Source organism: Paraniabella hibiscisoli (assembly GCF_022512515.1).
Classification (GTDB): Bacteria; Bacteroidota; Bacteroidia; order Chitinophagales; family Chitinophagaceae; genus Niabella; species Niabella hibiscisoli.
Window position 1 is genome coordinate 1,852,914 of record NZ_JAKWBK010000001.1, and the last position, 57,469, is coordinate 1,910,382.

Annotated in this window: 61 protein-coding genes and 6 pseudogenes (1 of these 67 running past the window's edge); 48 read left to right on the forward strand and 19 right to left on the reverse strand. The window is 41.9% G+C overall.

What is annotated here, in order from left to right; genetic code table 11:
- Positions 1-541 carry the 5' portion of a glycoside hydrolase family protein gene (locus MKP07_RS11755; protein WP_240847370.1) on the reverse strand. 131 nt of this gene lie to the left of the window's left edge, so 541 of the gene's 672 nt are visible here — the first part of the coding sequence; it begins with the start codon at positions 539-541; its stop codon lies beyond the left edge, outside the window.
- 143 nt (positions 542-684) lie between these two features.
- On the opposite strand from MKP07_RS11755, the gene MKP07_RS11760 reads away from it, so the two are divergent.
- The 10 genes and pseudogenes from MKP07_RS11760 (at position 685) to MKP07_RS11805 (ending at position 10,742) form a co-directional block, all read left to right on the forward strand.
- Positions 685-1,350, forward strand: a complete 666-nt coding sequence (locus MKP07_RS11760) for a glycosyltransferase (protein WP_240847371.1) — start codon at positions 685-687, stop codon at positions 1,348-1,350.
- Between the two features lie 50 nt (positions 1,351-1,400).
- A pseudogene (locus MKP07_RS11765) lies at positions 1,401-2,866 on the forward strand (HAD-IIB family hydrolase).
- Between the two features lie 161 nt (positions 2,867-3,027).
- Positions 3,028-4,728 (forward strand): OmpA family protein, encoded by a 1,701-nt coding sequence (locus MKP07_RS11770; protein WP_240847372.1) that lies wholly within the window; start codon positions 3,028-3,030, stop codon positions 4,726-4,728.
- A gap of 152 nt (positions 4,729-4,880) precedes the next feature.
- Positions 4,881-5,342, forward strand: a complete 462-nt coding sequence (locus MKP07_RS11775; protein WP_240847373.1) for a hypothetical protein — start codon at positions 4,881-4,883, stop codon at positions 5,340-5,342.
- A gap of 68 nt (positions 5,343-5,410) precedes the next feature.
- The gene (locus MKP07_RS11780; protein WP_240847374.1) at positions 5,411-5,929 is read left to right on the forward strand and encodes an AAA family ATPase; all 519 of its coding nucleotides are present in this window, start codon (positions 5,411-5,413) and stop codon (positions 5,927-5,929) included.
- A gap of 10 nt (positions 5,930-5,939) precedes the next feature.
- The gene (locus tag MKP07_RS11785; RefSeq protein WP_240847375.1) at positions 5,940-7,526 is read left to right on the forward strand and encodes a helix-turn-helix domain-containing protein; all 1,587 of its coding nucleotides are present in this window, start codon (positions 5,940-5,942) and stop codon (positions 7,524-7,526) included.
- 77 nt (positions 7,527-7,603) lie between these two features.
- Complete coding sequence (locus MKP07_RS11790) at positions 7,604-7,861, forward strand: hypothetical protein (protein ID WP_240847376.1); 258 nt, start codon at positions 7,604-7,606, stop codon at positions 7,859-7,861.
- Positions 7,858-8,136, forward strand: a complete 279-nt coding sequence (locus tag MKP07_RS11795) for a hypothetical protein (protein WP_240847377.1) — start codon at positions 7,858-7,860, stop codon at positions 8,134-8,136. Before MKP07_RS11790 ends, MKP07_RS11795 begins: the two co-directional genes overlap by 4 nt.
- 99 nt (positions 8,137-8,235) lie before the next feature.
- A pseudogene (locus MKP07_RS11800) lies at positions 8,236-9,200 on the forward strand (patatin-like phospholipase family protein).
- Between the two features lie 240 nt (positions 9,201-9,440).
- Positions 9,441-10,742, forward strand: a complete 1,302-nt coding sequence (locus MKP07_RS11805; RefSeq protein WP_240847378.1) for an FAD-binding oxidoreductase — start codon at positions 9,441-9,443, stop codon at positions 10,740-10,742.
- 65 nt (positions 10,743-10,807) lie between these two features.
- On the opposite strand, the gene MKP07_RS11810 is transcribed toward MKP07_RS11805, so the two are convergent.
- Positions 10,808-12,241: a CCA tRNA nucleotidyltransferase gene (locus MKP07_RS11810; RefSeq protein WP_240847379.1), complete on the reverse strand. Its 1,434-nt coding sequence runs from the start codon at positions 12,239-12,241 to the stop codon at positions 10,808-10,810.
- A gap of 71 nt (positions 12,242-12,312) precedes the next feature.
- On the opposite strand from MKP07_RS11810, the gene MKP07_RS11815 reads away from it, so the two are divergent.
- The 3 genes from MKP07_RS11815 to MKP07_RS11825 are packed head-to-tail and all read left to right on the forward strand — an operon-like array spanning position 12,313 to position 13,393.
- Positions 12,313-12,663: a hypothetical protein gene (locus tag MKP07_RS11815; protein WP_240847380.1), complete on the forward strand. Its 351-nt coding sequence runs from the start codon at positions 12,313-12,315 to the stop codon at positions 12,661-12,663.
- Positions 12,664-12,686: 23 nt separating this feature from the next.
- Positions 12,687-12,989: a hypothetical protein gene (locus MKP07_RS11820; RefSeq protein WP_240847381.1), complete on the forward strand. Its 303-nt coding sequence runs from the start codon at positions 12,687-12,689 to the stop codon at positions 12,987-12,989.
- Positions 12,990-13,012: 23 nt separating this feature from the next.
- On the forward strand, positions 13,013-13,393 hold the full coding sequence (locus MKP07_RS11825) for a hypothetical protein (RefSeq protein WP_240847382.1): 381 nt from the start codon (positions 13,013-13,015) through the stop codon (positions 13,391-13,393).
- On the opposite strand, the gene MKP07_RS11830 is transcribed toward MKP07_RS11825, so the two are convergent.
- From MKP07_RS11830 to MKP07_RS11840, 3 genes are all read right to left on the reverse strand, one after another.
- Positions 13,394-13,789, reverse strand: coding sequence for an L-threonylcarbamoyladenylate synthase (locus MKP07_RS11830; protein WP_240847383.1), 396 nt, complete (start codon positions 13,787-13,789; stop codon positions 13,394-13,396).
- Positions 13,790-13,958: 169 nt separating this feature from the next.
- Positions 13,959-14,501, reverse strand: a complete 543-nt coding sequence (locus MKP07_RS11835) for a glycosyltransferase family 4 protein (protein ID WP_240847384.1) — start codon at positions 14,499-14,501, stop codon at positions 13,959-13,961.
- Complete coding sequence (locus tag MKP07_RS11840; RefSeq protein ID WP_240847385.1) at positions 14,468-15,109, reverse strand: glycosyltransferase; 642 nt, start codon at positions 15,107-15,109, stop codon at positions 14,468-14,470. The genes MKP07_RS11835 and MKP07_RS11840 overlap by 34 nt, the downstream gene beginning before the upstream one ends.
- A gap of 205 nt (positions 15,110-15,314) precedes the next feature.
- On the opposite strand from MKP07_RS11840, the pseudogene MKP07_RS11845 reads away from it, so the two are divergent.
- From MKP07_RS11845 to rsgA, 3 genes and pseudogenes are all read left to right on the forward strand, one after another.
- Positions 15,315-15,439 (forward strand): annotated as a pseudogene (locus MKP07_RS11845) (2,3,4,5-tetrahydropyridine-2,6-dicarboxylate N-succinyltransferase); the annotation flags it as partial.
- Positions 15,440-15,466: 27 nt separating this feature from the next.
- A complete protein-coding gene (locus MKP07_RS11850; RefSeq protein ID WP_240850789.1) occupies positions 15,467-16,120 on the forward strand; it encodes a 2,3,4,5-tetrahydropyridine-2,6-dicarboxylate N-succinyltransferase in 654 nt (217 codons plus the stop codon).
- Positions 16,121-16,245: 125 nt separating this feature from the next.
- Positions 16,246-17,174 (forward strand): annotated as a pseudogene (gene rsgA, locus MKP07_RS11855) (ribosome small subunit-dependent GTPase A).
- Between the two features lie 90 nt (positions 17,175-17,264).
- Here the strand turns inward: rsgA and MKP07_RS11860 are convergent.
- Positions 17,265-17,777: a gamma carbonic anhydrase family protein gene (locus MKP07_RS11860; RefSeq protein ID WP_240847386.1), complete on the reverse strand. Its 513-nt coding sequence runs from the start codon at positions 17,775-17,777 to the stop codon at positions 17,265-17,267.
- Between the two features lie 140 nt (positions 17,778-17,917).
- Here MKP07_RS11860 and MKP07_RS11865 point away from each other — a divergent pair, with 140 nt between their 5' ends.
- The 5 genes from MKP07_RS11865 to MKP07_RS11885 are packed head-to-tail and all read left to right on the forward strand — an operon-like array spanning position 17,918 to position 21,275.
- On the forward strand, positions 17,918-18,571 hold the full coding sequence (locus tag MKP07_RS11865) for a hypothetical protein (protein WP_240847387.1): 654 nt from the start codon (positions 17,918-17,920) through the stop codon (positions 18,569-18,571).
- Entirely contained in the window at positions 18,568-19,368 is an 801-nt protein-coding gene (locus tag MKP07_RS11870) for a RapZ C-terminal domain-containing protein (RefSeq protein WP_240847388.1), read from the forward strand. Before MKP07_RS11865 ends, MKP07_RS11870 begins: the two co-directional genes overlap by 4 nt.
- Before the next feature lie 46 nt (positions 19,369-19,414).
- Positions 19,415-19,765, forward strand: coding sequence for a four helix bundle protein (locus tag MKP07_RS11875; RefSeq protein WP_240847389.1), 351 nt, complete (start codon positions 19,415-19,417; stop codon positions 19,763-19,765).
- A gap of 30 nt (positions 19,766-19,795) precedes the next feature.
- Positions 19,796-20,542: a nucleotidyltransferase family protein gene (locus MKP07_RS11880; protein ID WP_240847390.1), complete on the forward strand. Its 747-nt coding sequence runs from the start codon at positions 19,796-19,798 to the stop codon at positions 20,540-20,542.
- Between the two features lie 25 nt (positions 20,543-20,567).
- The gene (locus MKP07_RS11885) at positions 20,568-21,275 is read left to right on the forward strand and encodes a hypothetical protein (protein WP_240847391.1); all 708 of its coding nucleotides are present in this window, start codon (positions 20,568-20,570) and stop codon (positions 21,273-21,275) included.
- A 70-nt stretch (positions 21,276-21,345) separates the two neighbouring features.
- Here MKP07_RS11885 and MKP07_RS11890 read toward each other — a convergent pair whose 3' ends face one another.
- Both MKP07_RS11890 and MKP07_RS11895 read right to left on the reverse strand, forming a co-directional pair.
- Entirely contained in the window at positions 21,346-23,718 is a 2,373-nt protein-coding gene (locus tag MKP07_RS11890; RefSeq protein ID WP_240847392.1) for a M1 family metallopeptidase, read from the reverse strand.
- 93 nt (positions 23,719-23,811) lie between these two features.
- The gene (locus tag MKP07_RS11895; RefSeq protein WP_240847393.1) at positions 23,812-24,411 is read right to left on the reverse strand and encodes a HupE/UreJ family protein; all 600 of its coding nucleotides are present in this window, start codon (positions 24,409-24,411) and stop codon (positions 23,812-23,814) included.
- Positions 24,412-24,465: 54 nt separating this feature from the next.
- On the opposite strand from MKP07_RS11895, the gene MKP07_RS11900 reads away from it, so the two are divergent.
- The 7 genes from MKP07_RS11900 to MKP07_RS11930 all read left to right on the forward strand — a co-directional run bounded on the left by MKP07_RS11900 (position 24,466) and on the right by MKP07_RS11930 (position 29,929).
- Positions 24,466-25,032: a DUF6702 family protein gene (locus tag MKP07_RS11900; RefSeq protein ID WP_240847394.1), complete on the forward strand. Its 567-nt coding sequence runs from the start codon at positions 24,466-24,468 to the stop codon at positions 25,030-25,032.
- A gap of 41 nt (positions 25,033-25,073) precedes the next feature.
- Positions 25,074-27,008 (forward strand): M1 family metallopeptidase, encoded by a 1,935-nt coding sequence (locus MKP07_RS11905; protein ID WP_240847395.1) that lies wholly within the window; start codon positions 25,074-25,076, stop codon positions 27,006-27,008.
- A gap of 138 nt (positions 27,009-27,146) precedes the next feature.
- Complete coding sequence (locus MKP07_RS11910) at positions 27,147-27,731, forward strand: ExbD/TolR family protein (protein WP_240847396.1); 585 nt, start codon at positions 27,147-27,149, stop codon at positions 27,729-27,731.
- Between the two features lie 123 nt (positions 27,732-27,854).
- A complete protein-coding gene (locus MKP07_RS11915) occupies positions 27,855-28,688 on the forward strand; it encodes an energy transducer TonB (RefSeq protein WP_240847397.1) in 834 nt (277 codons plus the stop codon).
- Positions 28,689-28,808: 120 nt separating this feature from the next.
- A complete protein-coding gene (locus tag MKP07_RS11920; RefSeq protein ID WP_240847398.1) occupies positions 28,809-29,015 on the forward strand; it encodes a hypothetical protein in 207 nt (68 codons plus the stop codon).
- Entirely contained in the window at positions 28,994-29,464 is a 471-nt protein-coding gene (locus MKP07_RS11925) for a phosphatidylserine decarboxylase (protein WP_240850790.1), read from the forward strand. Before MKP07_RS11920 ends, MKP07_RS11925 begins: the two co-directional genes overlap by 22 nt.
- Before the next feature lie 60 nt (positions 29,465-29,524).
- Positions 29,525-29,929, forward strand: coding sequence for a nuclear transport factor 2 family protein (locus MKP07_RS11930; protein WP_240847399.1), 405 nt, complete (start codon positions 29,525-29,527; stop codon positions 29,927-29,929).
- Here MKP07_RS11930 and MKP07_RS42410 read toward each other — a convergent pair.
- The 5 genes from MKP07_RS42410 to MKP07_RS11950 all read right to left on the reverse strand — a co-directional run bounded on the left by MKP07_RS42410 (position 29,846) and on the right by MKP07_RS11950 (position 32,387).
- The gene (locus MKP07_RS42410) at positions 29,846-30,334 is read right to left on the reverse strand and encodes a tetratricopeptide repeat protein (RefSeq protein WP_394803648.1); all 489 of its coding nucleotides are present in this window, start codon (positions 30,332-30,334) and stop codon (positions 29,846-29,848) included. The genes MKP07_RS11930 and MKP07_RS42410 overlap by 84 nt on opposite strands.
- Positions 30,335-30,348: 14 nt before the next feature.
- Positions 30,349-30,576: a tetratricopeptide repeat protein gene (locus MKP07_RS11935; RefSeq protein ID WP_240847400.1), complete on the reverse strand. Its 228-nt coding sequence runs from the start codon at positions 30,574-30,576 to the stop codon at positions 30,349-30,351.
- A 31-nt stretch (positions 30,577-30,607) separates the two neighbouring features.
- Complete coding sequence (locus MKP07_RS11940) at positions 30,608-31,528, reverse strand: VWA domain-containing protein (protein ID WP_240847401.1); 921 nt, start codon at positions 31,526-31,528, stop codon at positions 30,608-30,610.
- A gap of 162 nt (positions 31,529-31,690) precedes the next feature.
- On the reverse strand, positions 31,691-31,951 hold the full coding sequence (locus MKP07_RS11945; RefSeq protein ID WP_240847402.1) for a penicillin-binding transpeptidase domain-containing protein: 261 nt from the start codon (positions 31,949-31,951) through the stop codon (positions 31,691-31,693).
- Between the two features lie 61 nt (positions 31,952-32,012).
- A complete protein-coding gene (locus MKP07_RS11950; protein ID WP_317236003.1) occupies positions 32,013-32,387 on the reverse strand; it encodes a penicillin-binding transpeptidase domain-containing protein in 375 nt (124 codons plus the stop codon).
- 337 nt (positions 32,388-32,724) lie between these two features.
- Between MKP07_RS11950 and MKP07_RS11955 the strand changes: the two genes are divergently transcribed.
- A complete protein-coding gene (locus MKP07_RS11955) occupies positions 32,725-33,219 on the forward strand; it encodes a hypothetical protein (RefSeq protein WP_240847403.1) in 495 nt (164 codons plus the stop codon).
- A 161-nt stretch (positions 33,220-33,380) separates the two neighbouring features.
- Here MKP07_RS11955 and MKP07_RS11960 read toward each other — a convergent pair whose 3' ends face one another.
- A complete protein-coding gene (locus MKP07_RS11960) occupies positions 33,381-33,635 on the reverse strand; it encodes a hypothetical protein (protein WP_240847404.1) in 255 nt (84 codons plus the stop codon).
- Positions 33,636-33,846: 211 nt separating this feature from the next.
- Entirely contained in the window at positions 33,847-34,293 is a 447-nt protein-coding gene (locus tag MKP07_RS11965; protein WP_240847405.1) for a hypothetical protein, read from the reverse strand.
- A gap of 324 nt (positions 34,294-34,617) precedes the next feature.
- Between MKP07_RS11965 and rfbB the strand changes: the two are divergent.
- The 6 genes and pseudogenes from rfbB to MKP07_RS11990 all read left to right on the forward strand — a co-directional run bounded on the left by rfbB (position 34,618) and on the right by MKP07_RS11990 (position 40,006).
- Positions 34,618-35,672 (forward strand): annotated as a pseudogene (rfbB, locus tag MKP07_RS11970) (dTDP-glucose 4,6-dehydratase).
- Positions 35,673-35,920: 248 nt separating this feature from the next.
- Positions 35,921-36,268 (forward strand): sugar nucleotidyltransferase, encoded by a 348-nt coding sequence (locus MKP07_RS43730; protein WP_449588933.1) that lies wholly within the window; start codon positions 35,921-35,923, stop codon positions 36,266-36,268.
- Positions 36,269-36,348: 80 nt separating this feature from the next.
- Complete coding sequence (locus MKP07_RS43735; protein ID WP_449588935.1) at positions 36,349-36,660, forward strand: sugar phosphate nucleotidyltransferase; 312 nt, start codon at positions 36,349-36,351, stop codon at positions 36,658-36,660.
- A gap of 263 nt (positions 36,661-36,923) precedes the next feature.
- Complete coding sequence (locus MKP07_RS11980) at positions 36,924-38,246, forward strand: UDP-glucose dehydrogenase family protein (protein WP_240847406.1); 1,323 nt, start codon at positions 36,924-36,926, stop codon at positions 38,244-38,246.
- 3 nt (positions 38,247-38,249) lie between these two features.
- On the forward strand, positions 38,250-39,230 hold the full coding sequence (locus MKP07_RS11985) for a UDP-glucuronic acid decarboxylase family protein (RefSeq protein ID WP_240847407.1): 981 nt from the start codon (positions 38,250-38,252) through the stop codon (positions 39,228-39,230).
- Between the two features lie 272 nt (positions 39,231-39,502).
- Positions 39,503-40,006: an RNA polymerase sigma factor gene (locus MKP07_RS11990; protein ID WP_240847408.1), complete on the forward strand. Its 504-nt coding sequence runs from the start codon at positions 39,503-39,505 to the stop codon at positions 40,004-40,006.
- 111 nt (positions 40,007-40,117) lie between these two features.
- Here the strand turns inward: MKP07_RS11990 and MKP07_RS11995 are convergent, their stop codons facing one another.
- Complete coding sequence (locus MKP07_RS11995; RefSeq protein ID WP_240847409.1) at positions 40,118-40,732, reverse strand: DUF417 family protein; 615 nt, start codon at positions 40,730-40,732, stop codon at positions 40,118-40,120.
- Positions 40,733-40,811: 79 nt separating this feature from the next.
- The gene (locus tag MKP07_RS12000; RefSeq protein WP_240847410.1) at positions 40,812-41,636 is read right to left on the reverse strand and encodes a helix-turn-helix domain-containing protein; all 825 of its coding nucleotides are present in this window, start codon (positions 41,634-41,636) and stop codon (positions 40,812-40,814) included.
- Between the two features lie 225 nt (positions 41,637-41,861).
- Between MKP07_RS12000 and MKP07_RS12005 the strand changes: the two genes are divergently transcribed.
- Genes MKP07_RS12005 through MKP07_RS12015 form a run of 3 tightly spaced genes read left to right on the forward strand, consistent with a single transcriptional unit; the run spans position 41,862 to position 43,937 of the window.
- On the forward strand, positions 41,862-42,209 hold the full coding sequence (locus tag MKP07_RS12005) for a hypothetical protein (RefSeq protein ID WP_317236004.1): 348 nt from the start codon (positions 41,862-41,864) through the stop codon (positions 42,207-42,209).
- A 34-nt stretch (positions 42,210-42,243) separates the two neighbouring features.
- Positions 42,244-43,791 (forward strand): ATP-dependent DNA helicase RecG, encoded by a 1,548-nt coding sequence (gene recG, locus MKP07_RS12010; protein ID WP_240847412.1) that lies wholly within the window; start codon positions 42,244-42,246, stop codon positions 43,789-43,791.
- Positions 43,764-43,937: a hypothetical protein gene (locus MKP07_RS12015; protein ID WP_240847413.1), complete on the forward strand. Its 174-nt coding sequence runs from the start codon at positions 43,764-43,766 to the stop codon at positions 43,935-43,937. Before recG ends, MKP07_RS12015 begins: the two co-directional genes overlap by 28 nt.
- Before the next feature lie 39 nt (positions 43,938-43,976).
- On the opposite strand, the gene MKP07_RS12020 is transcribed toward MKP07_RS12015, so the two are convergent.
- Together MKP07_RS12020 and MKP07_RS12030 are read right to left on the reverse strand one after the other, a co-directional pair.
- On the reverse strand, positions 43,977-45,065 hold the full coding sequence (locus MKP07_RS12020) for a PDDEXK nuclease domain-containing protein (RefSeq protein ID WP_449588939.1): 1,089 nt from the start codon (positions 45,063-45,065) through the stop codon (positions 43,977-43,979).
- Between the two features lie 460 nt (positions 45,066-45,525).
- Entirely contained in the window at positions 45,526-46,005 is a 480-nt protein-coding gene (locus MKP07_RS12030; RefSeq protein ID WP_240847415.1) for a helix-turn-helix domain-containing protein, read from the reverse strand.
- 152 nt (positions 46,006-46,157) lie between these two features.
- Between MKP07_RS12030 and MKP07_RS12035 the strand changes: the two genes are divergently transcribed.
- From MKP07_RS12035 to MKP07_RS12080, 10 genes and pseudogenes are all read left to right on the forward strand, one after another.
- A complete protein-coding gene (locus tag MKP07_RS12035; protein ID WP_262919714.1) occupies positions 46,158-46,547 on the forward strand; it encodes a YbjN domain-containing protein in 390 nt (129 codons plus the stop codon).
- A gap of 25 nt (positions 46,548-46,572) precedes the next feature.
- A complete protein-coding gene (locus MKP07_RS12040; RefSeq protein ID WP_240847416.1) occupies positions 46,573-47,298 on the forward strand; it encodes a PspA/IM30 family protein in 726 nt (241 codons plus the stop codon).
- 104 nt (positions 47,299-47,402) lie between these two features.
- The gene (locus MKP07_RS12045; RefSeq protein ID WP_240847417.1) at positions 47,403-47,771 is read left to right on the forward strand and encodes a hypothetical protein; all 369 of its coding nucleotides are present in this window, start codon (positions 47,403-47,405) and stop codon (positions 47,769-47,771) included.
- A gap of 30 nt (positions 47,772-47,801) precedes the next feature.
- Positions 47,802-48,431, forward strand: coding sequence for an OB-fold-containig protein (locus tag MKP07_RS12050; protein WP_240847418.1), 630 nt, complete (start codon positions 47,802-47,804; stop codon positions 48,429-48,431).
- A 20-nt stretch (positions 48,432-48,451) separates the two neighbouring features.
- Complete coding sequence (locus MKP07_RS12055) at positions 48,452-50,506, forward strand: flotillin family protein (RefSeq protein ID WP_240847419.1); 2,055 nt, start codon at positions 48,452-48,454, stop codon at positions 50,504-50,506.
- A 256-nt stretch (positions 50,507-50,762) separates the two neighbouring features.
- Positions 50,763-52,732 (forward strand): annotated as a pseudogene (locus MKP07_RS12060) (DNA repair ATPase); the annotation flags it as partial.
- Between the two features lie 158 nt (positions 52,733-52,890).
- Positions 52,891-55,572, forward strand: coding sequence for an AAA family ATPase (locus tag MKP07_RS12065; RefSeq protein WP_240847420.1), 2,682 nt, complete (start codon positions 52,891-52,893; stop codon positions 55,570-55,572).
- A gap of 353 nt (positions 55,573-55,925) precedes the next feature.
- Positions 55,926-56,180, forward strand: a complete 255-nt coding sequence (locus MKP07_RS12070) for a hypothetical protein (protein WP_240847421.1) — start codon at positions 55,926-55,928, stop codon at positions 56,178-56,180.
- Positions 56,181-56,218: 38 nt separating this feature from the next.
- Entirely contained in the window at positions 56,219-56,515 is a 297-nt protein-coding gene (locus MKP07_RS12075; RefSeq protein WP_240847422.1) for a hypothetical protein, read from the forward strand.
- A gap of 61 nt (positions 56,516-56,576) precedes the next feature.
- A complete protein-coding gene (locus MKP07_RS12080; RefSeq protein ID WP_240847423.1) occupies positions 56,577-57,182 on the forward strand; it encodes an SMI1/KNR4 family protein in 606 nt (201 codons plus the stop codon).
- Positions 57,183-57,469 lie beyond the last annotated feature (287 nt).

Sequence of the window (57,469 nt, forward strand, 5' to 3'; positions counted from 1 at the left end):
TCAAAAGTCCTATGCAGCCGCGTCGTGATACGGGTCCCCATGCAGACCTGGCACATATAAGATAATATGCGATGTTTTCATGGTCAATGCGATAGGGATCTCTGAAACTAAGCCATTTGCGTGGGCTGTCATCCATGCTCTCATAGTAAGGGCCTTTCGATTCGATAGGGAAAATGCCCTGGTTCTTTTTCTCCCAGTTATAAAGATCGTAGGATACAGCAAGTCCGATCATCGAATTGGTTCCTCTAAGCTTTCGTTGAAGTCCCGTGTAATACATCTCAAACCGTTCTCCTACTTTACAAACATGCATGGTCCACAGCATATCATCATCCCACTCGCCCGGGTCGCCTACAAACAGCGCATTCTTTACTCTTTTCCATGATATACAATCGTGGGACACGGCATGTGCGATATAATCATGGTTAGGTATAATCAGATGAAACAGGTGGTAAATGCCATCATGAAGTATGATGGTTACATCACCAATTTCCCAGTCGCTAAATCCCGATCCTGTATAAAAACTTCTTTGTATGTTTTGCATTTGTTTAAAAATAATTATATTTCAACCGCTCAAAAACCACACCTATAAAAAAGGAAACGCTCCGGAAATGTTTAGCACACAAGGAAATAGGTCTTAAAAGCGTTCCATAATATATCCGTTGTTCCGGCGGATCATAAAAAAGAATGATGAAAAATTATTATATCCAATTATTCAGCCCCCATGGTTTGATTAGATTTCACCAGGCAGAAATAGGGCGCGATAAAGATACAGGAGGACAGGTTAAATATGTATTAGAATTGCTCGAAGCGCTGTCTAAACATCCGCAGGTAAGAAAAGTAGATTTATTTACCCGCAGGATTACGGACAAACGGGTATCTGCCTCTTATAGTCAGCCTATAGAGATTGTAAACGAAAAAGCCCGCATTGTAAGGGTTGATTGTGGCGGGCAATTGTACAAAGAGAAAGAACAGCTTTGGGATCACCTGGACGAGTTCATTAATAATACTATACGCTTTAATGAAGACGAGGATGATTACCCGGATGTATTGCATGGCCACTACGCCGATGGTAATTACATAGCATGCGAGCTAAGCAAAATTTTTGCTCTGCCTTTAATAGCAACAGGCCACTCTTTAGGTAGAAATAAAAAGCGCATATTGTTAAGCCAGGGCTGGGAAGAAAAGAAAGTGAATGACCGCTTTAATATGCAACGTCGTATTGACGAAGAGGAAAAAGTGATAGCCAATGCAGATATCGTTATTGTAAGTACACAGCACGAAGTAGATACCCAATACCAGGATTACAGTGGTAGGTCGCAGGCTAATTTTATGGTGATACCCCGGGTGTGAACAGTGATGTGTTTTATCCCTACTATAGATTGGAAATGCCTGCATTTGCCATGACCATTGAGCAGGAGCAGGCCTTATATAAGATCAATTCTGAGATTGAGCGATTTTTATTTAATGCCGACAAGCCATTGATCTTGTCCATTGGTCGCGCAGATAAGCGAAAAAACTTTGAAGCCATTATTACCAGTTATGGGCAGGATAAAGAGCTACAGGCAATGGCAAACCTTGCCATTTTTGCCGGGGTAAGAAAAGATATATCGCAGATGCCCGATGATGAAAAAGAGATACTGACAAATCTTTTATTGTTGATGGACAAGTACGATTTGTATGGAAAGATGGCATTACCCAAGAAAAATGATCCGGGAGTGGAAGTGCCGGAAATATACCGCATCGCTGCCCGCAAAAAGGGCGTTTTTGTAAATGCTACACCAGGGGAGAATTTCGGTTTAACGATTGTGGAGGCTGCAGCCTGTGGTTTGCCAATTGTTGCTTCCCCAACAGGTGGCCCTAAAGAGATTGTGGGCAAAGCTAATAACGGGCTGCTGGTTGATGTGGAAGATACCGCTGCTATTGCTACCGCGCTTAAGAAGATCATAGCTGATAGAACATTATGGGATCAGTATTCTGCTAACGGTATCAAAGCCGGAGCAGAAGACTATGCGTGGAATAAACATGCAGAAAAATATGTGGAAGCAATAGACGGCATTTTCAGAGAAAAGTCCGAAAAGTTCCAGGCACAAACCTCTTTCGGCCGCAAACTGGCTGATGCGCCATTGTTTTTAATAAGCGACCTGGATGGGACCCTGGTAGAAGGAGACGATATTAGGGGACTCGACGAGTTAATGGATTGGTTGAGGCAAAATCCTAAAGTAGTATTCGGTATTTCCAGTGGCAGGAATAAAGCCCTGGTACAGGAGGCGCTCAAAAATATCCGTTGGTAAATCCTGATATACTGATCTGCTCTGCCGGAACAGAATTGTTTTATACCAAAGATTTTATACCCGATGTAGGGTGGGAAAAACACATCAATCACCAATGGAAACGACAATTGATCGTTAATGCAATGGAAGGCCTGCCCGGTATCACAGCACAGGGCGCTGATGCGCAGTGGCCTTTTAAGATCAGCTATTTTGTTGGCAGTGATTTTTCAGGGGATGATTTGGCTAATGTTAACAAACAGCTATATGATCGGAAACTGCCGGCAAAGGTTCTTCTAACAGATAATAAATACCTCGATATAATACCGCGCCGCGCTGGCAAGGGTAATGTGGTAAGATATCTCAGCTATAAATGGAAGCTGCCTATAGAGCAATTTATAACTGCCGGAAATGGAGGTAACGATATAGATATGCTGCAGGGCCAGGCAAAAGGTATTGTAGTAGCTAACTATAGCGAGGAGCTCAATGTGCTAAAAGGTAAGCGAAATGTTTACTTTTCCGCAACTTCACTTTCCAAAGGAATATTAGAAGGAATAAATTTTTATGCGAAAAATGCCAAAAGGCAGGACAAATCATAGTTTTTGAAGGACGAGGTGTGTGTTGCTGATAAAATTAACAATACTTTCATGTTTTTGGCATAATATTATATATTTGCTCATTAATTATACGTTTTCTACTGTTTTATAAATGGAAACAGATGTTGGCGTGTAGCTATAACTAATAGACCAAATAAAAAAGTATGAAAAATTCAAAATCTCTCGGCCTTGTTTTGGGGCTATCTGCTTGTGTAGGCAGCCTAAATGCGCAGGTTAGCCCTTCGCATCCATATACCGCACCCCACCCGATATATGGTTCTTTTTCTGTTACAGATTCTAATTACTACAACAGCAAACAACTGGCTCAGCACAACGAGTTTATGGTTGGCAACCACGACTACCCCGGGAAACCGAAAGATATGTGGGAGGTTGGTATTAAAGGCGGTATGTTTACCATTGGCGGCGATGTTGACGCCAAATTAGGAACTCCTGGTTTTGGTATACATGTTCGCAAGTCTTTAGGTCACACATTATCTCTTCGTTTAGAGTATATGTATGGTATTGCCAAAGGACAAAACTGGCAGCCTTCAACAGGCTATACAGCCGGAGGTTATGCTAATCCCTGGTATTATCGCTATACAAAAAATAGTGTATTGCCGGGCGGCAATGTTTGGGATCCTATCGACTACCCTGGAGTATACTATAATTACAAAACAGATGTTCAGGAGTTAAGCCTGCAATTATTGGCTAACATCCACAACATTCGTTTTTATAAAGCACAAACCGGTGTTACTCTATATGCGTTGGCCGGCTTAGGTGTTTCCACTTGGAAAGGTCGTGTAGATGCTATGTACGAAGTAAGAGGAGATGCTGAAAGCGCTGCTTACGATTTTAGCTCAATTAATAACACTGGTGTTTATTCCAATCGTAAAGACATTCTTAAACAATTGAAAGATCTTCAAAATGGTGAATATGATACACCCATTGAAAGAGATCCCAGCAGACCTTACTCTGATATGTTCCGCGGTAACATCGCGCCTTCTGTGTCGGGTGGTTTAGGTTTGGCGTTTCGTTTAAGTTCCCGCGTCAACCTGGCTATTGAAGACAGGGTGATCTACAACGGTTCTGATTTATTAGATGGTGTACGTTGGGATGAAAACAAAACTTTGTCTCCGGATAAAGACCTGATGAACTACTTAACGGTAGGTTTGAACTTTAACTTAGGTAGCAAAACTAAAAGAGTGGAACCTCTTTACTGGTTAAACTCAATGAATTATGCTTACGGAGAATTACGCAGAGTACCTGAAATCGTTCTTCCGGATGCTGATGGAGATGGTGTAACTGACCAATTTGACCAGGAGCAAACTCCAGCTGGTTGCCCGGTTGATTTACACGGTGTAAGCCTGGATACAGATGGTGATGGTGTACCTGATTGTAAAGATAAAGAACTGGTTACTCCAACTTATTGCCAGCCGGTAGATGCTGATGGTGTAGGTAAATGCCCTTGCCCTGCAGGTTGCGAGCAGGAAGTTAAAAATGACTGCGCAGCATCTTTAGGCGCTTTACCAAGCATTCACTTCGCAGCAAACTCTAACAAACTTTCTGATGACGCAGCTGGTACTTTAGCAACTGTAGCATCTAAACTGAAAGCTAATCCAAACTGTAAAGTAGTAGTAGTAGGTTACTGCGCAGCTACTAAACGTCAGCAGCAATTAAGCTGGGATCACGTAAATAAAGTGATTTCTCACTTAGTTGAAAAAGAAGGCGTAAGCAGCGACAGATTTATCTTCAGCTCAGGCCAGGAAGGTGGTGATTGCGATGCAGTTGACATCCGTGCAGCTGCTCCTGGAGAAGACGGTCCAAACACTGTAGCTCCTCCTCATCCAAATCTGCGCAAAAACTAAGTCACTTTTTGCTATAACATACAAGTAGCCGCCTCAGCAATGAGGCGGTTTTTTATTTTGGTGATATTGATTAGCTTTGCAGGTAGTATTACTAACCTATAATGCTCCATTTATTACCCTAAAAACTACAATATGAAATCAGTTTTTTTATTGTGACAGCAATTGTTCTTATTTCCTGTAGCAACGGACCCAGGCAGGGAGATGAGAGCTCAATAGACTCTACTATTTCGACCGCAGATAAAATCCAGCCCATTGTCAGCGACGAATGTTATTTGTTTATAGCCGCTAAAGATACCTATGCTTTAAAAATCAATATTGCAGATACAGTGGTTAAGGGCACTGCGGTATTCAGGAACTTTGAAAAAGATAGCAATTATGGAACTGTAGAAGGAGCTATGAATGGTGATGTCATGCATCTTTGGTATAACTTTCAATCGGAAGGAATGAATAGTGTGCGTGAACTATACTTTAAAAAGAACGGTGATCAATTAATTACCGGCATCTCCAATGAAGCAACCAGGGCTGATACAGCTTATATGCCCGATGCCAAAGCGGTTAGCTATACCGGCCCTGTTTATGTTAAGGGTAATTGTTCAGATGTGCCGCTACCTTAACAAGGCACGCCCAAAATACTTTGTCTGCCATTAATAATCGATGCACAGTTACTGATTAATATATTGATTTGCAACACCTATTTGAACTACTCGAACATACGAACCGCAGTGTTTTTCTTACCGGCAGGGCGGGTACAGGTAAAACTACCTTTCTGCAGAATTTTGTACAAAAAACAGATAAGAAATTTGCTATAGTGGCGCCTACGGGTATTGCAGCTATTAACGCTGGAGGTACCACCATTCACTCTATGTTTGGGTTGCCGTTAACGACCTTTGTTCCTACGGTTGAATTTGTAGACAGAAATGAAGCGATCAATATTCCGAACCTGCTGCCTCATTTCAAATACCGGAGAGATAAGCTTAAGTTACTAAGAACATTGGAGATACTCATCATAGATGAGGTTTCCATGCTGCGATGTGATGTATTGGATATGATGGACCTGGCTTTAAGAACGGCCCGTAAATCGCCACTTAGGTTTGGTGGTTTACAGGTGCTCTTTATAGGAGATCTTTACCAGCTACCTCCGGTTGTGAGGCGGAGAGCGAGCGTATCCTTCAAAGCTATTATAATTCTCCGTTCTTTTTGAAGCTAAAGCATTGGAGGGCTTAAGTCTCCTGACCGTTTCGTTGACTACGGTATACCGGCAAACAGATCCGATTTTTTTAACTATGCTGAATGCTATAAGGGATAGTGATATAGAGAACATTAATTTTAATTTGTTGCACAGCCGGTACCAACCCGATTTTGATCCGAAAGAATTTTATGTGCATCTGGTATCGCATAACTATATGGCCGATGCTATTAATAAGCAGAGATTAAGAGAACTAAAGGGCAAAAGTCATATTTATAAAGCCAAAGTGTCCGGCGAATTTAAACCTAGCCTTTTTCCGAATGACGAAGAGCTGGAGTTGAAGGAGGGAGCACAGATTATGTTTATCCGGAATGATAAGGATGAAAACAAACGCTTTTACAATGGTAGGCTGGCCACTATTACCGGGCTTAGTGATGATGAGGTAAAAGTATTGCCCCAGGATGAAACAAGAGAATTGAAGATTGCACGGGAGACCTGGGAGAACAAAAAATATTTTATAGACCAGGAGAATAATGTGGCTGAAGATGTAATAGGAAGTTATGAGCAGTTCCCTTTCAAGCTGGCCTGGGCTGTTACTATTCACAAGAGCCAGGGGCTTACATTTGATAAGGTGATCATCGATGCCGGGAAGTCATTTACCAGTGGCCAGGTATATGTAGCCCTAAGCCGCTGCAGAACCCTGGAAGGTATAGTGTTAAAGACAAAAATACCCGCACAAGCCATTATCAACGATCCGCGCATACAGGCTTTTCAGCAGGAAACAGATGCGGGGAATCAGATTGCTACTATTGTAGCAGCTGAGCAGTATAAATACGTAGGAAACAAGCTGCTTCAAAAACTCAACACACAGGAGCTTTTATCCGAAGCAGAAGAGTGGGAGACCGCTATATATGAAAGCACTGTTATAGATAAGACAGAGACATTGCCTGTTGCGCAGCAGATAATAGAAGCATTGAAAGAGCTGGAAACCGTATATGGGAAATTTGCAGCATTTTTAAATCACCGGCTTCAGCATTATATGCAAACTCCCGAAGAATGGCAACCTATTGAAGAGAAGAGTAAAGGTGCCGTAGGCTTCTTCTTTCAGAATGTCAACGAAAAAATATTTGCTCCGGCAAAAGAATTGTATGCAGAAACCAAAGGTGCTAAAGGTTTAAAAGCGTATAATGAAGTGTTAAAAGGGCTGATTGATATTATTGGTTCCTATCTATCCGTTTTAAAAGATGCCAGGTTATTGGATACCGCGCTAATGGAAGGAGAGGTACTGGTAGTTGAAAAAGCCGTTGCAAAAAAGCCAACACATGTTACCAGCTTCCAGCTTTTTGAAGAAGGTAAATCTCCTGATGAAATTGCGGCACTGAGATCGCTCGCTAAAGGAACCATACTGGGGCACCTGGCGAAAATGGCATCCGTAGGCGTACTTGCGCTCGAACGTCTTTTCAGCCAGGAAGATATCAGGCTGTTTGAAACCCGGTTTGCACAACACAAGTTTAAAAGCATTACCGAGTGGAAACAGGCATTGCCGGACTCCTGGGATTATAACGAGATCAGGATACTGGTGAACCATTATACTTATAAGGCCAGCCGGTAGCATTTGATATGATCCCGTAAATTAGCTATCAGCATACATTTGTCGATTGAATACCTTTAGTATCTGAAAAACATACCATGAAAGCCTTCAAAAAGTTCTACTTATCACTCCTGTTATTGGTAGCAGGGTTTGCTAATGCTCAGCAGCAGGATACCGAATTTACCAAAGGTTGGTTATTGAACCTGAAATTAACCAATGGTGCTGTTAGTAATTTTAAAAGCGCCGCACCCGATCTTTATATAGGAGGCTTGTCTCTGAATCCGCAGCTAACAGTGGTGCCAGGCGTATTGCGATTGGGAGCTAACCTTGGAGGGGCTTATGCTAATAAAAAATGAGCGGCCTCTTTGGCCCGATGGCGGCGCTAAAGCTTACAGAATTTGGGACAAAGAATTTCGGTACCCTGGCTAATATGCATCTGATCGCTGAGGCTAACTGGGGCACCAATAAGCAACAAATGGTGGGTGGAGGACTAGGCTTTGAGATATTATCGCTGGCCCATATAGGCATCACTGCGCAACGGGATTATAAATTAAATAATTGGTGGCTGCAATCTTTTATCGCAATAAGGCTGAACAAACAAAAACAAGATACCGATAGATATGCCCGGTAAAACATTGTACGTTTAAAAATATATGCAATGAAAAATGCGCTTGTTATTAGTGGCGGTGGTTCCAAAGGGGCCTTCTCGGTAGGAGTTGTAAAAGACCTGATGAATATCTACCAGCTGGATTTTGATGTGTTGGTGGGGACCAGTACGGCGCCCTGATTGTTCCGTTGGTGGCTTTGGGCGAGCTGGGGAAATTGGAGCAGCTTTACACTTCAGTTACCGATGAGCAGATACTGATAAAATACAATATCGGCAAACGCCTGAATGCTCATTCCATTTTTACCGCAGGTCCTTTGGCCGATAAAATCGATGCATTGTATACCGATGACTATTTTAAAAGATTGCAACAGTCAGGCAAAGAAATTTATTTAACCACTACCTGTCTGCAAACCGAAGAGCTAGTAGTATTTACTACAGCACAAAATCCGGTAGAAAGCAGTTATTATAAAATCAGGAAGATTATCAGCGCCGATCAGTTCAGAAGGGCAGTATTAGCCTCCTCCAGTCAACCGGTATTTATGCCTCCCGTTAAAGTAAATAAAACCGTACCAGGAGAGTCATTTCCTGAACATCAGTTTGTTGATGGTGGCGTACGGGAGTATGCAGGCCTTGGAATTGCGACCGATGCAGGTGCTAATGAAATTTTTACCATTATCCATTCCGCCCGGAATGTAAAACAGGATAATGCTGAGCAAACCAGCTTATTTAATATACTGGAAAAGACCATATCCATTTTTATTACAGACGTAGCCGCAAACGACCTGTATGGACCGCTGCACTACAGCCAGGGATTGTCTTACATCAGCCAGGTTAAACAGAAAATGAAATCAATGGGTGTAACGGATGCCGACATTGAGGACTATTTCAATGTTGACGAGATCCCCGGAACCTATCAAAATAAAGAACCGCTAAAAATACACCTCATACAACCTGAAGATGATCTGGGTGGTGGTCCGGGTGGATTGGTATTTAACCCGGCAGAGATGCAGGGGATGGTGCTGAAAGGACAGCTGGCGCTACAGTCCTATGTAGCTCATTTAAACAGTAATGAGGTGGACTGGGTTTGAATTTGATATCTGTCAATAAATATAGACGATGAGTTTCATTCATGTTTTAAGGTTATCTTAGGTTGTTTTTGTTTACAATAACTGCGAATCTATGGATATCGGACGTTTAATATTTTAATATGGCCCCCTTTAAAAAAAGCTGATATCAAGGGGTGTTATACTTGTTCTGGTAATTGTCCTGCTGATCATTTCCTGTCCTTTACTTTTTCTTGCATATCAATATGTAAAAGATAACCCCGTTTGAAATACGCTACTATCAACGGTTACATTGATGATGCCAGTCGCCTCAACGCAACCCAGGTCTTTGAAGTGGCGGATCCTGGAAGTGACTCCTCGAAATCGTTGTTGATCATAGCTCAATTGGTAAAACGGGCTTCGTTAACAGGGAAAAAGATTTCTATAGGTGGAGCCAGGCATTCAATGGGAGGTCATACTATTAGTAAGAATGGCATTTACCTGGATATGAAGCCACTCAATTACATGCAGTTAGATACTGTAGAAAATGTGCTTACGGTGGGGGCGGGGGCATTGTGGTCCGATATCGTGCCTTATCTCAATCAATATGGCCGTTCTGTCGCCGTAATGCAAACCAATAATTCTTTTTCTGTTGGTGGATCAATTAGTGTTAACTGCCATGGCTGGCAGCCCAATGTACCTCCCATTGCACACACGGTTGTGTCTATTCGAGTTATAACCTCCCGGGGTGATGTAATAGAATGCGGCCGTGATCAAAATGCAGAACTGTTCTCTTTGGTATTAGGTGGTTATGGATTATTCGGTGTTGTAGTTGATGTGAAGTTAAAGGTAGTGCGCAATGAAATGTATACAGCCCGTCAATACATCGTTAATAGTAATGAGTATGTGAAAGCATTCAGAGAGCTTAGTCATAATGCCAGGGTGGCGATGGCTTATGGCCGGATCAATGTTAATCCGGATAATTTTCTTGAGGAGGCAATTATTTCTACGTTTGAGAAAGATACAGGAAATGTATCAGCTGCTTTACAGGACGGGCCTTACAAAAAGTTAAGGAGAACGGTTTTCAGAGCCTCTGCCAACAGTAATTATGGAAAGAACCTCCGATGGAAGGCCGAAAAAATGATGGTTTCTTTAATCAGGAACAAAAGGTTCTCCCGTAACCAGCTTCTCAACGAAAGCGTAGAAGTGTTTCAAAATACGGATACCAGCAAGACCGATATTTTACATGAGTATTTCATCCCGACGGCCTCCGTATCCCCGTTTATAGATTCCTTGAAAAAAATAATCCCCTCTTACAATACCGACCTGCTTAATATTACGATTAGAAATGTTGAAAAGGATACAGATACCTATTTAAGATATGCTTCCACTGAAATGTTTGGTTTTGTAATGCTTTTCAATCAGTACCGGACACCTGAGGGCGAAGACTACATGAAACGCCTAACACAAAAGCTGATAGATGTTGCTATTTCTTTTAAGGGCACTTATTATTTACCCTATCGCCTGCATGCCCAAAAAGATCAGTTTTTGAAAGCGTATCCCCAGGCCGACTCTTTTTTGTTTTAAAGAAAAAATATGATCCGCTTGAAGTTTTTCAAAATACCTTTTATGAAAAATATAAGTGAGGAAGGTTAATTACTGAGAACGCCTATTTCCCTGGCCTTTATTTTAAGAAATGCCAGCGCTGCCTCCCGGTTGTTTTCTACTACTCCATCTAATATTGCATCTTTAAGACTATCTTTCAATATGCCCACCGGCCTTGATGGGCCCAGGTTGAATAGCTGCATAATTTCCGACCCGTCAACCGGCGGTTGCCAGGTTCTTATCTGGTCCTTTTCTTCTACCTCTTTACAACGTTCCCGAACCAGTTTGAAATTCTCAATGAAGCGTCTTACTTTCTGCCGGTTTTTACTGGTGATGTCTGCTTCGCAAAGCATCATCAGGGCATCGAAATCTTCACCTGCATCAAACAGCAGGCGACGGATAGCCGAGTCTGTAATGTCTTCCTTGGTTAAGCTGATGGGCCGCAAATGAAGTTCTACCAGCTTTTTTACAAAGCGCATTTTTTCGTTAGAGGGTAACTTCAGTTCATTAAAGATCTTCGGCACCATACGTCCGCCTACTACTTCATGCCCGTGAAATGTCCATCCGTGGCCGTCTTCAAATCTTTTGGTAGCCGGCTTGGCGATATCGTGTAATATCGCCGCCCATCTCAGCCAAAGGTCATCGGAGTGTTTGGCCACATTATCCAGTACCTGCAAAGTGTGGTAAAAATTGTCTTTATGGCCATGACCATCTACAATTTCAGCACCGGCCAAAGCGACCATTTTGGGAAAGATCAGTTTCAGCAACCCTGTTTTATAAAGCAGGTCAAAGCCGATAGAAGGTTTGGTCGCTTTGATAATTTTATTCAGTTCATCGGTTATGCGTTCCTGAGAAATGATCTTAATACGTTCTGCCTGCTCCGATATGGCTAGTAATGTTTCACTGGCTATATTAAAATTAAGCTGCGTAGCAAACCGAATGGCGCGCATCATCCGCAGCGGATCATCGCTGAAAGTTTGTTCGGGTTCTAAGGGCGTAACAATGATTTTTTGTTCCAGATCTTTTATTCCCTCAAAGGGGTCCACCAGTTTGCCGTAATCAGCCTTATTTAACGAAATTGCCAGCGCATTGATAGTAAAGTCCCGCCTTTTCTGATCGTCGGCCAAAGTACCGGGTTCTACCTGTGGTTTACGGCTATCGCGCCGGTAGCTTTCTTTGCGGGCGCCCACAAATTCGATGTCGAAAGGCTCCCTGGTGTGTGGCAGAAGGATATTGATATGCGCGGTTCCAAAGTTTTTGAAAAAGCTCACGCGCGGAACAGGTTGAAATTTGGCCGCCACTGCATTAGCGAGTTCAATACCATCTCCTACACAAACAATATCCGCATCCTTCGTGGGACGGCCCAATAGTTTGTCGCGTACAAATCCACCCACAAGATAACTTTCGAGCTTCAACTCCTGGGCTGCTGCGGCAATCCGGGCAATAACTAACTGTTCGGGTTCGTTTAATTCAATATCCATGCGGCGACAAAGATAAATGAGTTTGCAATTGTGGATATTGTTGTTTATTGCGTCTTATATAGAGGTACTTTATGAAAGATATAATCCTATTCTTTTTCCTGGTGTTATTATTTACAACCGGCAGGGCGCAAAGCGATGTTTGGACCGCTTACTGGAATGCTGATACTACGTTGTACGGATTTAAGAATAACAGTGGGCAAGTGACAATAGAACCCCGTTTTTCAGGTGCAGGCGTCGCCCGGAAACTGGAGCATATTATGTCTGTAATAGAAGAATCTCCTGCAACGGGAAAATGGTCTGCTTATTTTCTTACCCGCACCGGCAAAAAACAGGTTTCGACAGTCTTTATTTTTTTGATAATGCGCCTGATTGTGAAAGTGAGGGATTTATCCGGTTCAAAGATCGTAAGCTGGATAAGGTAGGGCTGTTAAACCGAAATGGAGAAGTGGTTGTTCCTGCTATCTATAACTATCTGGATAGGGTACAGAACGGCCTGTTGACCGGCTTAACGGGCGCTCAAAAGAAACAGGATGGTGAGCATTATCGTTGGGAAGGTGGCGAAACTATTTTGCTGGATACAACCGGTAAAATATTAATCAGATCTTTTACAGCGCCCTACGGTATCAATCTTTATTCTTTAAAGATATCGAACCAGGCGGTTAATGATAGCTGCCGCATTAGCTATAAAGCGGCGACGGTACTTTTTATTCTTTTATTGATTATGAAAAAGAATTCGCAACCTGGCTAAAGAACCTGTTGCTTACTCTAAATATGGATGTGTTCAAAGCGCATGTTTTTGATAAAGTATCTTATTACACGGATGAAGACGGTTGGGTATTTAAAAACGGGAAGGATTTTATTGATAAGAACTACCAGGTTTTAAAAACTACTTTACAAAAACTACGGCAACCTGGCTGCGACTCGTTTATTACCCGTAATGGCCTTAACCCTTTTATTTACGAATCTGGTGAATACGAAAAGTATTTTGATAACTGTAACCAGGCAAAGGAGTGGCAATACCCGCAGATGAGTATCCACTTTAACCAGTACAATAAAGGCCAGCTGGATCAGCAGGAAAGCCTCGATTTTTTACGCACAGATGAAGGGTACAAGCTTATTAGTGTGCATATCAAAGGAGCCACCTTTAAATAACTAACGGATAACATCTACTTCCCCGTCTTTCCAGCGGATGATAGAAGAAGGCTGAGTAGGTTCGTTATCATCCTGTCGGTATTGAACAATATAGTCAACACCATTTTTGATAGCGTCGCTGATGGATGCGTAAAAAGGCGCTGCTGGCTCCCCGGAAATATTGGCCGAAGTGGATACAATGGGTTTCCCAAACCGTTTGATGAGGGCCTTACAAAATGTTTCGTCACAAATCCGGATGGCAATGCTTCCGTCGGCAGCAACCAGGTTTTCCGCAAATCCTAGTCCATGTTCATAAATTACGGTAGTGGGTCTTGTTGTGGTATCCAGATAGTCAAATAAACTGAGGTCAACAGCCGCTGTATACTGCATTACATCGCGTTCCGTGGCTACCAGCACAATCAGGGCTTTACTATCGTCTCTTTTTTCAGTTCATACACTTTCTTTACCGCTTCTGCATTCGTGGCGTCGCAGCCAATGCCCATACTGTATCGGTGGGGTAAAGAATGGTGCCACCTGTTTGCAGCACTTCAATGCACTTTTTGATATCTTCTTCGAAATTCATGGTTTATAAAGCTGAGTTATACATATTCATTACCGATTGCGCATATTGATCAGTAGAGAAGCGTTGGATATTTTGAAAGCCTTTAGCGATAGCTGCATCCCTGTAAGTGTCATCTCCATAAAATTTACGGAAACCTTCGGCCATTTCTTCTGGCCGTTCCGGGTTGGCCAGGAAGGCCGCATCGCCTGCTATTTCCGGCATGCATGAGGTGGTGGAAGTAATGACCGGCACACCACCCGACATAGCTTCAATAATGGGCATGCCAAAGCCCTCATAAAAAGAAGGGTAGATCATTGCGGTGGACAACTGGTACAATGCAGGAAAGTCTTCGGTGGCAATAAACGGTTTTTTACCCTGGGCTGCCAGCTGATCGGACAGGAAGATTACTTTTTCTTCCAGCTTATTGTCAGCAAGGTATTGTTTTACTTTCTCTTTATAAGGCCCGCCTTTCCCCACTACAACCAGGGGAATAGGAATGTCATTTTGTATCAATTTAAAAGCCTTGCAAATATTCAGCAGGTTTTTTCTTTCAATAATGGTTCCCACATGTAAAAAAAACTGTGGTGGCAGGCCGTATTTCCCCGGATAGCGGCCTTTTTATCATCACCTTCAATTGTATTAAAAATGGGGTCGCAACTTTGATACACAACATCGATCCGGGCAGGATCAGTGCCATATTTATCAATAATATGTCCCTTGGTTTCTTCGCTGATGGCCATGATCTTATTGGCATGATTGCAGGCATATCTCAGCTTGGTTCGGTATATTTTTACGTCAATAGGCTTAAAATCCTGGGGATATAGCTCGGGGAAAAGATCGTGTATAGTCACCACTGATGCTATGCCCGTTTGGGGAATACCCCTCGGGATTTCCTGGCTGGGACCATGGTAAAGGGCGATCTTAAGTTTTTGAAGGTCTTTGGTCACCCATTTACTACGCCAGGCGCTGCTTAATAATTTGTGAAGCGATTGGGTAGGCAAAATCTCGTGAATATTGGCGGTGCCTGGTGTAAAAAGTGTTCCCGGTTTGGGATTAAACAAAAAATAGCTGTGTTGCGGATAATGGGTAGCCATTAACTTAATCAATACCCTGCTAAAAAAACCAAGTCCTGTACCATTGTGGTAAGCCCGTTTGGCATCAAAACCAATATTCATGTGGCAAATATAACTATAGACTATTGACCATTGTCCATTGGTCTTTTTTTAGTAGACTGGTTTTGCCCGCCACCTTCGCATGTTATGCAAACCCCGCATTCATTGCCTGTACAATAATGATGGTAGAATTTTACCTCAAAACGAGCATTTTTAATCGGTATAGTTCAGGTTTCAAGGTTTATCTTTGCCCACACAAAATTTTATCATGCAAGATCTGATCATAGAAGCCTGGGGTAACAGGGACTTACTCAAAGACAAAAAGTACAGCGATGCCATACGTGAAGTAATTGAGGCATTGGATAAAGGACAATTGCGCGTAGCAGAAAAAAGGAAACCAAATGGGAAGTAAACGAGTGGGTGAAACAAGCCATCCTGATGTACTTTGCCATTCAGCCCATGCAAACCTGGGACGTAGCGCCTTTTGAGTTCTATGATAAAATGTTGCTGAAAAAAGATTACGAAAAGCAAGGCGTACGCGCTGTGCCTCATGCAGTTGCACGTTATGGAGCATTTTTAGGCAGAAATGTGGTATTAATGCCTTCGTACACCAATATTGGCGCCTATGTTGATGAGGGTACCATGGTAGATACCTGGGCTACTGTAGGCAGCTGCGCACAAATTGGCAAAGGCGTGCACCTGAGCGGTGGTGTAGGCATTGGCGGCGTATTAGAGCCATTGCAGGCCAACCCGGTTATTATCGAAGATGGTTGTTTCTTAGGTAGCCGTTCTATTGTTGTAGAAGGCGTAATTGTGGAGAAAGAAGCGGTGTTGGGTGCGAATGTAGTGTTAACTAAAAGCACGCGTATCATTGATGTAAGTAAAGAAGTTGCCATTGAAACCAAAGGTCGTATCCCTGCGCGCAGCGTAGTGATTCCAGGCACATATACAAAGAAATTTCCGGCTGGCGAGTACCAGGTACCTTGTGCGCTCATCATCGGTAAACGCAAAGCAAGTACTGATCTGAAGACCAGTTTAAATGATGCTTTGCGCGACTTTAATGTGGCGGTATAATTTTTCGGGTAAAAGTGCTATATTCATTTACTGCATTGCAACTTGTGTTGTAGTACAGGATAAAACTTTTAGTCCATGGTCCAATGGCCATGGACTTTTTAATTAAGAACAGGCAAAACGTCTAAATGATCAAAGCAATTGTATACAGGTCAACCGGCAGCTGGTATTCGGTTAAAGATGAGCAGGGGAACTTTCATAATGCCCGTATGAAAGGAGTGTTTAAGATAGAGGGGATTACCAGTACCAATCCTATTGCTGTGGGAGATGAAGTAGAGATTGAAGTGGAGAACGAAAAAGAGGCTACGGCTATGATCACTCAGATCTTTCCTCGCAGAAATCATATCAACCGGCAATCACCAAGGGTAAAGCACCACCAGCATATTATTGCAGCCAATCTAGATCAGTCGTTATTGGTCGCTACTTTAAAAGATCCGAAAACCTCTCAGGGTTTTATCGACCGTTTCCTGGTGGTAAGTGAGATGTACCATGTGCGGCGATCATTGTTTTTAATAAAACAGATATTTATCGCGATAAAGAATTCAGGAAGCTGGAAGAGTTGAGTGCTATGTATCGCTCTTTAAATTACCAAGTGCATGCGGTAAGCGTTGAAACCAACCAGGGTCTCGACGCATTACAGGAGCTGCTACAAGATAAAACGACGCTGGTAAGTGGACATAGCGGCGTGGGTAAATCCACCTTTGTTAACTACCTGCTGCCTGGCAAAGAAATAAAAACGCAGGATGTAAGTGGCTGGAGCGGCAAGGGTATGCATACAACCACATTCGCCAATATGTACGATCTGCCTCAGGGCGGGCGGATCATAGACACACCTGGTATTAGGGAACTGGCTGTTACCGGCCTCGAAAAGGAAGAGCTGTCCCATTATTTTCCTGAAATGCGGGATCGGTTAAATGATTGCCACTACAACAACTGCATGCATATTAACGAGCCCGACTGTGCCATTAAGCAGGCTGTAATTGACCAGGAAATACATGAGGACCGCTATGTGAGTTATGTGAATATTTTAGATAGCATGGAGGAGAAGGGGTATTAGCGCATCGAGTTATTGAGCACTTCTTCTCTATTGTAAGCGGAACATCCTATAATTGAAAATACAAAAGGTCATCGGGAACTTTAAATAGCCTTACTTAAACCATCCCGCGTACTTTACATAGTTATTAGCGATCCGGTTGATCTGTCCGTTTACCAGCTCTTCTGAAATATCTTTTACTTTTTTAGCGGGAACGCCGGCATAAATGCTGCCTGCTTCACAAATAGTATTTTCCAAAACTACGGCGCCTGCGGCAATAATGGTATTGCTATGCACCACAGCATTGTCCATTACAATGGCCCCCATGCCAATCAGCACATTATCGTGTAAGGTGCAGCCATGCACAATGGCGTGATGACCAATAGAAACATTGTTGCCAATGGTCGTACTGGCGCCCTGGTAGGTACAATGAATGCAGGCCCCATCCTGTACATTTACTTTATTACCCATTTTTATATAATTCACATCTCCACGCAACACCGCATTAAACCAAACGCTGCACTGTTCACCCATCTGCACATCTCCCACAATGGTGGCGTTCGGCGCTATAAAACAGTCATTTCCAAATTGAGGCTCTTTTCCTTCTACGGGTAATATTATGGGCATATAGTATTGTTTGGGCTAAGATAGGTATGAAAACAAAAGGCAGAAGGCTAAAATGCTGAATTTATTTATTCAATCCTGCCTTCTTATTAAAAATCAGCGGGCAAAATATAAAAATCTTAAAATCATGGTACATTTGCCCGATGCAGGAAAAAATTGAAGCCATACAGGATCTTTATAAACAATGGAGCGGTAACGAACCCGCTTCTATCGATGTATTACAGCAGGCAGGTAGCGAGCGACGCTATTTTCGTATCTGGGATAAAGAGGGCGGTTCGGTGATCGGAACGTACGGCGCTAATGTGCCGGAGAACAATTCCTTTTTATATTTCTCAGAAAACTTTTCTCAGAAAAACTTACCGATCGCGAATATTTATGCGGTAAGCGAAGACCGGCAATTTTATTTACAGGAAGATTTTGGAGATGTATCCCTTATTAACCGGTTAGAAGGAGAAGGGTATACGCCGGCTATCTACAATCTTTTTAAAGAAAGCCTGCAGCAATTAGCCCGGCTACAGGTAGAAGGAGATAAAGACCTCGACTATACCAAGTGCCTGACCAACTCCGAGTTTGGTAAGCAGGCGATTATGGCCGATCTGCTTTATTTTAAATACTATTTTTTAGATGCTTTACGTAAGCCTTACGATAAACAAAAGCTGATCGATGATTTTGAGGCGCTAAGTAATTACCTTACGCATACCGATCATAAGTTTTTTATGTTCCGCGATTTTCAAAGCCGGAATATCCAGGTAATGAAAGACGACTCCGTTCATTTTATCGATTACCAGGGGGAATGAAGGGGGCTCCGCAGTATGATGTGGCATCCCTGCTTTGGCAGGCCCGGGCAGCGCTGCCCGAAGACTGGAAACGTAACCTGCTGCAGGATTACATGAATGCGCTGGAACCTTTGCTGGACCGGCCTTTGAACACATTGAACTTTATTAGCCAGTACAATGGCTATGTATTAATACGACTGCTGCAGGTACTGGGGGCTTACGGGTTCAGAGGACTATTTGAAAGAAAAGCACATTTCCTTACCAGCATACCACTTGCATTAAAAAACTTAAAATCTTTTCTGCAAACCCATCCCATGGGCATTGCCTTACCAGAGTTTGAGAAAGTATTACAGATATGTGTGGATGAAAGCATTATCCAGCAGTTTACACCCGTTCAGGCTACAGAAGATACACCTCTGGTGGTTAAAGTGTGCAGCTTCTCCTTTAAAAAGGGATTGCCGATTCATGATGAAGAAAATGGTGGTGGTTTTGTTTTTGATTGCAGGGGCATTCTAAACCCTGGTCGCGTAGAAAGCATGAAAAGCCAGACCGGGCGTGATAAAGAAGTGATACAATACCTGGAACAGCAAACAAAAATGCCGGTGTTCTTGCATAGCGTTTTTGATGTGGTAGATATAAGTGTGGAAGATTATATTAAGCGTGGATTTGAAAGTTTGTATGTAAGCTTTGGTTGTACTGGTGGTCAGCACCGCAGCGTATATGCAGCTGACGCATTGGTAAGGCACTTGAAGAATAAGTTTAAAGTGAAGATCGAATTATGCCATTATGTGCAGGATGCGAAGAACTGGTGCAATTAAAAGTCCATAGTTGATAGCCGATAGACCATAGTTAATACAATAAAAGATGGCTTTCAAATTTGAAAATCTTAAAGTTTGGCACCTGGCAGCAGATCTGTCAAATCAGATTGACACGCTTACCAAATCATTTCCTTCTGAAGAAAAGTATAGCCTGTCCAGCCAGATAAAAAGAGCGGCTGATTCTGTGGCATTAAATATTGCAGAAGGATGCACCGGGCAAAGTGATCCCCAATTCAAAAGATTCTTAGGAATTGCACTACGATCTGCTATTGAAGTGGTTGCTGCGTTATTTTTAGCTCGGGGGCGTAACTATATATCAGAAGAGTCGAAGCGGAAATTCTATACAGAGTATGAAATACTTTGTAAAATGATAACCGGATTAAGAGACTCATTGTGAAATTAAAAAATATTTGAACTTTAAACTTCTATGGACTATCAACCATCGACTATTGGCCTCTCTCAATCCATGATCTTTTGTGCCGGCCTTGGCACCCGCTTTAAACCCTGGACAGACAAGCATCCCAAGGCTTTAGCGCCGGTAAATGGCAAGCCCTTGCTGCAACGCAATATTGAATACCTGCAGCAGTATGGTATTAAAGATATTATTGTAAATGTGCATCACTTTGCTGACCAGATTGAGGAGGCTGTAGAAGCCAGCAAAGGCTGGGGCTCTAATATTATCATTAGTGATGAGCGGGACAGCGTGCTGGAAACCGGTGGAGGATTACTTCATGCAAAAAAACTCTTTAAACCCGGCGAGCGTTTTATAACCTGCAACGCCGATATATTAACGGACCTGGATATTAACGAACTGCTGAGTTTTCATGAGCAGGAAAAATCCCTGATCTCATTTGCTGTGAGTAACCGCAAAACCTCCCGGAACCTGCTGTTTGACGAAAACAATGTGCTTTGTGGCTGGAGGAATAACGCAACAGGACAAGAGCGCATATCTGTACCCAAAGACAATCTGGTGGCTAAAGGTTATGACTGCGTGGTGATATTTGAATACGAGGTTTTTGACCATATTAACTTTACCGGAAAGTTTTCACTAATCGATTTATATCTTGATCTGGCAAAAACACATAAAATTGTTGGTTTTGAACATGCTGGTGACCGATGGGTAGATGTAGGAAAGCCGGAAAGTGTGGCGGTGGCCGAAGCAATGTTCAGCTAATTTCCGTATATTAGTAAGAATAGCTATGATAACCTATTCTACAACAAATAAGGTCTTTTTAGGAGTAGCAGCAATAACCGTTCTAAGCCTGGTTGCCTCGTGGTTTGTGAGGGATATTGATCAGCTAAGAGAGCCTCTTGTACTGATTACAGCTGCATGTCTTTTGTTCATGTTTGTTTATGCTGTATTTTTTCCTGCCTACTGGGGTTATTTTATAAGAGTAACAAAAACAGATATCGGTTTTAATTTGGAGTATCTGAACCAATGCAATGAAGTACAAAAGAGAGAAAAGATTAATCTTGAAGATCTTGTTAGCTTCTCTTGTTTTGATCACTCCAGCCAGGTTTTAACACAAACAAGGCTTGTTTTCAGATCTTCCGGCTCGGTAAAAAAGTTCACCCTTTTGCATAAAAGCAGGGTGAAGGGTGTCGAATTGCAAACTACCGAAATCATCGATCTGATACTGGGGAAAATAGCTGTTTTTAACCAGCAGAGGCCTCACCAATTTATTGAAAGAACACTCAGCTTCTTTTCCAGTAAGCCGGGGCTTTACACCATAATAGCGTTGGCAACCATTCTCGGTTTTTTGGTTCTGTCATCGCAGGCAAAAACTGAAAAGGTGATACTTTGCCTGTTTGCCTTAGCTGCTATGATTTCTGCTCTAATGTTACGCAGATGGAATGAACTAAAGCAGATCGAAAAAAGCAATAAGCGGCTTTTGGATATTGCTTAAGGTCTGCTTCAAAATAAAAAAGGTTGATAAGCCTATAACTTATCAACCTTTCAACTTTTTAACCTGATTACTACATACCCGCCGCCTGCATCGGGTTCTTTCCTACGCTTTGACCGCGGCGTGGGCCCGCTTCTGTTTTTTGAGAAAAAGCTTTGAACCTGGTAGGTGCAGGGATAGTTCCCCAAACATTATTGGTTACATCAATATCCGCAGTTTCCTGCAATGGGTCTAACTGTATTGAAGCGACCTCTTTATTTTTTACAAAGAATTTTTTCACCTTTTGCTCGTTGTAGCGCCATATCTGGGCCGGGATGCGATCGGTTTCTTTGCTGCCATCTTTATAGGTCCATTCGATAATGATAGGCATTACCAATCCGCCTTTATTGCTAAAACTCAGTTCATAAAAATAACTATTAGCAAATTTCTCTTTGGCTTCAGAAGTTAAAGCAGTTACTGTCATCGGCATTTCTATGGTGAAGTTCTGTGTGGTGTCAACCTTTACCTGTCCACGGGCATATTGCCAGTAAAAATCCCTGGCATCCGGATTCAGATCCGTATAAAATTTTAGGGTCTTATCTTCCCTGTTGCGAATCTTGGAAATGTCATCATAGGGATTTGTTGCCGGGGCGTCTACTTTCTTTTGAGTGGAACGGCTTTTAGGCATCTCGCTGTTTAAATCTGCTTTAGCGTATTTTACAGTGTCCAGCGAAATATCTACCGGTTGTATCCCATAAAACCAGCCGCGCCAGAACCAGTCAAGATCTTCACCGCTGGCATCTTCCAGGGTGCGGAAAAGATCGGCCGGAGTGGGGTGCTTAAAGGCCCAGCGGCGTGCGTATTCTTTAAATGCAAAATCAAACAGTTCTCGTCCCATCACCGTTTCGCGAAGAATGTTTAATGCAGTAGCTGGTTTGGTATAAGCGTTAGGGCCGAAACCTATAATATTTTCCGAATTACTCATTACGGGCTCCAACTGGTCCTTGGGTAATTTCATGTAATCCACGATCGCACCTGCCCATCCTTTTTTGGTAGGGAATTTATTATCCCAAAGTTCTTCGGTTAAGTATTCAACAAAACTATTGAGTCCCTCATCCATCCAGGTCCACTGGCGTTCATCGCTGTTAACGATCATCGGGAAAAAGTTATGACCTACCTCGTGTATCACCACACCCAACATGCCATTCTTTACACTCTCACTATAAGTGCCGTCTTTTTCTGTTCGTCCATAGTTAAAGCAGATCATGGGATACTCCATGCCATTGGCTGCTTCCACGCTTTGAGCTACCGGGTACGGATAAGGAAACGTAAAATCGGAGTAGGTTTTAATAGTATGTGCTACGGCACGTGTAGAAAACTTACGGTAAAGTGGGTAAGCCTCCTTGCCGTAAAAGCTCATACACATAATTTTTTTACCATTGATGAGCTGGGGCATTGCGTCCCATACAAATTTCCTGGAAGCGGTCCATGCAAAATCTCTAACATTATCAGCCCTGAAGGACCAGGTTTTCTTTTGAGTATGCTTGTTTTTTTCCGCTGCAGTAGCCTCGGCCAATGTTACAATCTCGACGGGCTCTTTGGCATTGCGCGCCTGGTTGTAACGTCCCATCTGTGCCGCCGTTAAAACCTGTGCGTAGTTCTGGCATTCACCTGTAGCACCCACTACATGATCTGCAGGAACGGTTATCTGCACATCATAGTTGCCAAAAGTGAGGGCAAATTCGCCACGCCCGGTAAATTGGTGATTCTGCCAACCCTGAAAATCGCTATATACACAAACTCTCGGAAACCATTGGGCCATGGTATACAGGTTATTGCCATCTTCTGCGAAATGCTCATATCCGCCACGACCACCATATTTCATCCGGTCACTGATTTTATAAGACCAGTCTATTTTGATGATATACTTTTGACCGGGTTTCAGAGGGTTGGGTAAGTCCACCCGCATCATGGTTTTGTTGACCGTGTATTTCAGCGCTGCGCCATTCAGGTCTGTGAGTTTTTTTATTTTTACCCCATAGCCGTTATCTGCCTTTCCGGACTCTTCTTCCTGCGTTGCCAGCATATTATCCGTCATCACCTGTGGCATTCGCGATGATGTCTGGTAGTTGGCGTTATTGATATTGCTGTGCTCATTCTCATCTAGCTGAAACCAGATATAAGTGAGTTCATCAGGCGAGTTGTTGAAATAATTCAAGGTTTCGCTGCCTGTTAGTACATTGTTTTTTTCGTCCAGCTCACATTTGATGGTATAGTCGCAACGTTGCTGCCAGTATTTAGGCCCTGGCGCACCACTTGCGGTACGATACTCATTGGGCGTTGGGAGGATGGTTCCCAACTGCTCAAATTTATTGCCATGGTTGCTGGTAGGGTTGTTTTGAATATCCTGGGCGATAGCAGTGATACTCAATGAAAGACCAGCGATAATACATGATAGCTTTGACATATTTTTTATTACTGAACCTTAAAAACAGTTTTTGATAGAAAAAATTGTAGGTAGCGCAAATATCGATTGTATACAATATGCGCTGTTCTGAAATCAGAAAGGAACTCTTTCTATAGCCATTTTGGCTGCAATAACACATACAGCCAGTGATACAACGAATATATAAATTCTTTGAGGAATTTTTACCATCTCCATTAAAACTTTACCCAGCAACAGAATGATTAATACTACCACAATCTGCCCAGCTTCCAAACCCGCATTAAAGCCAAACAGCCCCCATCCTAAAGACTGGTCGCTGGCCAGCATCATGCGTATAGAATTGGCAAAGCCCAGGCCGTGTATGAGGCCAAAGAGCAAAGCCAGGAAGTAATTGGTATTTACATTTTTAACGGGCTTGCCATTCACCATATTCCAGCCAGCGGTCAACACAATGGTCACCGGGATTAGAAACTCGACCCAGGCAGAAGATATCCGGATTGCATCCAGCACACTTAACGCTAGTGTCAGCGAATGACCGATGGTAAAGGCTGTGACGAGGATCAGCACTTTCTTCCAGTCGCTGAACGTATACACTACGGCCAGGGCGAGGATAAATAATTGATGGTCCAGCGCATCAGTGCTGACAATATGCTTCCATCCTTCTACAAAATAAAAACTGAAATCGCTCATAATATTTAAATTCTCATGCTCCAACACAACTTCTAAAGCTAAATTTTTGTCATAGTATTATTTTCGCAAAATATGTCGATGGTATTATTACTCAATAAATGGCTGTTAGGCTTGTTTTTGCTGAATGCAAATGTACATCCCTATCATGTAAGTGCTACGGAAATGGAGTATGACGTAAAAAGTAAACGTGTGGAGATCAGCACTAAAATTTTTACAGATGATTTCGAAAATGTATTGGCTAAATTATATAAGCAGAAGATTGACCTCTCCAATCCGAAACTTAAAGTGCAGATGACCGTGTGGGTGAATAAGTATATTACTACGCACCTGGCTTTAAAGACTAATGATAAGATACTTCCCATAAAACTGTATGACTGGGAAATTGATCACGAAGCGGTGTACGTATACACTACTGCCGAAGCACCTGCGTTTAATAGTAAAAGCATTACGGTAGAGAATAATGTATTGTACGATCTTTTTGACGACCAGGTGAATATTGTGCATTTTATTTATAAAGGAAACCGTAAAAGCAACAAGCTGGTGCATCCGGAAACTAAAGTTTCTTTATCTTTTAAAGAAGCGATCAGTTGCCACGCCACCTTTACAGGTTACCGTTTATCACATTTTACTTCTGTTAACGATTGACGCGCAAAAATTGCATTAAATTCAACGTTTAAAATTTTTACATGAGACCTAAATTTCTTTATTCTTTTTTGTTGACTTTGCTGGCAGTCCCGGCTTTTTCTCAAACAACTTCTGTATATAATGCTAAGGAGGCATTTAATCCGCAGTTTTATCCTTATCCGGGAAATGAGTACCGTAGCGCCTCTGGCGAGCCAGGCGTTAAATACTGGCAAAACCGGGCAGATTATAAAATCAATTGCTCTATTGATACGGCTAACCATAAGGTGACGGGATCGCAGGAGCTGGTGTATACCAATAATAGTCCTGACAACCTGAAATTTCTTTGGTTGCAGCTGGATCAGAATATTTACCGCAAAGATTCTCGTGGTTCAGCTACTACTACCGCTTCAGGTGGGCGCTGGGCCAATACCGGCTTTACCGAAGGGCAGGTGATCAAATCGGTAGCGATAGAAGTAAACGGGAAAAAATATACACCACAGTTTACGATTACAGATACCCGCATGCAGGTATGGCTACAGGAGTCATTAAAAAATGCAGGTAAGGTTAAGTTGATCATAGACTGGTCTTTTGAAGTGCCTGTATATGGAACCGATCGCATGGGGCGCCTGCAATCAAAGAATGGTTGGGTGTATGAGATCGCCCAATGGTTCCCCCGCATGTGTGTGTATGATGACCTGCAAGGCTGGAACGTATTGCCCTATGTAGGACAGGGTGAGTTTTACCTGGAGTATGGAGATATCGATTTTGCGGTAACCGCTCCAGCTGATATGATCATCGTGGGTTCGGGAGAATTATTAAATCCTGCCGAATGCCTTTCTCCGGCCGAAGCCACCCGTTATGCTAATGCCAAAACCAGCGAAAAAACGGTAACGATCCGTAGTGCTGAAGAGGTAAATGCGGGCATTAAGACTGCCAGGAAAACAAATACCTGGAGATTTAAAATACAGAATACAAGAGATGCCGCATGGGCGGCTTCCAAAGCTTTTGTTTTTGATGGAGCTAAAATAAATTTACCCAGCGGTAAAAAATGCGTGGCATTAAGCGCTTACCCGGTAGAGTCAATTGGCAACAACGGATGGCAGCGCAGTACAGAATTTACCAAAGCCTCTATTGAGCATTATTCTAACAAATGGTTTGAGTTCCCTTATCCTGCAGCAACAAATGTGGCGGGTATTGTTGGAGGTATGGAATATCCGGGCATTGTGTTTTGCGGATACAGGGCAAAAGGCGCCGGTCTCTGGGGAGTAACAGATCATGAATTCGGCCATAGCTGGTTCCCCATGATTGTAGGAAGCAATGAAAGAAAATATGCCTGGATGGATGAGGGCTTTAATACTTTTATCAATAGCTTTTCTACAAACGCATTTAATAATGGAGAATTTAGCAAGCAGTCAACAGGCGATGAGGGAAGAAGCTCGTTTGGCGAAAATGTTGACGGTTTGTACACCATACCTGATGCAGTTCAGCAGAGAAGCCTGGGCGTAACCGCTTATTATAAACCTTCGCAAATGCTACATGCTTTGCGGGACAATGTATTAGGTGCAGAACGGTTTGATAAGGCTTTTAAGGAATATATTAACCGGTGGGCCTTCAAACACCCTTCACCCTGGGATTTCTTTCATACCATTGAAAATGTTGCAGGAGAAGACCTGTCCTGGTTTTGGAGAGGCTGGGTATTAAATACCTGGAAGATAGACCAGTCCGTAAAGGGAGTAACATACAGGGATAACCTGCCGGCTAATGGTGCAGCCATTACTATCGAAAACCTGGAACAGATGCCTATGCCTGTGAAAATATTGGTTACAGAAACAAACGGTAAGCAGCAAACTGTAAAGTTGCCGGTTGAGATCTGGCAGCGTGGAAACGCCTACACTTTTGTAGTGCCCACTACGAGTGAGCTGAAAGAAGTAAAGATAGATCCGGATAACCAGCTACCTGATTGGAACCGGGTTAATAATAGCTGGATGAAGAAATAGGCTGTCTCAATCGCTAATTTTTTATAACCTCACAGAGTCAAACCTGTGGGGTTTTTTTATTGCCAGGATAAATGAGACCGATGCCAAAATATTTTATGGAAAAATTTGCTATCGGTATCTCATTAAAAAAGCACAACTATGGACAACATAGAAACAAACCAAAGCCAAAGCCGCGTACAGCGTGGCTTTGCCAGGAAACAAAAAAGAGCATCGCTGCGGATAGACATGACGCCCATGGTGGACCTGGGATTTTTGCTTATTACCTTTTTTATATTTACCTCGTCCATGAATGATCCCAAAACAATGGACCTGTATATGCCTGAAGATGGTCCGGAAACACCGATTGCCGAATCGGGTGCATTCACTATACTTTTGGATAAGGATGCTGGTATTTATTATTACGAAGGCCAGCCAGCTAACAATGACGTTAAGATAAAGAAAAGCTCTCTTTCGGATATCCGCAAAGAGCTAATTCGAAAAAAACAGGAAGTAATCAAAAACTATAAGCCGGATAAGGCTTGCGAAGAAAAGGCCGTTGCTAACCAAACTACCCTTGATAACTGCCGGCAAAAAGATCTGACTGTTCTGATCAAACCTACTACTGATGCCAGCTACCAAGCGATTGTGGCAATGCTGGACGAAATGACGATCAACAAAATTGCCCGCTATGTTTTAACCGAGCCTGACGCTAAAGACCTGGCGCTACTTCAGACCATAAAGTAAACATTGCAATTCGTCAGCAAAAAACTAAACCCGGTTGGGTAATGGGAATGGTATGCATTTTACCGAGCGTAGGCGTGGTGCAATTGGAATACAATTTCAAATCACAATTTTAAATAAACAATTATGGAAACAGCAGCTATTCTACGGGCAGATATGCTCGACATCGTTTTCGATGGAAGAAACAAAAATTACGGAGCCTATGAGCTTCGCAGAAATTATCAACAGCGCATGACAAAAGCACTTTTAATAACAGCAGGAATTTGTATTGCTATAGGAGGGGGTGCCTGGCTGAAAAGTACCTTTGCGAAAACAGTAGATGCCGATCTGGTAAAAATAAGTGATGAACTTACAATAGCAGACATTAAGCCTATTGAAGAAGATATTCCCGAACCGCCACCACCACCTCCGGCACCTAAGGTAGAAATACCGAAAATACAGACGATCGCTTTTACCACCCCTGTTATTACCGACAAGGAAATTGTAGAGCCGCCGCCCACCCAGGACGCGTTGGCCGATACAAAGATCAGCAGTATATCGCAGGATGGAGTTAAAGATGTGGGACTTGTTGTAGCTCCACCGTCGGATGCTGTTGGAAAAGGGCTTTTAGTAGAAAAGGTAAAAGATGATTTTGATGCGAACAAGATTTTCTATAGAGTGGAGATCGATGCCTCTTACGTGGGTGACTGGAGGAAGTTTTTAGAACGGAACCTTGTAGGTGAAGTGCCGGTGGATAATGGGGCCGCACCGGGTACTTATACCGTAATTATTCAGTTTATTGTAGATGCCAGCGGTAATGTGAGCGATATTAAGCCACTTACCAACTTTGGCCATGGTATGGAGCAGGAGGCGATGCGGGTGATTAAAAAATCGGGTAAATGGAATCCTGCAAGGCAAAATAGCGAGCTGGTAAAAGCCTATCGCAAACAACCTATTACCTTCCAGGTGTTAGAACAATAAAAAGTCTTTTCTTCTCTTCTTTCTTAATGGCTGCGGTGTGCAAATAGTTTTATTTGTGCATTCGCAGCCATCTGTTTAGGCAATAAGCTGTAATTTCGCAGCACAAAAAACAAATCGTACATGACGCTTCATCGTGAGGGAAAAGGCTCAATTGCCATCGCCGTTATTTTATTTCTGTTGATCAACTTCATTAGTTACAAATATTTATTCGCTTATCCGGCTATTTTCTATTTATTGCTGTTGATTACTTTGGTATTGCTGACACTGGTCGTGTCTTTTTCAGGATACCCAACAGGAATTATACCCTGGGTGCAGATACCGTTTTAGCGCCCTGTGATGGTAAGGTAGTTGTTATAGAAGAAGTGGACGCTGACGAGTATTTTAAAGACCGAAGAATACAGGTTTCTATATTTATGAGCCCTTTAAACGTGCACGTAAACCGTAACCCGGTAAGTGGCGAAGTGGTATACAACCAATACCACAAGGGTAAATACCTGGTGGCATGGCATCCAAAGTCATCTACCGAAAATGAGCGGCATAGCAATGTATTTAAAGCAGCCAATGGAAAGGAAGTATTAACCAAGCAAATTGCGGGTGCCTTAGCTAAACGTATTGTAAACTATTTATCGGTAGGTGATAAAGTAGCGCAGGCCGGAGAGATGGGATTTATTAAATTTGGTTCCCGTGTAGATCTTTTACTGCCACTGGATGCTGATATTAAGGTGAAAATCGGCGATATTGCTGTAGGTGGCATTACAGAGGTAGCCCGGTGGTAAATTTTACTTGAACTAAACCATTAAAAGAAACAAAATGAAGCATATTTTTTATTAGCCGCATTGGCTTTTTGTATCACAGCACAGGCGCAGCGCAGCTATGAAGAACAGGTGCAGAAAACAGTAGCCCAGTTTGTTAAAGCACTGGAAGATAGCGACCTGAAGTCTCTTAGCAGCTTGACGGTACCTAAATTAACTTATGGCCACTCCAGCGGTAAAATAGAAACCAAAGACCAGTTTTTGCAGACTTTTAAAACCGGGGCCTCAGATTTTGTGAAGATCAATATCACCGATCAAACGATCGATGTTGCAGGAACTACAGCGATAGTAAGACATTTGTTTGATGCAGATACCAATGATAATAACAAGCCGGGGCACGTTACATTAAAAGTAATGACCGTGTGGCAAAAGCAGGGAACGAAATGGGTGCTGCTGTCCAGGCAGGCAGTTAAACCTCCCGTACAATAATATTAATTTGATATAAAGTAAAAAGAGTGTTTTCGGACACTCTTTTTTTGTTACCAGTCTTTTCCAACGCTGCCGCCAAATTGTGTTTTTTGTTGGATACTTTACGCTGCGTATTTTTCTCTTTTGCTCCAGCCTGTCTAATTGTTGCTGTGCCTGGCTCTTGTTAAGTTTAGATGGCGCTTGCTGTGGTTTATCTTCGCCACCTCCACCACCACCACTTTTCTTCAGTTCGGATAAAGCTTTTTGCAAATTTTCTCTGGCATCCTTGTCCTGGCTATTTAGCCGCAACGCTCGTTTATAAGCCTCTACACTTTCTTCTATTTTATTTTGATTACTGTACACTACACCCACATTGTAATGGGCACCTGATCTCAATATACTAGTTGCGTTGGGTGCTGCGCTCACCTCGTTATACGCTTTCAACGCATCTTCAAATTTTTTTGTTTGTACAAAGCGGTGCCTTTATTTAAAAGCGCGGTATACTTATACGGCGCTTCTGTTACCTTATCGTAGCGGGATACAGCCTCGTCAAGTTGTCCTTTTTTAAAGAACTCATTTCCCTCTTTAATAAAGCTTTGCTGGCTTTGCGCTTTACCAGGCAATACAGCAACAAAAAATAATATGGATAAGGCGGTAATTCTTCGCATCTCTACTTTTATTAATGCACTAGCCAGCTGATCACCTTGTTGCTGGCTTTTTTCCTTCTGGTAATAACTGCTCCCCGATCAGCAACAAAATCATAACAGCAACAAACACCCAGAAATAATAAGAAAAGCTCATGAGGCTCGTGTCGCCGGTTACTTTTTTGTCTATTTGTGAAAGATTGGCCGCAACCTGTTTAACAGCCGCATCACTATTTTCCAGGTGTACATAAACACCATTGGTGTTAGCCGCAATCTGCTTTAATTCCTGTTCATTAAGTTTAGAAATAATCTCAACGCCTGTTTCGTCATCAATTTTATGTCCCCGGGTAGAGTCATCCGGAATAAAGCTGCCGGTAGGAGACCCAATACCTACGGTATTCACCATTAGTCCGCGTTTGGATAGTTCTTTCGACAAATCGATGGCTTCCTCATCGTGATCTTCTCCATCAGAAATTAAAACAACAGCCCGGTATTTAGCATCTCTGTCCCCAAAAGCCTTCATACTTTCCTGCAACGCATCGCTGATAACAGTGCCTTTCATTGGTACTGCATCGGGAGAAGCTTCGCTTATAAACATCTGCGCAGCTCCATGATCTGCGCTAAGCGGCATCTGCACATAGGCTTTTCCTGCAAAAAGAACCAGGCCAACGCGGCTGCCAGGCAGGGCATCCATCATTTTACTGATGAATTGTTTGGCGCGTTCAAGTCTGTTGGGTTCAATATCTTCCGCCAGCATACTGCGGCTTACATCCAGGGCAAAGACCACATCAATGCCTTTGCGCACGATACCATCACTACCGCCAGGCTTGCGCAGGTTCATCACCGCCAGTACGCCCATGGCAAATGCAAGGCAAACCAATATAAATTTTAAGGTAAAACGTTTGGGGCTATACCGGTGTATTAGTGCTTTTACCAGGGATGGACTACCTATATTTTTACAACACGCTTTTTCCATTTTTTTACACCTAAAAAAAGAAGTGCAAAAATCAACAGCGCTGCAAAAAGCCAAATGAAAATGTTGTATTGAAATTGAAAGCCCAATAGATGCTGAGTTTATCCCAATGATCCAACTTTCCTGCCAATAACACAGGTTTTGACAAAATTATGAAACGGCTGCTTACATCGCTCCTTCAAAAAAGCCATATTCCTTTAAAATATCCTTAAGAATTTTTAGCCTTACCTCTTTCATATTGTAATTGGGGTCGGGAGATTCAACATTCAATACAAAGAAATAAGGATGCTTATTTTCCTCAATCCATCCTACAACCCAACCCAGGGAGTGACCTTTATCGGTAAAACCCCAACCAGTTTTATAGCCCAGTCTGTAATTAGAATTGTCTTCAAACAACATGGCATGCTTTACCTTTTGCTGGTACACTTTGAAAAAGGCAGGTCGTCAAAATACAGTTGTTTTACTATACCTAAATTCTGATCAGGAGTTATTCTAACTGTATTGTCCAGCCAGAAACTGTCAATTTTGGAGATTTTATAGAGTTTTTATCCTTGCCTGCTCCGTATTTTAAAGAATCCAGCCAAAACTGCATCGTGTCTCTTCCTATGCGGCGGGCAACTTCCTGGTAATAGGGTACAGAAGAAACGCGAAAAGCCTCATACATATTAAGATCTTTGTTCCAGTCTGGTATATTACGGGTAACACCGTCCCAGGGAATTACCATGCTATCGCTGGAGATCTTACCGGTTTGCAATCCGATAAGAGAATTGATAATTTTGAAGGTAGATGCAGGCAGGTAAGTACTGTCGCGGTAGCGTTTAAGATTATAGACCGTAAATAGACCGGTGCCATTATTATACAGTGCAAAACAACCGGTAAGCTGGTGAGCATCTAAATATTTTTTGGCGTATCATCTTCTTTCACATTGTTTTGAGTACAGGACGTGAGTAGGCCGGCCAGAACCAGAAATAGGAAAATAGGAAAGTGGTTCTTTTGTTTAAACGGCTGGTTTACACGCTTTAATGAATCATGTGGGGGTACGGGCTCCATATTAAATCTGCTATACATTATATTATTATTGTTCTAACGGGTCATAAATGCTGCAAAAATAAGTTTAGCGTTGGTTCGGGTTACTATTTTAATCTTTTTTTAATTGGCAGATGGCATAAGTATTGTTATATTACTATATATAAATAATTATGCAGGAGACGATAACTACATATAACCCGCTTAACGATTACCGTTTGATTTTAGATCCCCCGATGGCGGTGAAAAGGAAAATTGCTGCAATAAAAACGGAGTTCGATCAGGATTATAAGGGAATAATCATCCCGGGCGGGCAGGCATTTATTTATTTAGCTGAGTTTTCGGCTCGTGAACTAAAGGAGCAGGACATCGTCGATCAACTTAACCGGATTGCATTGGGCTTTATGCCTTTCAAATTACACCTTAGCAATTTTGAGCAGTCGGAAAAGAGTGAAATTTATATACCACTTGAAAATGACCTGCCTGCTCAAATGCTTGTAAATAAATTAGAAGCAACAGAAAGTTTGCCTGAAGGAGGAAGGATTAATCGCCTGCCCAGAATAACCATCGCCAAGGGTTTGCAACCCTATCAGTTTGTGAAAAGCTGGAAAGAATATGAGAAAAAAGTTTTTCAGCCACTTTTGTGGCCAACAAAATGCTGTTATTAAAGCGAATGGAAGGTTTTAGCAGCTGGCAGGTGCTAAAGGAAATGGAATTTCAAAACCTGGTTATCACTTTCTAACGGTTTTTTAGCTGCTTCTTTAAACCTTAATATAGATTCTCTTCTTATCCAGCCACCAGCAAATGGCCCACATAAAAATGATAACGGTTAACGCATAGGCCAGGGAACCGAACTTCGGATCTCCCGGAATATGACTGTAAATTTTTTGTAAAGGAAGTTCCAGAAGTTAACACCTTTATCGGAGGTGAAAAGTCCCGCTGTTTTAGGTAAAAAAGCACTGAGGGAAAATATAAAGAGCGCATTTTTGCCAAATACCTCAAAGAAGCGGGTAGGAAAGCCTTTGTAGTTTTTAACTTCAATCAAATAGATCATGGTACTAAGCGTAATAATAGCTAACCCCACAGTGTATATTGTATAAGAACTGGTCCATATTTTTTGTTAATAGGGAACACCATGTCCCAGCAAAACCCTGTCAATAGCAGTGCCACCCCTGCAACAAACAAACCGGTAAGCATTTTATAAATCGCCAAAGGCTCGGTTGAGCTTGCCGTATTTTTAATATAAGAGCCTACAAAAAAACCGAAAACCACCTCAACGATGGCTGGTATGGTGCTCAGCAATCCTTCCGGATCAAAAGCAACGCCCTCTCTTTATACATATGAGGGATATGCAGGATGATTTTATCCAGGTCTGTACCAATCCATCCCTCAAGACTATAAGGATCTGTGGGGTTGCCCAGCAGGCAGATAGCCCAGTAGGCTAATAAAAGAGCCATCGAGAAAAACCAGGCGGCTTTAGGTTTCAGGTAAAAAGCAATAACAGAGGCAAAAAAATAACAAACGGCAATGCGCTGCAAAACACCAAAAATGCGCACCCCTTTTTCACTGTTGTGTTGGTTTACCCAGCCAATGAATTCCAAACTGCCTTCATGCCACCTTATAAACGGATACCAGTTTAAAAAAAGGCCGATAATAAAAATGAGAACAGAGCGTTTGATCACTTTTCTCCAAAATACACCCTCTCCCTGCTCCTTTAGCCGGGGAGTACAAAACCATAGCATTACCAACCGCAAAAAAAAAAAGGGGAAAACAAGGTCGGTAGGAGTAAGGCCATGCCAGGAGCATGCTTTAGCGGAGCAAAAATGTGCGACCAACTGCCGGGTTATTTACCAGTATCATGAGGCAAACAGTAGCCCCTCTAAAAATATCTAACGATCGGTAGCGTGTCTTCATTTTTGAATGATAATAGCTATAAATATACTATTTAGTGATAGCAAATACCAGAAAACAGCATGGCAGAGAAAGTGAAATATGAATTTCATCGTAAACTGCCATACAGTTATATTTGCAAACTGTTCAGTTTATACAAAAAATTATTAGAATCTATGGCTAAAAAGACCATCGTTATTACAGGTGGAGCCGGTTTTATCGGCTCACATGTGGTGAGGTTATTTGTAAATAAATACCCTGATTATACAATAGTGAACCTGGATGCCCTTACTTATGCGGGCAATCTGGAGAATTTAAAAGATATTGAAGATCAGCCCAACTATATTTTTGAGAAAGCCAATATCGTTGATGCTGAAGCTATAAAAGCCGTTTTTCAAAAGCATAACCCGGATGGCGTTATTCACCTGGCCGCTGAAGCCATGTGGACCGGTCAATAACCTCGCCATTGGATTTTGTATATACGAACGTTATTGGTACGGTGAACCTGTTGAACGTAGCCAAGGAGCTCTGGAAGGGTAATTATGAGGGCAAAAGGTTTCATCATGTATCAACTGATGAGGTCTACGGGGCTTTGGGCGATACGGGATTCTTTACCGAGGAAACTTCGTACGATCCTCATTCTCCCTACTCAGCATCAAAGGCTTCTTCCGATCATTTTGTATATGCCTATGCCGATACTTATGGTTTGCCTGTTGTTTTAACCAATTGTTCTAATAATTACGGGCCTAATCATTTTCCTGAGAAATTGATCCCCTTAATGATCCACAATATCATTAATAATAAACCATTACCGGTTTATGGTGATGGGAAGTATACCCGCGATTGGCTCTATGTGCTGGATCACGCCAGGGCGATCGACCTTGTTTTTCACGAAGGCAAAAATGGAGACAAATACAATGTGGGCGGATTCAACGAGTGGAAGAATATTGACCTGGTAAAATTGCTGTGTAAGCAAATGGACGAAAAACTAGGTCGCGATGCAGGTGCCAGCGAACAGCTGATCACCTTTGTGAAAGACCGCCCCGGCCACGATTTAAGATATGCGATCGACGCCACCAAGATCAATAAAGAATTAGATTGGTCGCCTTCGGTTACTTTCGAAGAAGGCTTGTCTAAAACCATCGACTGGTTTTTAAGTAACAAAGAGTGGTTGGAAAATGTAACCAGTGGCGATTACCAGAAATATTATGATAAACAGTATGCAGAATGATAATAGACGCTGGATATTAGACATTAGATGTTTTATTGGTTAATTGTAAAAATCTGATTTGATGCATAATTTCAAAGAATTGAAAATCTGGTAAAAATCTATTGATGTTTGCGTGGATGTATACAAGGCTATTGTTGAATTTCCCAATTGGATGAAATTCAAAAAATGAATCGAGGCTTGCAACAAATGCTTGAAACGGCTCAGTAATTTTTCTAACTTCTTTAAATCTAATATCTAACATCTATATAATGAAAGGAATCATTCTGGCCGGTGGATCCGGTACGCGTTTATACCCTATTACCAGGGCGATCAGTAAACAGCTGATGCCGATTTATGATAAGCCCATGATTTACTACCCGCTATCTGTATTAATGATGGCTGGTATAAGCGAGGTCTTAATTATAACAACACCGGAAGATAATGCCAGCTTCCAGAGATTGTTGGGAGACGGGTCGCGTATTGGCTGCCGGTTCGAGTATGCAGTGCAGGAAGTGCCCAACGGGCTGGCTCAGGCATTTGTTATAGGGGCAGAATTTATTGGCAACGATAAAGTAGCTCTTGTTTTAGGAGATAATATTTTTACGGATCAGGTTTAGGTACACAGCTGAAAAAGTTAACAGATGTAGACGGCGGCTATGTTTTTGCCTACCAGGTAAGTGACCCTGAAAGATATGGAGTGGTAGAATTTGACAACGAAATGAAAGCTATTTCTATAGAGGAAAAGCCCAAAGAGCCCAAGTCAAATTACGCAGTGCCCGGATTGTATTTTTATGATAATTCGGTAGTGGATATTGCCAGGCAATTAGAACCGTCAGCAAGAGGGGAGTACGAAATCACAGATGTTAATAAAATATATCTGAAAGATGAAAAGCTGCATGTGGCAGTTTTGGACAGAGGAACTGCATGGCTGGATACGGGGACCTTTGACTCTCTTACAGATGCTTCAGAATTTGTACGCGTTATTGAAAAAGGCAAGGGCAGAAAATAGGCTGTATTGAAGAAATCGCCTGGCGCAACGGATTCATAAATAAAGAACAGCTAAATGTATTGGGTGATGAGCTGATTAAAAGTGGTTATGGAGCCTATCTGAAAAGGCTCTAATAAAGCTGATTCGTGTAAATTAATTATACAACCGTACTCAAACTTTATTTTTTATAGAATACATTTGCGACTAGTACAAACCAAATTAATAAAAGCCTTCTAAGTTGCCGGTATTTAATAGTACGGCAGTCATCTCATTAAAAAACAAATATGAAAATAGCTGTAGTTGGAACGGGTTATGTAGGTTTAGTAACCGGAACCTGTTTTGCTGAAACCGGAAACCTTGTAAACTGTGTTGATGTAAATAAAGCAAAAATCGACCAGTTAAAAAAGGGTAAATGTCCTATTTATGAACCAGGATTAGACGTTCTGCTTCAACGGAACATAAAAGAAAAACGAATCCTTTTTACTACAGATTTGAAAGCAGCAGTAGATAAGTCCGACATCATCTTTCTGGCATTACCCACACCTCCGGGCGAAGATGGCTCAGCTGATCTGAAGTACATCTTAAATGTGGCGGAAGATCTTTCTAAAATCATTAAGGAATATAAAGTAATCGTTAATAAAAGCACTGTTCCTGTGGGTACTGCAGAAAAAGTAGCAGCGGTTTTGGCAAAGAACCTTTCAACTGATTTGTTCGACGTGGTATCTAACCCGGAGTTTTTACGTGAGGGTATTGCTGTTGATGACTTCTTAAAACCAGACAGGGTGGTAATTGGTACTTCATCTGATCGCGCCCGCGATGTAATGAACGAATTGTACCAGCCATTTGTACGCCAGGGTAATCCTATTTATTTTATGGATGAGCGTAGCTCGGAAATGACAAAATATGTAGCTAATTCCTATCTCGCTATGCGTATTTCCTATATGAATGAAGTGGCCAATCTTTGTGAGTTGACAGGAGCTAATGTTGACCTGGTGCGTATTGGTATTGGTAGCGATAGCCGTATCGGCAAACGGTTTCTTTTCTCCGGTATAGGTTATGGCGGAAGTTGCTTCCCTAAAGATGTACTGGCCTTACACCACACTTCAAAACAGAATAAGTACGATTTCAAATTGCTGGACACTGTTATGAAGGTGAACAAAAGCCAGAAAAAAGTACTGTTCGGAAAAATAAAAAGGTTTTATAAGAATAGCCTGAAAGGTAAGAAGTTTGCTATGTGGGGATTGGCCTTTAAACCCGAAACGGATGACATCAGGGATGCGCCTGCTTTAGAACTGATCAACGAGCTTTTAAATGCCGGTGCGGAAGTAACGGTTTTTGATCCGGAAGCTATGTCCAATGTAAAAGCGTTATTGGGCAACAAAATCAAATATGCAAGAGACCAATACACGGGTTTAAAGGAAGCAGATGCTTTATTGATCGTTACGGAATGGAGCGAGTTTAGAAATCCTGATTTCGAGCGCATGGTAAAGAATCTGAAATCCAAAGTGGTTTTCGATGGAAGAAACGTGTACAGCCTGGAAAAAATGGAAGAGTTAGGCTTTTATTATAATAGCATCGGACGTAAAATTGTCAACGGTAAAATCTAAAACATGAAGAAGAGAATATTAATTACAGGAGCAGCCGGTTTTTTGGGTTCTCACCTCAGTGATCGTTTTATTAAAGAAGGCTACCATGTAATAGCCATGGACAACCTGATCACCGGTGATCTGAAAAACCTGGAGCATCTTTTTCCTAACCCTGATTTCGAATTTTACCATCACGATGTAACCAAATACATCCATATACCCGGTAAGCTGGATTACATTCTTCATTTTGCGTCACCAGCCAGCCCTATCGACTACCTGAAAATACCGATACAGACGCTGAAAGTAGGAGCAATGGGTACGCATAACTGTTTAGGTTTAGCAAAAGCGAAAGGCGCACGTATATTGGTGGCTTCTACCAGCGAGGTTTATGGCGATCCTTTAATTCATCCACAAACGGAAGAGTATTGGGGAAATGTAAATCCCGTGGGCCCGAGAGGTGTATATGATGAGGCCAAACGTTACATGGAGTCTATCACTATGGCTTATCATACTTTCCATAATGTAGAAACACGTATCATTCGTATTTTTAATACCTATGGTCCCCGCATGCGACTTAACGATGGCCGCGCTCTTCCAGCGTTTATCGGTCAGGCATTAAGAGGTGAAAATATTACTGTTTTCGGCGATGGCTCTCAAACGCGTAGTTTTTGCTATGTAAGTGACCTGGTAGAAGGTATTTACCGTTTATTATTAAGCGATTACGTAAATCCTGTGAATATTGGAAATCCTGATGAGATCTCGCTTAAGGATTTTGCAGAAGAAGTACTGTCTTTAACCGGCAACACAGTGAAAATTATTTACAAGCCGCTACCCGTAGATGACCCCAAGCAAAGAAAGCCGGATATAACTAAGGCAAAGGCCATTTTGAATTGGGAACCGACAATCAACCGGTCAGAAGGGCTAAAAAATACTTACGAATATTTTAAGTCGCTGCCACCCGAAGAATGGTTTAAACAGCCAAAAGAATTCGCGTCTTCTAAATAGCTTATCTATTCAGAATAAGTATTTTAGCGGCTGCGAACTTTTGTGGTTCTGAACACGTCTACTACCCGACGGCCACCTAATTTTGGCGGATCAATTGACAGTTTGATAGCATGAAACTGCCAATTGTGGAGAATTATAAAAATGAGAACTGTAGTATTGTCACGCAATCGTGTTCGGTAAAGTTTTTGTAATATTTTGCTTCAACCAGAAAGGATTAATGTTTAAGCATTAATTTTGGTCACATTTCTTCACAAGAATAAACCCCGGGCAGCATGGAAAAAGAAAAAGAGTTCAGCGATTTATTGGTTGACAATGCAGGGTTTTTGAAACCTTTTGCGGTTAACCTTACTAAAAATAACGAAACAGCAAATGACCTTTACCAGGAAACCCTGTATAAGGCATTGGCTAATAAGGAAAAGTACAATTCGGGTACTAATATTAAGGCATGGTTATTTACTATCATGCGGAACATTTTTATCAATGATTACCGTAGAAATGCAAAACGCAGAACGGTTTTCGATAACACACCCGAAGATTACCTGATTAATCTACGCCAGGTATCTGTATCTAATTCGGCAGAAAGCAGTTTAAGGCAAAAAGAGATTGAAGCAGCGGTTGACGGGCTTCCTGAAACTTTCAAAGTGCCTTTTAAACTATATTTTGAAGGATATAAATACCAGGAAATTTCTGAATACCTGGATGAGCCATTAGGAACCATTAAAAGCCGTATCCACTTTGCACGTAAGTTATTAAAAGAGCAGATCAACCGATATTAAAATATAAATCCCGCCGAAAGCGGGATTTTCTTATTGTGATCGTCGATGAATACAAGGCAACAAATTGCATCTAAGCTTGTATTGAGTGCAAAGCTTACGGTTGGCTGTGAGCTAGTGATTAAGACTGGCTTTTAAAACAGTTTGGGCACTGTCAGCAGCTATAACCAGTCCTGCAATCATCATAATGACATCTTTTATCACCAAACGCCCCGCTCCCGATAAATAGGGAAACCCATGCTGTGGCGTGGGAAAATCACCGCCAAGGTTGGGAACATACACTTCTGGTGTGGTAATTAAAAAGGAAAGCGTTACGACGGACATTCCCGCACTTAGAATACCTCCCCAAAAACCTATCCTGGGAAACCAGATGCCCGTTAAAACCAGCAAGCCGATTAAAACAATAACCGAACCAAGGCCATACGAAAAAATATAGGTTCTGTTTTCTTTATGCCAGTCGATATTTTTTTGCACAGTTTGCCCTTCCGCATTTTTATAGAGCTTGTATTCGGCAACGGGTTTTCCTTCGCTATTTACGGCGATCTTACCTGAATTCTTGTAAAAGAAGCTCATCAGCGGACTATTAATCACGAATGGAACAATGCCGTCTGCTTCATACTTAAATGCCTTTAAGCCTCCTATCCATGCCATTACGATAAATACAGCTACTCTTAAAAAGTCAATAAACAAGTCTTGCCATGATGCAAAAAGCCTGAATAAATTTTCCATATACTTTATTATTTAATTCAGGTCGAAATTAGCAAGCCCCCTCAATCAGGGGAATGGATGGATACGGAAAATACATAGACTATTTTGCCGCAATAGATATTCCCACTTTTTTCCGGAAGATTTTAGGAGAAACGCCTACCGATTTTTTGAAAAAACGACTGAAGTAAAATTCGTCTTCAAACCCGAGCTCGGCTGCTATTTCTTTGATGCTTTTAAAGGTTAAGTGAATAAGTCTTTTAGATTCCAGTATCAAGCGCTCCTGTATAAGAGTGGAGGGTGTTTTTCCAAAGTGTTTCTTAACCTGTTTACTAAAAGCGTCTACGGACAGGCCATAGTGCGCCGCATAAAAAGAAACAGACCGGCTGGTAAGAAAGTGTTTTTCCAGTAAGATCTGGAAAGAGGCAAGGCCATTTTTTTCATAGTGGGCTATCCGGTTGTCAGCGATGTCTATTTGTTTTTCTTTACTGCTTAATGCCAGAACCAATTGCAGGTAAGACCTCATGATAGACAGATCAGCACTTTGCCGGGAGTTTTCAATGGTTTTTATTTTCTGAAAAATAGTAGCTATTTCATCGAAAACAGTATCGGGTACCAAAATCAGAGGGCTCTCATAGATATTGTTGAAGAGAATACCGTTACAGGCAACTTCTTCCTTATGGTATTCTATACAGTAAAAATCTCCGTGAAACCGAAGCAGGTCCACAACTGGTTTATTAGTTTCGTTCCATTGAAGTAGCTGGTAGGGTGAAAGAAAAACCAGGCTTTTGCCTTCGCAGGTGTAGGCTGTAAAATCTATAGAAAATTCAGCAGCCCCATCAAACAACAGGATAAGATAATAGGCCTCGTTAAGCTCATTCAAACTTTTGGGATGGGTAAAGCGCTCCGTTTTTATAACATCGTTCAAGTGTGTATTCTTTTGTTCTGCGAAGTGTAAACTCAAAAGTAAGCATAATGGGTTGATCCGTCAGTAAGGCTCAACAAAGAATACAGGACTTCTGCGTACATCATAACTGGTGGCTGCTATCTATAAAGACCAGATGATTCCGCGCTTTTTATCAGGCATACCATTTAAATTCGCGGTCATAACTTTAGTGCTATCAGTCATCAATCGCAAATATTATCAAGTCCTATTGCTTATTTAAAGGGTGTAGGTCCGCAAAGGGCAGAGCTGTTGCAAAAAGAGTTGAGTATTTTCACCTTTAACGACCTGCTGCAACATTTCCCGTTTCGCCATGTTGATAAAACAAAGTTCACCCCTATTGGCGATGCTACACCGGCCGATGAATACCTGCAGTTTGTAGGGATATTAGAGCCCTTTCAGGTAATCGGGCAAAACAGGGCGCGCCGTCTTGTTTCCCAGGTAAAAGATAAAACAGGTGCCGTTGAAGTAGTATGGTTCAGCGCTATTAACCAGATCCAAAAATGCTGCAGCCAGGGAAAGCTTATATCGTTTATGGAAAGCTGTCCTGGTTTATGAGCAAGCCTCAATTAGTGCATCCTGAAATTGAAGCATGGACTCCCGAAAAACTGGAGGAAAGGCTTTTTTGGAACCGATCTATCCTTCTACGGAGAAGCTGAAAGCTAAAAACCTGGGTGGAAGGCAATTAGGCAAGCTAACCCAATTATTATTACCTCACGTAAAACCGCAGGACATACCGGAAAATTTTCCTCAGAAAATGATAGAAGAGTTGAAGCTCATGCCTCGTTTTGAAGCTTTCCAACAGATCCATTTTCCGCAAACACAAAAGCATTACGAGGCCGCTCTGCGTAGGTTGAAATTCGAAGAAATTTTTCTGGCCCAGATGCGTATGAACCTGCTGCGTTCCCAACGGCACCGGTTTTCAAAAGGTGTTGTTTTTGATGCAGTAGGCGATCACTTTAATACTTTCTATAACCAGTATCTGCCTTTTGAGCTAACCGGCGCGCAAAAAAGAGTGCTAAAGGAAATAAGAAATGATACCGCCCGTGGAAAACAAATGAACCGTTTGCTACAGGGTGATGTGGGCAGTGGTAAAACTATTGTAGCATTGCTTTGCATGCTGCTGGCGGCAGACAATGGCTTCCAGTCCGTATTAATGGCGCCTACGGAGATCCTTGCCCGGCAACATTTCCAGGGTATTTCATCGCTCTTAAAAGATATGAATATCCGTGTGGCCTTGCTTACCGGATCGGTAAAAGGCAAAGAGCGAAAACCCATCCTACGGGGTGTGGCTGATGGCAGTATTCATTTATTAATAGGCACGCATGCGGTTATTGAAGATACGGTTCAATTCCAAAATCTGGGACTGGTAATTGTAGACGAACAGCACCGTTTTGGCGTAGCGCAGCGGGCCCGGCTTTGGGAGAAAAACCATACTCCGCCGCATGTATTGGTAATGACAGCTACGCCCATACCACGTACACTGGCTATGACGGCCTACGGAGATTTGGATTATAGTGTTATTGATGAACTGCCACCGGGCCGGCAGCCTATACAAACAGTACATAGACTTGATAGTGACCGCAGCAATGTAATGGACTTTTTGAAAGCAGAAATTGCTTTGGGAAGACAGGTATACGTGATCTTCCCTTTGATTGAGGAAAGTGATAAGCTTGACTATGAAAACCTGATGCGCGGTTACGATGAAATTAAAACATATTTTCCCGAACCAGAGTACTGGATCAGCATGGTGCATGGCAAGCAGCCTGCTATTCAGAAAGAAGAAAATATGCGGCGTTTTGTGGAGCATGATACGCAGATCATGGTATCTACAACGGTAATTGAAGTAGGTGTGAATGTGCCGAATGCCTCCGTAATGGTGATTGAAAGCGCCGAAAAATTTGGCCTCTCGCAACTGCACCAGTTACGCGGCAGGGTAGGGCGCGGCGCTGAAAAGAGTTACTGTATTTTGTTAACGGGTAAAAAGCTGGGTAATGTGGCGCGCGAACGTATGAAGATCATGACTTCCACCAATAACGGTTTTGTAATAGCTGAGAAGGACCTGGAATTGCGTGGTCCGGCGATATTGAAGGTACCCGCCAAAGTGGTGTGGTGGACTTTAAGCTGGCGAATATTGTAAATGACAGAGCGATGGTGGATGCAGCCAAAAAAGTAACCGAAGAAATACTAACCGATGATCCCGATCTCTCTAAGCCTGAGAATGTGGCATTGAAAGAATTTTTACAGTCACAGAAGGGGAAGACGATCTGGAGTAAGATATCTTAGTACATTATAATGATTAGAGATCCGGCATTTTATTCTAAACTAATCCAACTCTTTTAGTTCCTTTTCTATTTCTTTGATATCAGGGAGCTGCGATTTAATTTCTTCGGGTACAACTTTTGATAGTTGGTAGTCAGATATACCCAAGGCGTTGGAAATCCCCATGAGACTATACTCAGCCACAACTTCATTTTTGCCTTTACATAGTAAGAGCCCAATAGTTGGGTTGTCGTCTTTAGCCTTTAGCTTATCGTTAACCAAATTTACGTAGAAATTAAGCTGGCTGACATCACCCGGTTGAAAGGGGCGTGCTTTAAGCTCCACAACTACATAACACTTCAGTCTGGTATGATAAAAAATCAGATCGGAGTAAAAGTCGCTGCCGCCGATCTGGAAATGCTGTTGCCGGCTAATGAAAGCAAATCCTTTTCCCAGCTCGAGAAGAAATTTAGTAACATGATTGGCCAGCTGGGATTCTATATCTCTCTCGTCAGCGTTTTCTTTGGCTTGTACAAAGTCGAAAATGTATGGATCTTTTAAGAGGTAGTTAGCCATATCCGATTGAGGAAGCGGAAGGATTCTTGCGAAATTTGTGATCTTTTTGGCCTTGATCTGTCTTTCGAATAAGTTTCCTTCAATTTGAAGGCCTAAAATATTTCTGCTAATGCCACGTTCTATAACGTGAAGCATATACCATAACCTTTGCCCGATGTTAGGCACTTTGTCCATTAATACAAGATGATGAGACCAGCTGATCCTGGCCAAAATTGATTGGAGAAACAAATCATTATATACCTCATTTTGTGCAGCAGGTTGCTGCATTTTTTTGGTTTGGTGGCTACTGCTATTTTGCATTTGTGCAGCAACCTGCTGCACAAATGTGGTAAGCGTTTTTTGAACTTTTGTAATGCTCGTCTCTTCTGAGCGTAGTTGTTCCGTAGCTATTATCAATTGCTCTATAACAGGTCGTGGATAATCTAGGGCAAATTTACGCATGTACTTAAGATTGCGTACAGAAAATCCTTTTAGTTTTGGAAATTCGGTTTTTAAATCCTTCGCTAACAAGTCGATGATTTTAGCCCCCAGCCTTTTGCTGATTGATGCTGAAGTATATGTTGCCCCAAACTCCAATATAGTAGCAGCATTTGACTATTGGCAGCGGAAACCACCCGAACCTGCGCTTCCGCAATTTGCGTTTTAACCGCTGCCAGAAATAGTTTGTAATTATCATTCATATAAGTATCTTATCCGGAATATCCATATTCTTATATAAGATCAGTGTTTTCACTGCTAATTTAATCGAAATAAACAGAAGGATGACAGGTGCCAATACAACAGTAAAAAAACACACAAAATGCATTTTTGTTAGTCTATTCCAATTTACAATAGTGAAGAGCCCTTATTCAATTTCGTGGCAATAGGTAGTGAACGATTGCCGTAGGTACGCAACCTCTAACCGGCAAGACTTTTTTCCAATTCAGATAGCCTGTTCTTAATAAGGTCCAGCTCGTTGAAAATATTTCCCCTGCCTGATGACTTAAAGGCTGATACCAGCCCAGAATTGTTTTTATTGCGGTTATATCGCTAAGTGCTATTGTGTATGTACCCATGGTAAGATAAGCTCCGTGTGTTTTTTTACAGAGGCAACCAGTATAGCAGCGTCAGTATAAATAATTTGTGGCTGCGATGCGTTAATCTCGTCGTCTTTTGCTAATAGTATTTGATCATTTCCAAAACGGTTGTCAATAATAGTAGCATTTTTGATGCTAACCCAGTTGGCATTCTCCGGGAAAAAACCTGTTGGTTTTTCATCAGCAATGTTTTTGGGGCTTATCTCCGGAACTTTAAAGTGCGCTACCTCATTAACAGTGAGCTTTTTATTAATAAAATCATCTACACTTACGCCAAATATCTGGGATGCCCTTGTAAGCGTTTCTATTTTCGGTTCTGCTCTTCCTTCTTCATAAGAACTTACTGCTGCACGGGTTAGCCCCAAAATATCTGCCAGGTGCTGTTGCGTGTAATTCTTTAAGCTGCGTATCTTTTTAATGTTAGAACCGAAATTCGACATGATTTAATCTGTTTTGGCAAATGTAAGTAACATTATTGCAAATAAAAATAACATTGTTAAAAAATATTGCTAATAATATTTGCACATTTGAAAATCAGTTTGTAGATTTGTTATCAGATTGTACAATCTATTTATAAAAAACTTAAAACACACTGAATGGAGAGTTTTTTAGTAAAGTAAAAAACTATGTAACCGAGCTTGACTATGAAGTTTTATACGAAAACGAAAACGATGGCATCATCGTCATAGACAAGCAGGAATATGGAATCAGAAATATGGTACTGGGCGTTGCTAACCCTATTTTAATTGTTGAGCAGTACCTGTTTAATTGTAATAGCGACTCGGTCTATCGGGAGCTGTTGATCAAAAACAGGGATATTGTACACGGAGCTTTTGTGCTGGATGAAACCGGCGAAAAAGTGATCTTTCGTAACACATTGCAGGTAGAGTCGCTCGACAAGCGCGAACTGGAAACCACCATTAACTCGTTATCGCTGTTACTTTCAGAATATTCGAATGAAATCATGAAGTTCAGCAAATAATTTATCATCGTTAAAAAAGAATGCCATGAATATTTTTCAAAGACTTTTTAAAATAGGGCAGGCTGAAACCCATTCGGCCATCGATAAGCTGGAAGATCCTATCAAAATGATTGAACAGGGACTTAGGGATCTGCATACCGAACTGGACCAGGCTAACAGGGCCTTGGCCGAAGTAAAGGCCATGCACATCCGACGCGGTAATGAGTTGAAACAATATCGTGAAGAGCAGGAAACTATACATAACAAATCAGTATTATTGCTGAAGAAAGCGCAGGACGGAGCAATACAAAGTGACGAAGCTGACCAGTTAGTAAAAGAAAATCTAAGGAAGAAAGCGGATATCACCCGTAGAATAACAGAGGCTGATCTGCAGGTAGCATCTTTACAACAGCAGGTAACCGGGCTGGAGGGCAATGTTACCAAGATCAAATTGAGCATTACCCAGTGGGAAAGCGAATTGAAGACACTAAAAGCCAGGGTTAAGGTAAGCAATGCTACGCAACAGATTAACAAGCAGCTGATGAAAATGGATTCTAACAGCGTGGCTTCTATGCTGGAGCGTATGAAGGATAAGGTACTGGATGAGGAGGCGCTGGCGCAGGCTTATGGAGAAATGAATCAGAAAGAAGAGAGCAATGATGAAAAGGTAAACAAGATCATTGAAGAGATTTCGGTTGAAGATGAATTAGCTCAATTGAAAAGCCAGCTGGGAATTGAGAATGCCAATGAGCAGAACAACACACCATCCTGATTGATATTCGATGTTTTCTATAAAAAAGTTTAAACAATGAAGCTGCTTGATAATAAGCCGGTACAATCCTTTATGGCTGTAGTGCCGGCTCTACTCTCTGTTCTTTGCTTTATAGGTTATTTGCTTTTTTTGTTTCGGTATTTGGCGTTACCAATAATATTCAAAATGCAGATGAATTACCGTTTGATTTTTCAGATGGCGTGAGTGCATTTTTTATTGCGGCTTTTGTGCTTCCGGTACTTTTTATATTAAGCACTGTTTATTTTGTGCTGCACGCAGCCCAAAATCCGCTGCTCGAAAAAGGCAATATGCGCATTGTATGGATTTTGATCATCATCTTATTAAGCGGAGTCGGAAACCTTATTTATTGGCTTCTCGAAATACGAAACAAAAGAGCCGAACCTGTAATTGGCGATGCGCTGCATCGCAAAAAACAGGCCGGGTGGTCGGGCGGCTTGTATATGAAAAACTAACTATCAATTATAACATCAATCCAAACCAACATGCAGGAGTTTTTTCACATCGCTTTTTCCAAGGTAAATTTTATAGCAACGCTGTTTGCCATATTGTTTGCTATTTACTGGATCATTACCATTTTTACAGGTCTTGACTTAGATGTGACCGATGCGGACGCTGATATAGATCATGATCACCCCGAAACGCAGCATAGTGGAGACAGTGCCTGGGAAAGTGTTTTGAAATTCTTTTATATCGGCGAACTACCTATTCTTTTTATACTCTCCCTGGTAAGCATTTTTATGTGGCTGTTCCTGGTCAATATTACGCCGGTGCTGGGATGGGAGGATAAATGGATCGGTTTTGTTTTATACCTGCCAGGATTTATACTAGGTCTCCTGCTAACCAAAGTAGTAGCCATGCCCTTCCTTAAATTGTATCGTATGTTCAATCATAAGGGCGAACAGAGCATTGACTTCATCGGCAAAGTGGGTACGGTGGTCGCCGGTATCAAACAAAACAAAATCGGGCAGATAGAAATCAAACATGAAAGCGATGTGATTAGGGTATATGCCAAATCGATGACCGACGAAGAATATAAAACCGGAGAGCAGGTGATCATCCTGGAAGCCTCATCTGACGAAAAATTTTATTTAGTACAATCTTACAACCTATAACTATTAAAACAACTCAATTTATGAATTACTCGTTCTACATTACTGCTGCTTTTTTAGTGCTCGTCGTTATCGGGCTCATTTTCTGGCTCATTTCTATGTACAAAAAAGTTAGCCAGGGTAAAGTACTGATCCGTACCGGCCAGGGCGGTGTGAAAGTATTTTTCAATGCCGGCCTGGTTATTCCCATCTTACATAAACAGGAGGTGATGGATATCTCTGTAAAAAAGCTCGATATTGAGCGCATGGGCCGGGAAGGGCTGATATGTAAAGACAATATGCGTGCAGATATCAAAGTAGCCTTTTTTGTGCGTGTTAATAAATCAGTAGATGATATCATTAATGTCGCGCAAACCATTGGCACCGACAGGGCGTCTTCACATGAAACATTAACGGATCTCTTTGAGTCTAAATTCTCGGAGGCGTTGAAAACAGTTGGTAAGAAATTTGATTTCATTGAGCTGTATGAGGCACGTCGTGAGTTCAGGGAAGAGATCATCAATATTATTGGTACCGATCTGAACGGATATGTATTGGATGATTGTGCGATAGATTACCTGGAGCAAACCCGTGTAGAGTTATTGGACAGGGAAAACATCCTGGATGCAGAAGGTATTAAAAAAATTACCGAGTTAACAGCGGTGCAAAATATAAAATCAAACCAGATCCGCAGGGATGAAGAGCGTACCATTAAGAAGCAGGATGTGGAAACCCGGGAAGCCATATTAGAATTAGAGCGCCAGTTAAAAGAAAAAGAAGAATCGCAGCGCAGGGAAATTGAAAATATTAAATCGCGTGAGCAGGCAGAAATTGATTCGGTGAAGGAAACCGAGCGTTTGCGTTCTGAAAGAATAAGGATACAAACAGAAGAGCAGCTATTGATCCAGGAAGAAAATAAATTAAGACAGGTGATTATTGCTGCTAAGAACAAAGAGCGTGCTGAAGCCGTAGAAACAGAACGTGTATTGAAAGATAAATACCTGGAGTTAACAGAACGTGAGCGTGTGGTAGCATTAGCAGGTATCGAAAAAGATAAGGCTCTTGAGATCGAAAAGAAAAACATCCAGGACGCGATTCGCGAAAGGGTGGCCCTGGAAAAAACAGTGGTAGAAGAACAGGAAAAAATAAAGGATGTGCAGGTGTTGAAGGAAGCTAATCGTTTAAAAGATGCGGCAGTGATTAAAGCCAGTCAGGATGCTGAATCTAAGATGATTGAAGAAGTGAAGAGAGCCGAGTCACAGGAAAAAGCAGCAGCTCACGAAGCGCAGAAGGTGTTGATAGAAGCGAATGCCCGCAAAGAAGCTGCAGGTAAAGAGGCAGAAGCGCGTAAAGTAATAGCAGATGCTAAAGCCAAAGAAGAAGCGACTGTGGGCATGTCTGAAGCGCAGGTAATGCTTGCCAAGGCTGAGGCGTTAGAAAGACAGGGACTGGTAGATGCGGCAGTAATAGAAAAAACAGCCATTGCTGAAGCTGCGGGCATAGAAGCCAGGGCAGAAGCCAAACGTAAAGAAGGGTTGGCCGAAGCGGAAGTGATCCGTGAAAAAATTGTAGCAGAAGCAAAAGGTATGGACGAGAAATCTTTAGCCATCAAAAAGTTGAATGATGCGGGTAAGGAGCACGAAGAGTTCCGCCTTACCTTACAGAAGGATAAGGAAATTGCCTTGGCTGAAATTCATATCCAGAAGGATATCGCAGAAGCACAGGCCAGCGTATTAGGCGATGCATTCAGGAATGCGAAGATCGATATCGTGGGTGGTGACAATACCTTCTTTGATAACGTGGTGCGCCAGGTGTCGAATGGTAAAGGGCTGGATAAGCTGATCGATAATTCTTACCATTTGTCACAGCTGTCTGATAACCTTTTAGGCCAGGGTGATGGCGAAGAAAATATCATCAGCAAGATCCGTAACCTGGCTGATAAATACGATGTAAGCAGCGAGGATATCAAAAATCTTTCTATAGCAGCATTAGTGGCCCGTATTCAAACATCAGCAACAGGATCTGACAAAGGCTTTTTAAATAACCTGCTCAGCTTTGCAAAAGGATTGGGTATTGAAAATAAAAAATACAGCAGCTGAAGGGGTAGATGTGAAATGCATAACGGATGGCATGATGAACCGTCCAAAGGACTCCCTAGGAGATGGACCATGATTGAAATAGTGAGTCCTTCGTCAGGCTCAGGATGAGATTCATTTCGATATATTGGCTCTTGCCAGGCCCAATCGTGGTATCCGTTTTGCGTTTCTTAATCAAGATTATTATCGCAAAATATAAATGCCCTGTTTCATCGTTTCGAAGTACAATACTATGCCAGAAAATACTACTGAAATACAAATGGACTCCGGCGCCTATGAAGTCATTCTTCAAAGGCTGCAGGTACAGAAAAATAAAATACTGGATAATGTGGCATTGCTGAATAAGGAACGTAAAGAAGTTTTCGGTGCCACAGCATTTGAGTTACTAGCGAACCTCAGAATAAATACGGCCAATAATTGTGTAGCCAAAGATATTCTGGCTCTGGGCAATCTTTGCATATTGGGCTACAATGTGCAATTTGGCTTAAAGCAGGATATCGGTATCGCTGATGTATTTAGCATTTACCGGTTCGATGGTAAAGAGTTTGCCGGCCAAAACCTTTCGGTATTGGAGCAGGAGGAGTTTATAACAGAATTTAAAAACCTGTATAAATATTATCGGAATGCTTCTTTTTCCCGCTTTCATGTAAAAGGCAATTTACTCTACATGGTGTTTCAGCAAACAGCCAATGTGCAGGATATAAAGGTTTTTAAATGGCTGATAGATGGAGAACGCCTGCAGTTTATGGATGGCCGGAGTGCGCATGAAGTGAAGTACCCGTCGCAACATGATTTTACCTGGGAGAAAGCTACGCGCGATATGCAACGCACCGGTAAAAATCCGCATGTCTCCATCCTCGACCGCGTTTTCGTGGAGACCATTAACGGCGATCTGTCTATTAAGATAGAAGACAACACAGATACGGGTAAAGGAATTTATCATGAAGATGTAGAGCAGAAGGATCAGACTTTGGATGACGGGGAAATTTACTATGCTGACCTCGGCAACATCATCCTTTTACGCATTAAGCCCTATCTCGAAGAGGAGCGCTATTTTATTTTTAATGACCGTTTGAAAACAGTGATGCGGGTGGATACACTGGCCGATGCCGGATTGCTGTTGCCGGAAGGGCAGGGCGTGTTATTGTCCAACGGTTATTATTTACAGAACGGTGAACATAAGATCTTTGACCGTAAGCTGGAACAGGTAAAGTATAGTGGTCGTATTGATGCACCTAATGGAGAAGATTTTTGTATGTATTTTACCAGGAAAGCAGCCATAGCTATATCCTGCTTTCTTATAATGTAATTGAGCAACAGGTGCAAACACCTATTCTTTGTAATGGTTTTACCATTTTTGAGAACGGGCAGTTGTTGTATTTTATTTCCGAGAAAGACCCTACCCGGCATCATTTAATACAGGTATGGCAAACTGCTTTTACCAAAGAAATGATGTTGAATGAAACCTTGAGTCAGCATCACTTGTATAAAATAGGCAACAAGCCTATTGTACAGGCGATGGCCGAAATAAGAGAATTGTTGGTATTGCTGGATCAGCCGGATAACTATGAAGGTTTGTATGATGATATACTGGATAAAAGCAGGGATATTTATGACTCTTATTTCTGGATGCAGGATAACAGTCGCTACCAGTTTGCAGCAGCGCTTACCGATTTGAAACAAATAGCCACCAATGCCATTGATGAGTTCAAAAAAGTGGTGGAGATGCGTTCAAACGCCGCTAAATTGATGGCTGACGCTGAAGAAAAAGTTTCGAAGCTCGTATTTGATGTACGTACATTAAAGAAAGAAACACTGCAGGATTATGTAAAGCTGTTGTCGGCCTTGCGATTGTTGAAAGGAGAGCTGATCACTTTAAAGAAAGTAGCTTACACCGATGAAGCTGTATTGACGGAACATGAAAAGACATTGGCCGAAAAATCGGATGAACTGTCTAAGGCCTGTGTCGAATTCCTGCTTCGCGACGATGCATTGCAACCCTACCAATTGCAGATACAGCAATTGCGGGAAGCCTTACCGCAGGCTGTAAAAGTGGTGGAGGTAAAGGTACTTGAAAAACAAAGTACGGAGATAGCCGGCGCATTGGAAATGTTGATTGATATCATCAATCAATTAAAAATTGATGATGCTTCACAGTCTGCAAAAATCATTGAAAACATATCGCAGTTGTTTTCCGGTTTAAATCAACTGCGCACACAAATACAGAACCGGCGTAACGAGCTTAATAAGAAAGAATCACAGGCCGAGTTTCAGGCTCAGATGACCTTGTTGGATCAATCTATTATCAACTTCCTCGACATGGCCGATAGCGCCGAAAAGGTAAACGAGTATTTATCTAAATTGACGATACAATTAGAGGAGACGAAATGCGATTTGCGGATTGGGATGAAGTACAGGTGCATACTTCAGAAAAGCGGCAGATGTTGTATGATAGTTTTGAAGCGAGGAAAGTTCAATTACTCGAGCAAAAAAATAAAAAGGCAGGCCAGCTACAACAGGCGGCTGAGCGCATCATAGCCGGTGTTAAGAACAAAGCAAAAAACCTGGAGAGCGAATCGGAGATCAATGCCTTCTTCTCATCAGACCTGATGGTAGATCGTGCCCGCCAGATGGCGCAGGAGCTGGCTGCTATGGAGGATGCCACTAAAAGTGAAGAAATATTACAGCAATTGCTGGTAGTGCAGCAGGAAGCAATTCGTAATCTAAAAGATAGAAAAGAGCTGTATGTAGACGGGGCGCAGATACTGGCGATGGGCAAATACCGCTTTGCCATTCAGTCGCAGAATGTAGCATTGACACTTACGAATAGGGACGGCGTTTATAATTATCATATAACAGGCACTTCTTATTTTGAGCCCGTTCATCATCCGGAGCTGGAGTCGCTGAAGGCTGTAATGGAACAGGAATATGTGTCAGAAAGCAAAGTCGTTCCGCGGGCGGTATACCTGGCCTGGCGTATGCTGCAGCAATATTCAGCTGATATTAATCCAGCTGCGGCCGAACTGGAGCAACAGGTAAATATGTATCTCACTGCGCATCCGTCTGAGGGGTATGTTAAAGGAGTGCATGATAAGGATGCGCTGTTATTGGCAACCCATTGGCTGCAGTTAAGAACAGACCTGGGTATATTGAGCTACTTGCCGGAAGAGCGTGCGCTGGCACATATCTTCTGGCATTACCTGCCGATGGAAGAAAAGGATGATCTTACACGCAAGATTACAGCGGTTAAATTTTTAAAAAGCCATTATAGCCAGCAGAAAGAGATTGAGCTTTTCATAAACGAGGCAGCACAAAGGATAGCTGCTTTTATTCAAAAAGAATTTCCTTACATCGACTTGGATATACAGGCCGCTGCAGCTTATTTATATGGAAGCCCGGCAGGTGTTACCATGGTGTCGCATACTGATAACGAAATATTCGCAGCCTTTAAAAAACACCTGAAAGCAGATTTTATCGATAAAAAATACCAGGAGTATATGCAGGAGCTCAAAGATAAACCTGCAATGCTATGGGCATTGGTAGAGAGCTGGCTGTATCGGTTTTCTGTAAAAGAAAAGATTGATATTCCTGCTGATCTTATGATGGAGCTTACCGCTATGTTGATCACTGAAGGTAGCAGCCGTATAGAAATAGATGAAGATCACCACGCGATTGAATTAAAGGGATTGCAATCGATCACCCAGGAAGGCGCTTTTGTATTGGATCATTATCACTGGGTAAGAATATTAAAAGATCATAATGCTCATGTCGTTCCGCAGTTTTTGCGTTTACAGCAATTAAAGAAGGAATTACTGCTGGAAAAAGACAGGCAGCTTCGGTTAGAGAATTTTAAAACAGAAGTGTTGACCTCTTTTGTAAGAAACCAGCTGATCAACCAGGTGTACTTTCCGTTAATAGGCGCTAATTTTTCCAAACAAATAGGAGAGTCAGGCGATGCCAAGCGTAGCGACCGTAGCGGGTTATTGTTATTGGTGTCTCCGCCCGGCTATGGAAAGACTACTTTAATGGAGTATATAGCCGACCGGCTTGGCCTGGTATTTATTAAGATAAACGGTCCTTCGCTGGGGCATAGTATTACATCAGTAGATCCGGGTGAGGCAAAAGATGCCGCAGCCAAAAGTGAGCTGCGCAAGTTGAACCTGGCTTTAGAAATGGGAGACAATGTGATGTTGTACATTGATGATATACAACATTGCAATACCGAGTTTTTACAGAAATTTATTTCGCTGGCTGATGGACAACGTCGGATGGATGGAGTGTTTAACAACGAGCCTAAAACATACGATCTGCGGGGCAAACGTTTCGCATTGGTAATGGCTGGCAACCCCTATACAGAGTCTGGCGACATATTTAAGATCCCGGATATGCTATCCAACAGGTCTGATATTTATAACCTGGGCGATATGACTTCGGTAAACAAAGCCCAGTTTGAAATGAGTATGCTGGAGAATGCTTTGATGGCCAACACGCATTTGAGAAAGTTATCACAAAGTGGCACGGAGAACCTGTATAAGCTGGTAGCTTATGTACAGGATCCCGAACGTAATCTTCCCAATCTCGATGGTAATTTTACCGCTTCTGAAATACAGGATTTTATACAGGTGGTGAAACATGCACTGCAGGTAAGAGCTACAGTTCTGAAAGTGAACGAAACCTATATTCAATCAGCAGGGGTAATGGATACGTTTAGAGAAGAACCGCCCTTTAAGTTGCAGGGTTCTTATCGTAATATGAATAAGATATTATCTTCTATTATTCCTATTATGACGTCGGCAGAGGTGACAGAACTGGTATCCAACCATTATAAAAACGAATCGCAAACGTTGACCAAAGATGCAGAAGCCAATCTGTTGAAGCTAAAGGAAATTATGGGACTGCTAACAGAAGGGGAGCGTAGTCGCTGGGAGGATATAAAGAAGGAGTTTAAAAAGTATCGCATGCTGAAAGGCCTGGGCGACCAGGATAAATTCTCACAGATCATTGCACAAATGAACCAGTTTGTAGATGGATTGGAAGGAATTAAGGACGTGTTGAGGGGGAAGTCGTGAGTTGGCATGGTTGAACTACCTCCTGTTTTGTAAGACGATACGCCGGTTGCCAGGCGTTCAGTCCCTTTAGGGACAAGATAATGGTAGACTATTAAAAGAGCCAATATTGCGTGCCGTAGGTACGCAACATGAATTGTTCGATTATAAACAGGGTAAGGGCGAAATATCTATTCAATTTATATAAAATGCTATAGGCTGGTATGTTTAAAGATTGATATTGTTGTGTCTTACAAAAGCAGGTATTGTTGTTTAACTTTACATTAAATCAGGTGAGTGTATATCGTTTCACATATCGATAATGATATTCTTACCTAAAAAGAAGATAATACTTACTAATAAAGGATATTACATCAATGGATCAGAAACAACTGAACGAATTAACAGATGAGGAGTTATTGCAGGAAGTCAAAAAAATGAAGTCTGAAGCGATGATTAACGCCGGATTTATTGGCTTTTTAATCGGCATTGTATGTTACAGTCTGGTAAAAAATGGTTTTGGTTTTTTTATGCTGATCCCGTTATTTCTCATATACAAACTGATCAATAAAAAGCCTAAGTACAATAAGCAAGAATTGGAACAACTTCTAAGAGAGCGGAATTTGAAATAGCCTGTAGTGTATGGCTTATAACGTAAAAACACTAATCGATGCTAATACCTAAAATTAAACTAGTATCACAACCTGACTCGGAGGATGCAAAAGAAGTGCTGGGATATCATTGGAATGATGTTGCAGGTACCAGGCACCATCTTGGAGGAAAACCAGACGGAATGTCTGAGGATGAATATCCTGTTTGCGATGATTGTAAAAAGCCTATGACATTTTATGCACAAATAGATTCTATTGGCGAAAAACTTGACCTGGCAGACTGTATGGTAATTCACAATTTTGTTTGCTTCGATTGCTTTAATGTAAAAGCTATTTTGTCACAAACCCAGGTGTAATGCATATTCAAGGCTAATTAAAGAATTACGAGGCATATGTATCAACACCTAAATATATATCATGCTTGAAATAAATAAAAAAGAAGATATCATTATCCCATTTAACAAAATAGGCGAAGTTGATTGGGAAACAAAAACGCGACTGATCATTGAATCCATTGCTGAAAATTGGAACGATGATTTAAAGGAGCCCCTTGGTATTGATGCAATCTCCGAACTAGAAAGTAGGTTAGGGACAAGTCTTCCAGAAGGATTGCGTTTATTTTACCAGACAGTTGGACTTGCAGATATCGGCGAGCAATTGCAAAGCTTTGACGAGATAGGCTGGCTAAAAAATATCTGGGCAGAGCAACCTCAGTACGGTCCGGACTTTACAGAAGAAGATCTGGTTCATTTACCCTATCTTGTTTCTTTTAGTAACTATTTGGGAAACGGTAATATGTTCTGTTTTCATAGTGAAACAAAAGAGATCTATTATTACGATCATGATAGCAAACCCTATCTGACAAAAATGTTTGAACATGTTGATGACTACCTAAAGGGCTGTTTAATATTTGCACAGTCTGACCTTTTTGGGGAAGCCGAACAAGACGAGGTCGAGAGATGGGCTGAAGAGATCGTATCTGACCTGGTAGGAGAAGATACTGTGAGGAAATGGAGATATTAAATGAAAACTGCCGTGAAAAGAGCATTTTAGGTATGGTTATTTATTTCAGTTGCGTGCTTTCTAGTGATATAAACCAGCTACCCAGTATGTATTAATAAATATTTCAACGAGGGTTAATAGGCACGGTCAATATTGAGCAGGCAAAAGCCTTATATGAGTGAATAGAAAATTATCGAGATTAAAGTGGTTTTAGTGAAAAGTCTCATTGCTGCTCTGAGGCAAAATGAATCATTTGTGTTACTAACTGTTTAATCAGAAAATCTATGAAGCAACAAATACTGGTTGTT

Excerpts from the sequence above, each read along its gene's own strand:
- MKP07_RS11875 (WP_240847389.1), top strand. The coding sequence starts at position 19,415 with ATGGCTTTCAAATTTGAAAATCTTAAAGTTTGGCACCTGGCAGCAGAT.
- MKP07_RS12075 (WP_240847422.1), top strand. The coding sequence starts at position 56,219 with ATGCTAATACCTAAAATTAAACTAGTATCACAACCTGACTCGGAGGAT.
- MKP07_RS11790 (WP_240847376.1), top strand. The coding sequence starts at position 7,604 with ATGAAAGCCTTCAAAAAGTTCTACTTATCACTCCTGTTATTGGTAGCA.
- MKP07_RS12050 (WP_240847418.1), top strand. The coding sequence starts at position 47,802 with ATGCAGGAGTTTTTTCACATCGCTTTTTCCAAGGTAAATTTTATAGCA.
- MKP07_RS11815 (WP_240847380.1), top strand. The coding sequence starts at position 12,313 with ATGAAAGATATAATCCTATTCTTTTTCCTGGTGTTATTATTTACAACC.
- MKP07_RS12080 (WP_240847423.1), top strand. The coding sequence starts at position 56,577 with ATGCTTGAAATAAATAAAAAAGAAGATATCATTATCCCATTTAACAAA.
- MKP07_RS11860 (WP_240847386.1), bottom strand. The coding sequence starts at position 17,777 with ATGCCCATAATATTACCCGTAGAAGGAAAAGAGCCTCAATTTGGAAAT.
- MKP07_RS12040 (WP_240847416.1), top strand. The coding sequence starts at position 46,573 with ATGAATATTTTTCAAAGACTTTTTAAAATAGGGCAGGCTGAAACCCAT.
- MKP07_RS11980 (WP_240847406.1), top strand. The coding sequence starts at position 36,924 with ATGAAAATAGCTGTAGTTGGAACGGGTTATGTAGGTTTAGTAACCGGA.
- MKP07_RS11810 (WP_240847379.1), bottom strand. The coding sequence starts at position 12,241 with ATGGATATTGAATTAAACGAACCCGAACAGTTAGTTATTGCCCGGATT.
- MKP07_RS11760 (WP_240847371.1), top strand. The coding sequence starts at position 685 with ATGATGAAAAATTATTATATCCAATTATTCAGCCCCCATGGTTTGATT.
- MKP07_RS11920 (WP_240847398.1), top strand. The coding sequence starts at position 28,809 with ATGACGCTTCATCGTGAGGGAAAAGGCTCAATTGCCATCGCCGTTATT.
- MKP07_RS11985 (WP_240847407.1), top strand. The coding sequence starts at position 38,250 with ATGAAGAAGAGAATATTAATTACAGGAGCAGCCGGTTTTTTGGGTTCT.
- MKP07_RS11825 (WP_240847382.1), top strand. The coding sequence starts at position 13,013 with ATGGATGTGTTCAAAGCGCATGTTTTTGATAAAGTATCTTATTACACG.
- MKP07_RS11795 (WP_240847377.1), top strand. The coding sequence starts at position 7,858 with ATGAGCGGCCTCTTTGGCCCGATGGCGGCGCTAAAGCTTACAGAATTT.
- MKP07_RS11965 (WP_240847405.1), bottom strand. The coding sequence starts at position 34,293 with ATGCTATGGTTTTGTACTCCCCGGCTAAAGGAGCAGGGAGAGGGTGTA.
- MKP07_RS12065 (WP_240847420.1), top strand. The coding sequence starts at position 52,891 with ATGCGATTTGCGGATTGGGATGAAGTACAGGTGCATACTTCAGAAAAG.
- MKP07_RS43730 (WP_449588933.1), top strand. The coding sequence starts at position 35,921 with ATGAAAGGAATCATTCTGGCCGGTGGATCCGGTACGCGTTTATACCCT.
- recG (WP_240847412.1), top strand. The coding sequence starts at position 42,244 with ATGGACTCCCGAAAAACTGGAGGAAAGGCTTTTTTGGAACCGATCTAT.
- MKP07_RS11995 (WP_240847409.1), bottom strand. The coding sequence starts at position 40,732 with ATGGAAAATTTATTCAGGCTTTTTGCATCATGGCAAGACTTGTTTATT.
- MKP07_RS11940 (WP_240847401.1), bottom strand. The coding sequence starts at position 31,528 with ATGGAAAAAGCGTGTTGTAAAAATATAGGTAGTCCATCCCTGGTAAAA.
- MKP07_RS11910 (WP_240847396.1), top strand. The coding sequence starts at position 27,147 with ATGGACAACATAGAAACAAACCAAAGCCAAAGCCGCGTACAGCGTGGC.
- MKP07_RS12055 (WP_240847419.1), top strand. The coding sequence starts at position 48,452 with ATGAATTACTCGTTCTACATTACTGCTGCTTTTTTAGTGCTCGTCGTT.
- MKP07_RS11955 (WP_240847403.1), top strand. The coding sequence starts at position 32,725 with ATGCAGGAGACGATAACTACATATAACCCGCTTAACGATTACCGTTTG.
- MKP07_RS11770 (WP_240847372.1), top strand. The coding sequence starts at position 3,028 with ATGAAAAATTCAAAATCTCTCGGCCTTGTTTTGGGGCTATCTGCTTGT.
- MKP07_RS12070 (WP_240847421.1), top strand. The coding sequence starts at position 55,926 with ATGGATCAGAAACAACTGAACGAATTAACAGATGAGGAGTTATTGCAG.
- MKP07_RS11915 (WP_240847397.1), top strand. The coding sequence starts at position 27,855 with ATGGAAACAGCAGCTATTCTACGGGCAGATATGCTCGACATCGTTTTC.
- MKP07_RS12030 (WP_240847415.1), bottom strand. The coding sequence starts at position 46,005 with ATGTCGAATTTCGGTTCTAACATTAAAAAGATACGCAGCTTAAAGAAT.
- MKP07_RS11870 (WP_240847388.1), top strand. The coding sequence starts at position 18,568 with ATGAAGGGGGCTCCGCAGTATGATGTGGCATCCCTGCTTTGGCAGGCC.
- MKP07_RS11865 (WP_240847387.1), top strand. The coding sequence starts at position 17,918 with ATGCAGGAAAAAATTGAAGCCATACAGGATCTTTATAAACAATGGAGC.
- MKP07_RS11885 (WP_240847391.1), top strand. The coding sequence starts at position 20,568 with ATGATAACCTATTCTACAACAAATAAGGTCTTTTTAGGAGTAGCAGCA.
- MKP07_RS11905 (WP_240847395.1), top strand. The coding sequence starts at position 25,074 with ATGAGACCTAAATTTCTTTATTCTTTTTTGTTGACTTTGCTGGCAGTC.
- MKP07_RS11900 (WP_240847394.1), top strand. The coding sequence starts at position 24,466 with ATGGTATTATTACTCAATAAATGGCTGTTAGGCTTGTTTTTGCTGAAT.
- MKP07_RS11880 (WP_240847390.1), top strand. The coding sequence starts at position 19,796 with ATGGACTATCAACCATCGACTATTGGCCTCTCTCAATCCATGATCTTT.
- MKP07_RS11840 (WP_240847385.1), bottom strand. The coding sequence starts at position 15,109 with ATGAATATTGGTTTTGATGCCAAACGGGCTTACCACAATGGTACAGGA.
- MKP07_RS11990 (WP_240847408.1), top strand. The coding sequence starts at position 39,503 with ATGGAAAAAGAAAAAGAGTTCAGCGATTTATTGGTTGACAATGCAGGG.
- MKP07_RS11935 (WP_240847400.1), bottom strand. The coding sequence starts at position 30,576 with ATGCGAAGAATTACCGCCTTATCCATATTATTTTTTGTTGCTGTATTG.
- MKP07_RS11890 (WP_240847392.1), bottom strand. The coding sequence starts at position 23,718 with ATGTCAAAGCTATCATGTATTATCGCTGGTCTTTCATTGAGTATCACT.